Origin of the sequence: Bacillus sp. FSL W7-1360 (assembly GCF_038592975.1) — a bacterium.
In the GTDB taxonomy this organism is placed as follows: Bacteria; Bacillota; Bacilli; order Bacillales; family Bacillaceae_D; genus Shouchella; species Shouchella lonarensis.
In genome coordinates this window covers 1-57,671 of sequence record NZ_CP151950.1, presented here as the reverse complement: position 1 = coordinate 57,671, position 57,671 = coordinate 1, and the positions used below count along the sequence as shown (strand labels likewise).

59 protein-coding genes, 1 tRNA gene and 2 pseudogenes (1 of these 62 running past the window's edge) are annotated in these 57,671 nt (G+C 43.2%); 14 read left to right on the top strand and 48 right to left on the bottom strand.

Annotation, left to right across the window (positions count from 1 at the left end):
• A protein-coding gene (locus NSQ26_RS00310; protein ID WP_499718728.1) for a C40 family peptidase crosses the window boundary here: on the top strand, positions 1 to 506 show its 3' portion. The gene continues 319 nt to the left of window position 1, outside the view; only the last 506 of its 825 coding nucleotides appear in the window; its start codon lies off the left edge, out of view; it ends in the stop codon at positions 504 to 506.
• Positions 507 to 589: 83 nt separating this feature from the next.
• Here NSQ26_RS00310 and guaA read toward each other — a convergent pair whose 3' ends face one another.
• The 4 genes from guaA to NSQ26_RS00290 form a co-directional block, all read right to left on the bottom strand.
• Positions 590 to 2,137, bottom strand: coding sequence for a glutamine-hydrolyzing GMP synthase (gene guaA / locus NSQ26_RS00305; RefSeq protein ID WP_090775311.1), 1,548 nt, complete (start codon positions 2,135 to 2,137; stop codon positions 590 to 592).
• Between the two features lie 253 nt (positions 2,138 to 2,390).
• Positions 2,391 to 4,586, bottom strand: a complete 2,196-nt coding sequence (locus tag NSQ26_RS00300) for a DUF4129 domain-containing transglutaminase family protein (RefSeq protein WP_499718727.1) — start codon at positions 4,584 to 4,586, stop codon at positions 2,391 to 2,393.
• Entirely contained in the window at positions 4,579 to 5,769 is a 1,191-nt protein-coding gene (locus NSQ26_RS00295; protein ID WP_499718726.1) for a DUF58 domain-containing protein, read from the bottom strand. Before NSQ26_RS00295 ends, NSQ26_RS00300 begins: the two co-directional genes overlap by 8 nt.
• Entirely contained in the window at positions 5,766 to 6,695 is a 930-nt protein-coding gene (locus NSQ26_RS00290; RefSeq protein ID WP_499720088.1) for an AAA family ATPase, read from the bottom strand. Before NSQ26_RS00290 ends, NSQ26_RS00295 begins: the two co-directional genes overlap by 4 nt.
• Before the next feature lie 161 nt (positions 6,696 to 6,856).
• On the opposite strand from NSQ26_RS00290, the gene NSQ26_RS00285 reads away from it, so the two are divergent.
• Positions 6,857 to 7,795 (top strand): metallophosphoesterase, encoded by a 939-nt coding sequence (locus tag NSQ26_RS00285; protein WP_499718725.1) that lies wholly within the window; start codon positions 6,857 to 6,859, stop codon positions 7,793 to 7,795.
• A 100-nt stretch (positions 7,796 to 7,895) separates the two neighbouring features.
• Positions 7,896 to 8,093 carry a YjcZ family sporulation protein gene (locus NSQ26_RS00280; protein WP_499718724.1) on the top strand — a complete coding sequence of 66 codons (198 nt, stop codon included), beginning with the start codon at positions 7,896 to 7,898 and terminating at the stop codon, positions 8,091 to 8,093.
• 64 nt (positions 8,094 to 8,157) lie between these two features.
• Here NSQ26_RS00280 and NSQ26_RS00275 read toward each other — a convergent pair whose 3' ends face one another.
• The 8 genes from NSQ26_RS00275 to NSQ26_RS00240 all read right to left on the bottom strand — a co-directional run bounded on the left by NSQ26_RS00275 (position 8,158) and on the right by NSQ26_RS00240 (position 15,425).
• Entirely contained in the window at positions 8,158 to 10,152 is a 1,995-nt protein-coding gene (locus NSQ26_RS00275) for a penicillin-binding transpeptidase domain-containing protein (RefSeq protein ID WP_499718723.1), read from the bottom strand.
• Between the two features lie 192 nt (positions 10,153 to 10,344).
• Positions 10,345 to 10,542, bottom strand: coding sequence for a hypothetical protein (locus tag NSQ26_RS00270; protein ID WP_090775317.1), 198 nt, complete (start codon positions 10,540 to 10,542; stop codon positions 10,345 to 10,347).
• Between the two features lie 62 nt (positions 10,543 to 10,604).
• The gene (locus NSQ26_RS00265; RefSeq protein ID WP_499718722.1) at positions 10,605 to 11,120 is read right to left on the bottom strand and encodes a phospholipase A2 family protein; all 516 of its coding nucleotides are present in this window, start codon (positions 11,118 to 11,120) and stop codon (positions 10,605 to 10,607) included.
• Between the two features lie 174 nt (positions 11,121 to 11,294).
• On the bottom strand, positions 11,295 to 12,068 hold the full coding sequence (gene ehuA, locus NSQ26_RS00260; RefSeq protein ID WP_090775319.1) for an ectoine/hydroxyectoine ABC transporter ATP-binding protein EhuA: 774 nt from the start codon (positions 12,066 to 12,068) through the stop codon (positions 11,295 to 11,297).
• Positions 12,065 to 12,745, bottom strand: coding sequence for an ectoine/hydroxyectoine ABC transporter permease subunit EhuD (ehuD, locus tag NSQ26_RS00255; protein ID WP_090775320.1), 681 nt, complete (start codon positions 12,743 to 12,745; stop codon positions 12,065 to 12,067). The genes ehuA and ehuD overlap by 4 nt, the downstream gene beginning before the upstream one ends.
• On the bottom strand, positions 12,742 to 13,413 hold the full coding sequence (gene ehuC, locus NSQ26_RS00250) for an ectoine/hydroxyectoine ABC transporter permease subunit EhuC (protein ID WP_499718721.1): 672 nt from the start codon (positions 13,411 to 13,413) through the stop codon (positions 12,742 to 12,744). The genes ehuD and ehuC overlap by 4 nt, the downstream gene beginning before the upstream one ends.
• Positions 13,414 to 13,477: 64 nt before the next feature.
• A complete protein-coding gene (gene ehuB, locus NSQ26_RS00245) occupies positions 13,478 to 14,332 on the bottom strand; it encodes an ectoine/hydroxyectoine ABC transporter substrate-binding protein EhuB (protein ID WP_499718720.1) in 855 nt (284 codons plus the stop codon).
• Between the two features lie 280 nt (positions 14,333 to 14,612).
• A complete protein-coding gene (locus tag NSQ26_RS00240) occupies positions 14,613 to 15,425 on the bottom strand; it encodes an HAD family hydrolase (RefSeq protein WP_499718719.1) in 813 nt (270 codons plus the stop codon).
• Positions 15,426 to 15,633: 208 nt separating this feature from the next.
• Here NSQ26_RS00240 and NSQ26_RS00235 point away from each other — a divergent pair, with 208 nt between their 5' ends.
• The 4 genes from NSQ26_RS00235 to NSQ26_RS00220 all read left to right on the top strand — a co-directional run bounded on the left by NSQ26_RS00235 (position 15,634) and on the right by NSQ26_RS00220 (position 20,056).
• Entirely contained in the window at positions 15,634 to 16,596 is a 963-nt protein-coding gene (locus NSQ26_RS00235) for a glycosyltransferase family 2 protein (protein ID WP_499718718.1), read from the top strand.
• The gene (locus NSQ26_RS00230) at positions 16,577 to 16,990 is read left to right on the top strand and encodes a GtrA family protein (protein WP_499718717.1); all 414 of its coding nucleotides are present in this window, start codon (positions 16,577 to 16,579) and stop codon (positions 16,988 to 16,990) included. Before NSQ26_RS00235 ends, NSQ26_RS00230 begins: the two co-directional genes overlap by 20 nt.
• A complete protein-coding gene (locus NSQ26_RS00225; RefSeq protein ID WP_499718716.1) occupies positions 16,980 to 19,556 on the top strand; it encodes a YfhO family protein in 2,577 nt (858 codons plus the stop codon). The genes NSQ26_RS00230 and NSQ26_RS00225 overlap by 11 nt, the downstream gene beginning before the upstream one ends.
• A 329-nt stretch (positions 19,557 to 19,885) precedes the next feature.
• Complete coding sequence (locus NSQ26_RS00220) at positions 19,886 to 20,056, top strand: glycine zipper domain-containing protein (protein WP_141769856.1); 171 nt, start codon at positions 19,886 to 19,888, stop codon at positions 20,054 to 20,056.
• 11 nt (positions 20,057 to 20,067) lie between these two features.
• Here NSQ26_RS00220 and NSQ26_RS00215 read toward each other — a convergent pair whose 3' ends face one another.
• Both NSQ26_RS00215 and NSQ26_RS00210 read right to left on the bottom strand, forming a co-directional pair.
• A complete protein-coding gene (locus NSQ26_RS00215) occupies positions 20,068 to 21,543 on the bottom strand; it encodes a 4-hydroxyphenylacetate 3-hydroxylase family protein (protein ID WP_499718715.1) in 1,476 nt (491 codons plus the stop codon).
• A 111-nt stretch (positions 21,544 to 21,654) separates the two neighbouring features.
• Positions 21,655 to 22,365: a DUF554 domain-containing protein gene (locus tag NSQ26_RS00210; protein WP_499718714.1), complete on the bottom strand. Its 711-nt coding sequence runs from the start codon at positions 22,363 to 22,365 to the stop codon at positions 21,655 to 21,657.
• Between the two features lie 169 nt (positions 22,366 to 22,534).
• On the opposite strand from NSQ26_RS00210, the gene NSQ26_RS00205 reads away from it, so the two are divergent.
• Positions 22,535 to 23,212, top strand: a complete 678-nt coding sequence (locus tag NSQ26_RS00205) for a queuosine precursor transporter (RefSeq protein WP_499718713.1) — start codon at positions 22,535 to 22,537, stop codon at positions 23,210 to 23,212.
• 81 nt (positions 23,213 to 23,293) lie between these two features.
• On the opposite strand, the gene NSQ26_RS00200 is transcribed toward NSQ26_RS00205, so the two are convergent.
• Positions 23,294 to 23,959, bottom strand: a complete 666-nt coding sequence (locus tag NSQ26_RS00200; RefSeq protein ID WP_499718712.1) for a potassium channel family protein — start codon at positions 23,957 to 23,959, stop codon at positions 23,294 to 23,296.
• A gap of 213 nt (positions 23,960 to 24,172) precedes the next feature.
• On the opposite strand from NSQ26_RS00200, the gene NSQ26_RS00195 reads away from it, so the two are divergent.
• Positions 24,173 to 24,745, top strand: a complete 573-nt coding sequence (locus NSQ26_RS00195; RefSeq protein WP_499718711.1) for a VanZ family protein — start codon at positions 24,173 to 24,175, stop codon at positions 24,743 to 24,745.
• 36 nt (positions 24,746 to 24,781) lie between these two features.
• Here the strand turns inward: NSQ26_RS00195 and deoD are convergent, their stop codons facing one another.
• The 8 genes and pseudogenes from deoD to groES form a co-directional block, all read right to left on the bottom strand.
• A complete protein-coding gene (gene deoD, locus NSQ26_RS00190; protein WP_090775331.1) occupies positions 24,782 to 25,495 on the bottom strand; it encodes a purine-nucleoside phosphorylase in 714 nt (237 codons plus the stop codon).
• A gap of 115 nt (positions 25,496 to 25,610) precedes the next feature.
• On the bottom strand, positions 25,611 to 26,120 hold the full coding sequence (locus NSQ26_RS00185; RefSeq protein ID WP_499718710.1) for a DinB family protein: 510 nt from the start codon (positions 26,118 to 26,120) through the stop codon (positions 25,611 to 25,613).
• 92 nt (positions 26,121 to 26,212) lie between these two features.
• On the bottom strand, positions 26,213 to 27,238 hold the full coding sequence (locus NSQ26_RS00180; RefSeq protein WP_499718709.1) for an NAD-dependent epimerase/dehydratase family protein: 1,026 nt from the start codon (positions 27,236 to 27,238) through the stop codon (positions 26,213 to 26,215).
• Positions 27,238 to 28,454 (bottom strand): annotated as a pseudogene (locus tag NSQ26_RS00175) (MFS transporter); the annotation flags it as partial. The pseudogene NSQ26_RS00175 and the gene NSQ26_RS00180, both read right to left, overlap by 1 nt.
• 93 nt (positions 28,455 to 28,547) lie before the next feature.
• Positions 28,548 to 29,093: an SRPBCC domain-containing protein gene (locus tag NSQ26_RS00170; RefSeq protein ID WP_499718708.1), complete on the bottom strand. Its 546-nt coding sequence runs from the start codon at positions 29,091 to 29,093 to the stop codon at positions 28,548 to 28,550.
• Positions 29,094 to 29,097: 4 nt separating this feature from the next.
• Positions 29,098 to 29,436, bottom strand: a complete 339-nt coding sequence (locus NSQ26_RS00165) for an ArsR/SmtB family transcription factor (RefSeq protein ID WP_090775337.1) — start codon at positions 29,434 to 29,436, stop codon at positions 29,098 to 29,100.
• A gap of 160 nt (positions 29,437 to 29,596) precedes the next feature.
• On the bottom strand, positions 29,597 to 31,246 hold the full coding sequence (gene groL / locus NSQ26_RS00160) for a chaperonin GroEL (RefSeq protein ID WP_090775338.1): 1,650 nt from the start codon (positions 31,244 to 31,246) through the stop codon (positions 29,597 to 29,599).
• A gap of 32 nt (positions 31,247 to 31,278) precedes the next feature.
• Positions 31,279 to 31,563 carry a co-chaperone GroES gene (groES, locus tag NSQ26_RS00155; protein WP_090775339.1) on the bottom strand — a complete coding sequence of 95 codons (285 nt, stop codon included), beginning with the start codon at positions 31,561 to 31,563 and terminating at the stop codon, positions 31,279 to 31,281.
• A 298-nt stretch (positions 31,564 to 31,861) separates the two neighbouring features.
• Here groES and NSQ26_RS00150 point away from each other — a divergent pair, with 298 nt between their 5' ends.
• Both NSQ26_RS00150 and NSQ26_RS00145 read left to right on the top strand, forming a co-directional pair.
• On the top strand, positions 31,862 to 32,596 hold the full coding sequence (locus tag NSQ26_RS00150) for a CPBP family intramembrane glutamic endopeptidase (RefSeq protein WP_090775340.1): 735 nt from the start codon (positions 31,862 to 31,864) through the stop codon (positions 32,594 to 32,596).
• A 1-nt stretch (position 32,597) separates the two neighbouring features.
• Positions 32,598 to 32,795: a DUF4305 domain-containing protein gene (locus tag NSQ26_RS00145; protein ID WP_090775341.1), complete on the top strand. Its 198-nt coding sequence runs from the start codon at positions 32,598 to 32,600 to the stop codon at positions 32,793 to 32,795.
• Positions 32,796 to 32,855: 60 nt separating this feature from the next.
• On the opposite strand, the gene tatC is transcribed toward NSQ26_RS00145, so the two are convergent.
• Genes tatC through NSQ26_RS00130 form a run of 3 tightly spaced genes read right to left on the bottom strand, consistent with a single transcriptional unit; the run spans position 32,856 to position 34,408 of the window.
• Entirely contained in the window at positions 32,856 to 33,620 is a 765-nt protein-coding gene (tatC, locus tag NSQ26_RS00140; RefSeq protein WP_245701103.1) for a twin-arginine translocase subunit TatC, read from the bottom strand.
• Positions 33,583 to 33,756 (bottom strand): twin-arginine translocase TatA/TatE family subunit, encoded by a 174-nt coding sequence (locus NSQ26_RS00135; protein ID WP_090775342.1) that lies wholly within the window; start codon positions 33,754 to 33,756, stop codon positions 33,583 to 33,585. The genes tatC and NSQ26_RS00135 overlap by 38 nt, the downstream gene beginning before the upstream one ends.
• A gap of 16 nt (positions 33,757 to 33,772) precedes the next feature.
• Entirely contained in the window at positions 33,773 to 34,408 is a 636-nt protein-coding gene (locus tag NSQ26_RS00130) for a redox-sensing transcriptional repressor Rex (protein ID WP_090775387.1), read from the bottom strand.
• A gap of 236 nt (positions 34,409 to 34,644) precedes the next feature.
• On the opposite strand from NSQ26_RS00130, the gene NSQ26_RS00125 reads away from it, so the two are divergent.
• Positions 34,645 to 36,558, top strand: coding sequence for an ABC transporter ATP-binding protein (locus NSQ26_RS00125; RefSeq protein ID WP_499718707.1), 1,914 nt, complete (start codon positions 34,645 to 34,647; stop codon positions 36,556 to 36,558).
• Between the two features lie 218 nt (positions 36,559 to 36,776).
• Here the strand turns inward: NSQ26_RS00125 and NSQ26_RS00120 are convergent, their stop codons facing one another.
• The 20 genes and pseudogenes from NSQ26_RS00120 to erm all read right to left on the bottom strand — a co-directional run bounded on the left by NSQ26_RS00120 (position 36,777) and on the right by erm (position 54,384).
• Complete coding sequence (locus tag NSQ26_RS00120; RefSeq protein WP_090775344.1) at positions 36,777 to 37,235, bottom strand: hypothetical protein; 459 nt, start codon at positions 37,233 to 37,235, stop codon at positions 36,777 to 36,779.
• A 14-nt stretch (positions 37,236 to 37,249) separates the two neighbouring features.
• Entirely contained in the window at positions 37,250 to 37,822 is a 573-nt protein-coding gene (locus NSQ26_RS00115; RefSeq protein ID WP_499718706.1) for a T7SS effector LXG polymorphic toxin, read from the bottom strand.
• 15 nt (positions 37,823 to 37,837) lie between these two features.
• Positions 37,838 to 39,331, bottom strand: a complete 1,494-nt coding sequence (locus tag NSQ26_RS00110) for a DUF6792 domain-containing protein (protein ID WP_499718705.1) — start codon at positions 39,329 to 39,331, stop codon at positions 37,838 to 37,840.
• A 14-nt stretch (positions 39,332 to 39,345) separates the two neighbouring features.
• Positions 39,346 to 40,044: a YvcA-related protein gene (locus NSQ26_RS00105; protein ID WP_499718704.1), complete on the bottom strand. Its 699-nt coding sequence runs from the start codon at positions 40,042 to 40,044 to the stop codon at positions 39,346 to 39,348.
• The gene (locus NSQ26_RS00100) at positions 40,008 to 40,172 is read right to left on the bottom strand and encodes a hypothetical protein (RefSeq protein ID WP_176763827.1); all 165 of its coding nucleotides are present in this window, start codon (positions 40,170 to 40,172) and stop codon (positions 40,008 to 40,010) included. Before NSQ26_RS00100 ends, NSQ26_RS00105 begins: the two co-directional genes overlap by 37 nt.
• Positions 40,173 to 40,211: 39 nt before the next feature.
• Positions 40,212 to 40,625: a YwqH-like family protein gene (locus tag NSQ26_RS00095; RefSeq protein ID WP_499718703.1), complete on the bottom strand. Its 414-nt coding sequence runs from the start codon at positions 40,623 to 40,625 to the stop codon at positions 40,212 to 40,214.
• Positions 40,626 to 40,707: 82 nt separating this feature from the next.
• Positions 40,708 to 45,246 carry a type VII secretion protein EssC gene (gene essC, locus NSQ26_RS00090; protein ID WP_499718702.1) on the bottom strand — a complete coding sequence of 1,513 codons (4,539 nt, stop codon included), beginning with the start codon at positions 45,244 to 45,246 and terminating at the stop codon, positions 40,708 to 40,710.
• Between the two features lie 6 nt (positions 45,247 to 45,252).
• A complete protein-coding gene (essB, locus tag NSQ26_RS00085; protein WP_499718701.1) occupies positions 45,253 to 46,566 on the bottom strand; it encodes a type VII secretion protein EssB in 1,314 nt (437 codons plus the stop codon).
• A 22-nt stretch (positions 46,567 to 46,588) separates the two neighbouring features.
• Positions 46,589 to 46,828, bottom strand: a complete 240-nt coding sequence (gene yukD, locus NSQ26_RS00080) for an ESX secretion system protein YukD (RefSeq protein WP_090775359.1) — start codon at positions 46,826 to 46,828, stop codon at positions 46,589 to 46,591.
• A 73-nt stretch (positions 46,829 to 46,901) separates the two neighbouring features.
• Positions 46,902 to 47,195, bottom strand: coding sequence for a WXG100 family type VII secretion target (locus NSQ26_RS00075; protein WP_499718700.1), 294 nt, complete (start codon positions 47,193 to 47,195; stop codon positions 46,902 to 46,904).
• A gap of 291 nt (positions 47,196 to 47,486) precedes the next feature.
• Positions 47,487 to 48,539 (bottom strand): endonuclease/exonuclease/phosphatase family protein, encoded by a 1,053-nt coding sequence (locus NSQ26_RS00070; protein ID WP_499718699.1) that lies wholly within the window; start codon positions 48,537 to 48,539, stop codon positions 47,487 to 47,489.
• Positions 48,540 to 48,562: 23 nt separating this feature from the next.
• The gene (locus tag NSQ26_RS00065) at positions 48,563 to 49,216 is read right to left on the bottom strand and encodes a sterol desaturase family protein (RefSeq protein WP_499718698.1); all 654 of its coding nucleotides are present in this window, start codon (positions 49,214 to 49,216) and stop codon (positions 48,563 to 48,565) included.
• A 131-nt stretch (positions 49,217 to 49,347) separates the two neighbouring features.
• Positions 49,348 to 49,560, bottom strand: coding sequence for a hypothetical protein (locus NSQ26_RS00060; protein ID WP_499718697.1), 213 nt, complete (start codon positions 49,558 to 49,560; stop codon positions 49,348 to 49,350).
• Between the two features lie 27 nt (positions 49,561 to 49,587).
• Positions 49,588 to 50,598: a tRNA (adenosine(37)-N6)-threonylcarbamoyltransferase complex transferase subunit TsaD gene (tsaD, locus tag NSQ26_RS00055; protein WP_499718696.1), complete on the bottom strand. Its 1,011-nt coding sequence runs from the start codon at positions 50,596 to 50,598 to the stop codon at positions 49,588 to 49,590.
• Positions 50,576 to 51,061 (bottom strand): ribosomal protein S18-alanine N-acetyltransferase, encoded by a 486-nt coding sequence (rimI, locus tag NSQ26_RS00050; protein WP_499718695.1) that lies wholly within the window; start codon positions 51,059 to 51,061, stop codon positions 50,576 to 50,578. Before rimI ends, tsaD begins: the two co-directional genes overlap by 23 nt.
• A complete protein-coding gene (gene tsaB, locus NSQ26_RS00045) occupies positions 51,036 to 51,746 on the bottom strand; it encodes a tRNA (adenosine(37)-N6)-threonylcarbamoyltransferase complex dimerization subunit type 1 TsaB (protein WP_499718694.1) in 711 nt (236 codons plus the stop codon). The genes rimI and tsaB overlap by 26 nt, the downstream gene beginning before the upstream one ends.
• A complete protein-coding gene (gene tsaE / locus NSQ26_RS00040; protein WP_090775365.1) occupies positions 51,743 to 52,198 on the bottom strand; it encodes a tRNA (adenosine(37)-N6)-threonylcarbamoyltransferase complex ATPase subunit type 1 TsaE in 456 nt (151 codons plus the stop codon). The genes tsaB and tsaE overlap by 4 nt, the downstream gene beginning before the upstream one ends.
• Positions 52,179 to 53,195 (bottom strand): thiamine-phosphate kinase, encoded by a 1,017-nt coding sequence (thiL, locus tag NSQ26_RS00035; RefSeq protein ID WP_499718693.1) that lies wholly within the window; start codon positions 53,193 to 53,195, stop codon positions 52,179 to 52,181. The genes tsaE and thiL overlap by 20 nt, the downstream gene beginning before the upstream one ends.
• A gap of 117 nt (positions 53,196 to 53,312) precedes the next feature.
• Positions 53,313 to 53,386: transfer RNA gene (locus NSQ26_RS00030), tRNA-Met, on the bottom strand.
• Positions 53,387 to 53,526: 140 nt separating this feature from the next.
• A pseudogene (erm, locus tag NSQ26_RS00025) lies at positions 53,527 to 54,384 on the bottom strand (23S ribosomal RNA methyltransferase Erm).
• Positions 54,385 to 54,958: 574 nt separating this feature from the next.
• On the opposite strand from erm, the gene NSQ26_RS00020 reads away from it, so the two are divergent.
• Both NSQ26_RS00020 and NSQ26_RS00015 read left to right on the top strand, forming a co-directional pair.
• Positions 54,959 to 55,939 carry a nucleoside triphosphate pyrophosphohydrolase family protein gene (locus tag NSQ26_RS00020; RefSeq protein ID WP_499718692.1) on the top strand — a complete coding sequence of 327 codons (981 nt, stop codon included), beginning with the start codon at positions 54,959 to 54,961 and terminating at the stop codon, positions 55,937 to 55,939.
• Between the two features lie 27 nt (positions 55,940 to 55,966).
• Positions 55,967 to 56,515 (top strand): histidine phosphatase family protein, encoded by a 549-nt coding sequence (locus NSQ26_RS00015; protein WP_499718691.1) that lies wholly within the window; start codon positions 55,967 to 55,969, stop codon positions 56,513 to 56,515.
• Here the strand turns inward: NSQ26_RS00015 and NSQ26_RS00010 are convergent.
• Together NSQ26_RS00010 and NSQ26_RS00005 are read right to left on the bottom strand one after the other, a co-directional pair.
• A complete protein-coding gene (locus tag NSQ26_RS00010; protein WP_090775370.1) occupies positions 56,512 to 57,219 on the bottom strand; it encodes an MgtC/SapB family protein in 708 nt (235 codons plus the stop codon). The two genes, NSQ26_RS00015 and NSQ26_RS00010, sit on opposite strands and share 4 nt — an antisense overlap.
• Positions 57,220 to 57,346: 127 nt before the next feature.
• Positions 57,347 to 57,496, bottom strand: coding sequence for a hypothetical protein (locus NSQ26_RS00005; protein WP_176763830.1), 150 nt, complete (start codon positions 57,494 to 57,496; stop codon positions 57,347 to 57,349).
• Positions 57,497 to 57,671: the final 175 nt, after the last annotated feature.

The window sequence follows — 57,671 nt, the reverse complement described above, 5'->3', positions numbered from 1 at the left end:
ATCAATTGCAAGTGGATGGGATTGTTGGTCCAAAAACGATGCAAGCACTGGGAATTGCAACTCCAACCACAGCGACGACCCAAACAACTTCAACAAACGAGACTGCAAAACCGATACAAACAGCAGCACCTGCATCAAATACAACCCATTCATCACTCATTGACGTAGCGCTCGATCAACTTGGCGCACCTTATTCATGGGGCGGACAGTCACCGCAAACAGGTTTTGACTGCAGCGGCTTTATTCATTATGTATTTGGTACACAAGGTATTCAATTACCACGAAGTGCACAAGGGCTATACGATATGGCTTCCCCCACTTCATCTCCAAACGTAGGCGATCTCGTCTTCTTTACGAACACATATGAAACAGATGCCTATATTACACATGCTGGCATTTACATTGGTAACAACAGCTTTATTCATGCTGCTTCAAGTGGCGTAGAACAATCGAACTTAAACAACACGTATTGGCAGCAGCATTACGTCGGTTCAGGCAGCCTTTAGTAACATGGACAAGCAGTAAGTTATTTATGACGAACAAAAACCTGGTGCGCACATAAAGTGCTACCAGGTTTTTCATGTCTTACTTATTCCCACTCAATTGTAGAAGGTGGCTTACTTGTAATATCATAAACAATCCGATTCACATGAGGAACCTCATTCACAATACGCGTTGAAATTTTTTCAAGTACATCCCACGGGATACGCGCCCAGTCTGATGTCATCCCATCAATCGATGTGACCGCACGAATACCGACTGTGTAGTCATACGTACGTGCATCCCCCATCACACCAACACTCCGCATGTTTGGTAGCGCGGTGAAGTATTGCCAAATATCCCGATCGAGCCCCGCTTTTTTAATTTCCTCGCGTAAAATAGCGTCCGACTCACGGACAATTTCTAACTTCTCATCCGTGATCTCACCTAATACGCGAATACCTAGACCTGGACCTGGGAATGGTTGGCGCCAAACCACTTCCTCTGCAATACCTAGTTCAGTTCCGACCGCGCGCACTTCATCTTTAAATAATGCACTTAACGGTTCAATCAATTTAAACTTCATGTCTTCTGGTAGACCACCAACATTATGATGTGACTTAATGGTCTCCGCTGTATCTGTTCCTGACTCAATAATATCTGTATACAATGTGCCTTGCGCCAGAAACTCCATTTCTTTATCTTTAAGCTTGGCTGATTCTTCGTCAAAGACGTAAATAAATTCATTCCCAATGATTTTCCGCTTTTCTTCTGGATCGGTTACACCTTTTAATTTTCCGAGGAAACGTTCAGATGCATCGATTTTAACAACGTTCATATTGAACCCTTCGCTAAAAGTCTTCATGACACTTTCAGCTTCTCCTTTGCGTAGCAAACCGTGATCGATAAACATACACGTCAGCTGGTCACCTATGGCACGATGAATGAGCACAGCGACAACAGAAGAATCGACGCCACCACTAAGAGCACACAATACTTGTCGGTCCCCAACTTGCTCACGAATCTTCGAAATTTGTTCCTCAACAAAATTCTCCATGGACCAATCACCTTTTGCGTTACAAATTGAAAAGGCAAAATTCTTCAGTAGTTCATTCCCATGTTGAGAGTGTCTTACTTCCGGATGGAATTGCACACCGTACAAATTGCGCGACGTATCACTCATCGCTGCAACAGGACAAGAATCACTCGTACCATCAACTGTAAATCCAGTGGGTGGGACAACAATTTTATCACTATGGCTCATCCACACCGGTTGTGATGCAGGGGTTCCTTCGAATAACTGAGACTCATGAGCGACCTCTAACAACGCTTTCCCATATTCACGCTGTGAAGCTTGCTCTACTTTCCCACCAAAATGTTGCGTCATCAATTGCATACCATAACAAATTCCTAAGATCGGCACCCCTAAATCATAAATCGCGGGGTCACATGTCGGTGCACCTGGCGCATAGGCACTATTAGGACCACCTGAAAAAATAATGCCTATTGGGTTCTTCTCTTTTATCTCTGCAGCCGTCATCTTATGGGAGTGTAGTTCACTATATACACCAAGATCACGGATACGCCTCGTAATTAACTGATTATACTGCCCGCCAAAATCAAGGACAATCACCGTCTCATGACTCGCCTTTTGCATACCATCCACCCTTTACATCGCTAAATTATTTAAACAAAACGGCTACAAATCCCGATACGTTTCATACGCACCAGGTTGTAGCCGACCAAACCCTTTCAGGATACAAAAACCGTATCATTCCGGTAATTACTTCCGAAAAACTGTTTGTTCGATCCCTCATACCACCCTCTAGATCTACCTACATGATGACACTCATCTTCCGTCTCTATGCATGTTTCACAGCGTCTATTTTACCAAGTAGCGCGTTGCATGGTCAAGGTTTGATTTTTGCTAACATCATTTTCCAATGTTTTTCATAGATATGTGCTTGTAGGTTCGGCACACGTCCACCATATACATATTGTTCATACACAGCTGTCAACGACCGCATATGATCACCGCCGATCGCTTCATCAATTTTTGCCGCATACTCTGTCAATGTTTGTGGTTTTCCCCGTTCATACCCATGTACATGAAGCACCCAGAGTAAGTGCATATACGCCGCTTTAAAAGACGTTGGACTCATTTGCTGTTGAAATCGTCTTTGGGCAAAAAAACGGACAATTGTTTTATAAAAAGTGTTCACAACCAACACAACAATTGACATGAACACAACAAACAACGCTAACAACAACGTAAGATCAATAGATAATGACTTCTTACCTTCTTTCGTCACGGGATCTTTGCCTGCATCCTCCAGTTGTTCACTTGCTGCCTGTTCATCTTGTCCATCAGGTGTATCAGGTGTTTTTTCTGCGTCATCATCTGAGTCTGACTGCGCAATGTGCGAGAAACCGGCAAAACCCGGTGTCGGCTCAAAAGGAATCCAACCAACTTCTGGGAAATACACTTCTACCCACGTATGAGCGTGACGGTTTTTAATTAAGTAACCCTCGCGTCCCATCTGCAACATGTCTTCCTCTGGAAGCTGCGCCTTCTCTCCTCCAGCAAAACCCTTCACCCACCGCGTCGGTACATCGAGTGTACGTAACATCACCGCCATCGCTGTCGAAAATTGCTCGCAATATCCCCGCTGTGTATCAAATAAAAATTGATCTACATAATCTTTTCCTTCTTCAAGAATAGGGACATCGTCTGTCTCATAACGAAAATCGGGTCCTTTTAAATAACTTTCAATCGCTTTTGCTTGGGTGTAAGGATGCGTTTCCTCCCCAACAATTTCTTGTGCCTTTTCCTTAATGCGATCTGGTAGCTCCTCAGGTAATAGTGTAAATAGCCATATGTTTTCATCTTCAAAGTCATACTGAATGTCGTATTCTTTTAACGCTGCAAAATCATATGTCGCATCCCGATACACGACATCATACAACCCGGGTGGTGCTTCTCCGTTTTCTAATCTTACCTTGCTCGACAAAGGATCGATCCGAACGTTATAAACGTCTTCATCTTCTGTGTTACGCCAACCAACAACGCTTGACGATTGCAATTGTCCTGGATAAAAAATATGATCAAACGCGACATCCGGCCCTTGACCCAAAAACGTTGCAGTTTTTTCCTCCGAGAATGACACAATATCCGTACGCACATTTTGTTCTAAGAGAGGCAGTTCCACAAAGCGCCCTTGTTCCTGCTCTTCTTCTGACGCAATCATATCCCACCCTGTGCCTGTGTACATATTCTTCGTTTCACCTTTTAAGTATGCTTGCTCAGAGGAAGTCCATACCCGAAAAATGTGTGTCTCATCTTGCATCAACGGTCCACCTAAATGAAGATCGTCCTCACCGTAACCGGTGCGCCCCTCGCTTTTCATTCCCTCCCCAGACTGCCTGTTGTCTGTGCCAAAAGAAAAGACAGGCGCAGCCTTTGGTAATGTATATCCAGTAAGAAGTGCACCCATCATACAAAGGATCCCCAACGTCATGACACCAAACAAGCCTTTCCGCTCATTGACGTGCTTCATCTGTCTATACTGCTCCGTAAAACGAATGAACATAAATAAAAACGTACCTATGGCGAAAATACGCATGACCGCTACACCTGCATCATAAACCGTCGTGGCGTCAACAATGATGACAAACACAATCGTGATGACCACGAAAGATAAAATCCGGCGACCGTACACAATCCAATAAAAAAGCACGTGAGATACAAGTGAAAGCACAATGAGAAATAAAAAAGTTCTATAAAAATCCGTTACATTTGCTAAATTTCCAGACGATAATATAGACAATGGCTGATCAATCAATTCCTGTACCATGTAAGAAAACCAAGACTGGCCTGCATCAGTTGGAAACCCTAGAAACAGCGCACCCATGATGATTAGCACACGTAACATAAACCGTAGGAATGGCGCTATGTTCATAAAAGCAACGACAAAGAACAACACGAATGCCCATGCGAAAATCGTAATATTATCTGTATGCGTTAAGAAAGGGATTGGATAAATCCATTCTAAAACAAGGAATAATCCACCCGTATAAAGCAATGCATCACATAATCGTTCACGCACGACGAAACGCCTCCCCGTCTGTTTGCTCATATCGTTGTTGTGGCACATGAAGAAACATCGCTCCTGCCGCTTCTAGCGTCTCTTGCTCATGCATAGATATGCGCGAAGCAATGGTCACATAAACATGTTGTCCTCTATCCAAAAATGACCGCACCACTTGCTCAACAGCAGACGTATAAATCGGTATCACGAGAAACACAACCACTTTTTCCCGTGTTAATACGATATCTTGTGGTGAAATTACCTCGTTTTCCGTTGAAGACAGTAAGGACAACGTGCGTAACGCTGCTGACCACGACGACTTTGACACCGACAATGTTTGCCACCCTTGATCATAAAACAATAGAGATGATGTCACTTGTCCCGCGGTTAACGTCGCCACAATAGACGTCACACTCGACACCGCTTGCTCAAATCGAACAAAGGTCGCTTCATCCTTAGCACGACCGGCATACGGGAAGGCTATGACGATCGCTTGTTCATGTGCTTCTGTTTCAAACATTTTTGTGAACAATCCAGTGACACCAGCAGAACGCTTCCAGTCCACTCTAGCTAAACGATCCCCTGGTTCATATGCACGAATACCTGCAAATGCATAGTCTTCTTGTTGGTGCAACCATTTTCTCGTCGTTTGTTCCTTTACATCCGCATACGCCAAATCATCTAGCTGACAATATGCCGGATAGACGAGCATTTCTGTTGTCACTGGAATTGTTCGTTTAAGCGCTAGTAAACCGAACAAGTCGTGGACCGTCACATTTACACGAGGAAATATATGTTGGCCACGCACAGTCGCTTGAACTACATAAGAAAATGATACTTGCTTTCTCAACGAAGGAGACAACCATGCGCGTTGCGTCTTTGTCGCCTGCAATCGTTTTGGTACTTGATCGACAACCTCATAGCAAAAAGCAGGCAACCAACGTTGTTTTTTTATCATCACTTTCACATCGACGTGGGAGAAACATGGTACTTCCTGTGTCGATATTTGTCGCGCAACTTGAATGCCCCATAAAGATAAAAACGAAACGATACAAGAAAATAAGACAACACTGACGATTGCATAAAATAAAAACCAGCTTAAAAAACCACCTCGAAACAAGGCATACACAAAACTCGCCGCAAAAAGGAGACATGCAAATAACCACCGTCTCGTTTGCACAGACATTTTTGTTCGTTTCACAACGAAACCTTCTCTTTTATCATGACTGGCACTTCAATCTGCGCTAGTAACTGTTCAATGACCGTCTCTGGTCGCATCTCTCTATGGCGTCGCTCCTGCTTTAAACGTATGCGATGATTTAGTACATAAGGCGTCACTTCCTTCACATCATCTGGTTTTACGTACGTGCGTCCCATTGAGAATGCATACGCTTGTGACACACGCATGAGCGCAATCGCCGCTCGTGGACTAGCACCCAGCTCAATATGCGGGTCAAAACGTGTTGCTTGAATGATTTGAACCAAATAAGATTTTACTTCTTCTGCTAAATAAACATGTTTCACTGCTCGTTGCAAATGAACAATATCTTCTGGCGTCATCACACTTTCTAACGCTGCAATTGGATGCTCATGCATAACGCGGTCTAATAACGCTAACTCTTCTGTAAATGTTGGATACCCAACCGCTATTTTTAACAAAAATCTGTCCAACTGTGCCTCAGGAAGTGGAAACGTGCCTGCATACTCAATCGGATTTTGTGTCGCCATCACAAAAAAAGGCGCTTCAATCTGACGTGTAGTGCCATCAACAGTGACATATCCCTCTTCCAAAGCTTCTAACAACGCTGCCTGGGTTTTAGGAGATGTTCTATTGACTTCATCAGCTAACACAACATTGCCCATAATCGGTCCAGGGCGAAATTCAAATTGACCATGATGTTGGTTATAAAAGGAAAAACCCGTCACATCTGATGGTAATAAATCTGGTGTAAATTGAATCCGTTTAAACGAACCCCCGATTGTTCGAGCCACAGCTTTTACAAACATTGTCTTTCCAACACCTGGAACATCTTCTAGTAACACATGTCCACCGGCCAATAGTGCCACAAAAACAAGGCGGATCTCAGTTGTTTTCCCTATCATGACACGTTCTACATTTTCAATCATCTGCGCAACTTTTTCGCTACTCTGCACATGAATCCACCCTTTCTCGACGGCATTTACCAAAATCGTAGCATGAACGTCCTTTTTAGGCAAAGAAAAACACTTAAGTATCCTAACATGATTCGTCCACGTCTGGATACACTAAGATCGATAAGGAGGTACCCATGAAAAACACATACAAAAACGCAAAAAAACTTATTTTCCTACTCATTCTCACGTTCATATTTAATATAAGCACTGTTTCTGCACAACAAAACCACCCATTTACTTTTGTATGGATGACAGATACACAATACTATTCAGAAAAATACCCACACATATACGAGCGCATCACTGACTGGATCGCTCAAAAGGCACAATCAGACAACATTCGCTATGTATTTCATACGGGCGACATTGTCAATCATCATAACAAGGAAAAAGAATGGATCAATGCACATAAAGCCATGAAAACGTTAGATACTGCGCTTGTTCCCTACGGTGTGCTCGCCGGCAACCATGACGTCGCTCATGATGAATTAAATTATAAACATTTCAGTCACTACTTCGGTGAAAAACGCTTTAAAAACCTCTCGTATCACAAAGGAACATATGAAAATAATCGGGCACATTATGATGAGATTAAGGTTTCCTCCCATCAGTTCCTTATGTTACACATTGGGTATGGTTTAAACGATGACGTGCTCAGCTGGGCGAAAACTGTAATAGACGAGCATCCAAAACACACTGTCATCATTGCAACCCACCGTTATTTAAAATTGGACGGTAGCCGGTCTGGTGATGGAGAAAAGCTGTTCCAAACACTCATTCTTCCTTCTCCTAATGTCCAGCTTGTCTTAAGTGGACACTATTCAGGTACCGCCCAAAAGTTCGATCGCATTGACGATGACGGTGACGGCAAAACAGATCGCACAGTCGTGCAATTATTAACTGACTATCAACGCTTTAAAAAGGGTGGTAATGGCTTTATTCGCTTACTCTCTTTTAATCCAAATTTGCAAACAGTTACGGTTGATACGTTTTCACCTTATACAGATGAGCATACACTTGATCATAAAGACGTGAAACAACCGATGTCATTCCACTTCCGGCTCGCATTTTAACCCTCTTTCCTTGTATAGACATTTGCCCAAATTTTGCGCTTCCATCACCTTTTATAGGGCAAATCCATATGTTGTAGTAAACCGGAAAGGTGGTGCTTTTATGAGCTATTACGGCGGAGGTTACGGGCAAGGATGCTGCCCACCACCATGTGGATCGTATGGTGGTGTTGGCTGTGGCGGTGGATTTGGCTGGATCATTGGTATTATCGTCGTTGTATTTATCTTACTCTGTCTCTTTGGCGGCTTTGGTGGCTATGGTGGTTACGGTGGGCAAGGCGGCTATAAACCATCTTGTTGATCATCAACATATTAAAAAACCAACCGACAGTTCATACTGTTTAGGTTGGTTTTTTCGTACTATATTATTGTGCGTTTGTAAAAACTGCGTTCATTTTGTTAATTAAATCACCACCAGACGCGCCTTCTTGCATGAGTGCAACAACAAGTTGCCCCGGCTCTCGATCATAAGCCACAATCCAGCCGAGTAAATCTTCATCTTGCTCACCTTGATCTCCAGTCACTTGTGCCGTTCCCGTTTTTGCGGCAAGAGACTTTCCGTCCACTTGCATCCCATGCGCTGTCCCACGCTTGTCGGTAACAACCTCTACTAACGCTTGATCAATTTGTTGCGTAATTTCAGGCGTAAACACTTCTTTCCATACTTTAGACTTCTCTTCTTTCTGATCCAATACGGGTTGAATGACTTTTCCATCATTCACAAAAGCTGTATACAATGCTGTTAAATGAACGGGGTTCATTAACACTTGTCCTTGACCATAGCCTGTATCCGCTAACTGAATGTCGTTGTCAAAGCCATCTTCATTCGTAAAACTCGACGGCTTAAGACCATATGAATAAGGGAAGGGCTCACCAAAACCTAGCTCCTCAGCAAATGACATCATCTTCTCTCCCCCCAATTCAAGTGCATGCTGGGCAAAATAAATGTTGTCTGAGTAAACAAGCGCTCGATTTAAGTCAACTGGTTCCCCATAATCAGACACACGCTTCACTTTATGCGTACCCCAGTCTGATCCTTCAGGCTGCCACTCCCTACCAGACACAGTCATTGCCGCCTGTGGATCTAATGTCCCTTCTTTCAACCCTAACGCAGCAGTAAACGGCTTAAATGTCGAACCAGGAGAGTAACTCGCCGTAAATCGATTCAACATTGGACTGTTATTCTCTTCACTCGCGGCTTCTGCGTATGCTCCTGGCCAGCCAAGCGCCAACTTATTCGGATCGTACGTCGGGGCACTGACGAGCGCCAACGTTTCACCCGTCGTTGGATGTAACACAACACCGACACCGGCCTCCTCTTTCAACTGCTCATACACTGTTTGTTGTACTTTCGGATCAATCGTTAAGTGGATGTCCTCTCCGGGGGCCATCTCTTTCTCGCTAATCGTGTGTTTTTTCTCCCCTGTGGCATCTTTTGTATAAATCTCCACCCCATCTTCTCCGCGTAAACGCGACTCAAACACGGCCTCTAATCCTGTCTTACCAATTTTTGATTGCTGATGATATCCCTCTCCTGCACGGTCTTCTAAATCTTCGGCTGTGACTTGGGCAATGTATCCTGTTAAATGCGCTGCCGCTTCACCGAGGGGGTAGACGCGATCTGACTTCATTCCCCTCATTAATCCAGGTATCTCATTGGCCATCTTTAATGCATACTCTTCCTCTGACGCTGGTAATCTCATCAATGGTACATAGGAATCGGGCTTTACCCAACCTTGTTCAAGCTGAGACTGAATATACGCTACGTCCAACGGGAATGCCTCAGCCACACTTTCAACACTCCCTTCTTCTACATTGCCAGCTTTAAAACCAATCTCCACCACTTCCCCGTTCCCAGCCAACACTTCTCCATCTGCTGCGTACAACTCACCACGTGTCGCTTCAAATCGGTCAAAAGAAACTTCATCATCTCCCTCAAGCTCTGGGAATATGAGCTGTGGTTTCCATGCAATTTTCCATTCTTTTCCCTCATCACTTTCTTCCAATACAACTTCTAATGCCTCCGTAAACGAAACCGGTTCTGCAATCGTATCCATAGACACGTCTACCTTAATTTCATCTGTCTCTTCACCTGAAAACGATTCCGGAAATGTCGGCTTCACTTGTAATTCTGATATAAGTGCATAAATGTTTTCATGTCTTTTCACAAATGCTTCTTCACTAATGTTTGCTTGTGCTTCTTTTGTCAAACGCGCATACATTTTATCATATGCTTCTGCATGCCAGTCCTCTATGTATTTGGAGACTGCATCTTCCGGCGTTTCGGTTCCACACGCAGAGAGCCATAGTAAACCAGCTGTGAGCACACACGCTTTTAGCCATTTCTCGTTCCTCTTCACTTTTTCATCCCCTCTACTTATCATTCTTCTTGCTCGAAAGCAAGCGTTTTCTCTCATCACCATAGCACATTTTCCTACGCGATGAAAAGAAAAAACGTTTGACAAATGTCTATTTTTATCTTTTACTAATCGTATAAGAGCTCGTCTTTTTCAACAATCAAACATAGGAAGGAGGGCTCACATACCCCCTTCCTATTCCAGCACACCATTTATGACGTAACCAAGCAGCATGACAAGAAAGAAACTAAAAAACATCACCAAGTTTAATACAATTAAACTTTTCTTTTCCGCAAGAACCGCACAAAACATTCCTACAGGAGAGACAACAAGTGTGAGTAACCAATAAGGCGTCGATAATTGAAAAACGATATTCGGTAACCAAAGAAACATAGATATGATTGCACAAGTAAGTGCGACATTTTTTACCCCATCTGCTTCAAATCCTTTCTATATCAACGACATATCATGACTGTAAAGAAAAATTTTACCCCTAATGCCACAAGCTTCTCAAAAAACTTCATTTCGCTAAAATGACGGTCAATATGTGCAATCAGTGCCTCATCACATTCACAAGAAAAATATCCTTTCTCGGCATAACATCCATCGTGCTGCATACAACCTTGGTCTAGTAAATCTTGTGGAAACCCACCACCATGACCTGGTCCACACCAATTTCCCCAAATGGGTATAGATAGTTGGAGAGACATTTCACCTTGCCCATATGCATCATTTAAGCGATTCACTGTTTCCCCAATAAGCAATTGTTCTTCTGACATCCCATCTGCAATGGCCTTGTCTTTATCAAAGAAGACGCCATCATCTGTCACCGTCATATATGGCCACAACGCTTCCTCTACATCATCGTACATCAGTCTTTCCTGTGCACTTGCTTGGGAAAACGGTGCTAACACAACACTCGCCATGAAAAGCATTAAAAAGAACAGCTTCATGTATCGCTCGCGATTCAAATTGTCTCCCCCCTCTCATACATCTTATGAACCCACTCTCTCCAATATCATCTTAAAATCTTTTTAGGAAGGATTTTGTTTAAAAATTTAAACAACTGCGGTGATCAATAGTAAAACAGCGCTATCAGCATCATAAAAACGGTATGCCCTCACTAAGAGAACATACCGTAAGCTTTACGCATGAAACCGACTTAAAAAAGCTTGTAACCTTTCTGTCTTGGGTGCATGAATGACCTTTTCTGGCGGCCCTTGTTCTGCGATTTGACCGTTATCTAAAAAAAGCACTTGGTCTGCAACATCAGCGGCAAAATCCATTTCATGGGTGACTAACATCATTGTTGTGTTTCCTTCTGCTGCAATATCACGAATCACTTCGAGCACTTCACCAACAAGCTCCGGATCCAACGCAGCTGTCACCTCATCAAACAACAGCACTTGTGGTTGCATCACGAGTGACCGTGCAATTGCAACCCTTTGTTGTTGTCCACCAGAAAGCTGCGCGGGATACATATCTACTTTATCTGACAAACCCACTTTTTCAAGCATCTCCAATGCACGCGCTTCTGCTTCTTCTTTACGTATTCCCAGCACATGGATCGGAGCAGTCGTGCAATTTTTCATAATCGTCATATGTGGAAATAAATTGTATTGTTGAAACACCATTCCCACTTTTCCCCTCATCGCCCGCAAATGTTTTTCATTGGCAGAAACTAATTTACCATTGACCTCTTTATGCCATAGCATTTCACCGTCAATCTCAATGATGCCTTCTGTCGGTCGCTCCAATGTCATGAGCATGCGAATAATCGTTGTCTTTCCTGAACCTGACGGACCGATTAGTGCAACCTTCTCTCCTCTTTTTACCTCTAAATTTAAGTCATTTAATACCGTCACTTCACCAAACGTTTTTTTAACGTTTTCATAACGTACAAGTGTTTGTGTTTTCACATACTCACTTCCTTCCCATTACGACCATTTCCGTGCAACGAAGCAACTTTATGTTCTAAATACTGTATAAATAAAGCCGCCGGATAACTTAATATAAGGAATAAAAAGCCGACAATTGTAATTGGCTCAACATAACGAAATGTACTCGTCCCGATCGATTGCGCCACTTGCATCATCTCAACAACAAACAAGGCAGACAATAGCGGTGTTTCTTTAAAAAGAACAATTAAATAATTCCCAAGCATTGGCACTACAGGTGGGACCGCTTGTGGCAAAATGACTTTACGCCACGTTTGAGCCCGAGAAAAATTCAGCGCCTTACTTGCTTCCCATTGGCTTTTTGGTACCCCTTCGATACCCGCACGATAAATCTCAGACATATACGTGCTGTAATGAATCCCTAATACGACGATGCCTGTCTGTAACCCGTCTAACGGCGTTGCATAAAAAACAAAAAACAACTGTACGAGCGGGGGGGTCGCGCGAACAAATTCAACAAAACCGGCGGTAATAAGCGCCAACAGCTTGAATCGTGAACGACGCAACAACGCAAGAAGCAACCCAACGAGTAAAGCAATGACATACGCGGCTACCGCTACACCGACCGTGACGCCCATCGCCCGCGCAATTTCAGGAAAGATTTCAACTGCAAAATCCCAATCCCATGCTTGATTCATGATGTGCGCACCCCCTTACCTGCTCGTTTTTCAAACTTACGCGCCAAGAATATGAGCGGCAATGCAAGTACAAAATACATGAGCAATAAATAAAAGTAAATTTCTATTTGATTGGAAAGCGACGTATAACTTCCTCGTAATACATTCGCGCGAAATGTCATATCTGCTAATGAAATAAAATATACAAGTGACGTCCCTTTCAATAATTCTATGGCATTGTTTCCAAAACCAGGTAACATCAAACGAATTGCTTGAGGTAAAATAACAAACCTCATCCGCTGCCACTTTGACATATTTAATGAGATCGCCGCCTCCGTCTGACCATGCCCGACCGACTGTATCGCACTCCTTACAATTTCCGATGCGTATGCTCCGTAATTTAAACCGATTGCAAGTGCACCAGCCATGAATGTTGACATCGCAAAATTTGGCACAATGAGCGGCAATGCATAAGCAAAGAAAAACATTTGCACAAGCAACGAAGTACCGCGAAACAATTCTACAAATACAGTCGACACCCCCCTGATTGCAACATGGTGACTCGCTCGTCCCATACCTGCAATGAAAGCGATGCTATACGCAATGAGTACACTCACTAAAAAGACTTGTACCGTGACAATGAGACCAGTCATCATATACGGTAAAAACGTGCTGACATTCGTAAACATCTTTTTTACTCCTCTCCAAAAGTAAAGGAGGCATCAATTGGAATGCCTCCTTTCATCCACTCCATTACATATTGCAACGTTGCTCGGTTGTAATATCTGTCGGTGGCAAATTCGCTTCTGTGAAGCCAAACGCCTCAATAATTTCGAGCAATTCCCCTGATTCAATCAGCTTGGCCAGTGCTTCATTATACTCATCACGCAATTGCTCACCTTCCTCTGTTAGCGGAAACACAGCCGCACCATAAGCAACTTGTGGGACCCCTTCAATGATCGGTTGAGTGAAATCGTCCACAAATATGATTTTGTCTGTATGTGCATTTTGAACTGCGGCATTCACTGTTGCGTCTGTCGCAACCATCGCGTCAGCCTTCCCTGATTCTAGGGCAGCAATGTTTGCAGGGATATCATCTGCAATGACAAGCTGAGAATCGTCCACGCCTAGACTTTTTAGCATATCAATTTGATTTGCGCCCGCCATGACCGCAACTTTGACATCACGGTTTTTGGCAATATCTTCATAACTCCTTAAATTTAACGGATTACCTGCTGCGACAGCCATGCCCTCACCGTACTGAATTTCAATATCAGCAAAATTACCGTTTTCGCATCGCTCTTTTCGTATGTCCATTCCCGCAGTCACAACATCAAAATTCCCAGCATTAACGCCTTGAATTAATGAGCCAAAATCAGCCACTTCTCCTTGGATGTCTTCATAGCCCATTGACTGAAACACAGCACGAGCAATTTCTGGGTTTGCCCCTGTCACCTCATCCTTCTCCATATCCATGTAACCATATGGTGCTTCGTTCGCAACACCAACACGAATGAGTTTCGCATCGCCCCCTGTTTTCTCATCTCCACATGCTGCCAACATTGATATAGACAACAATAAAAAACCGAATATTCTAACCTTTTTCATTAAAAAGCCTCCTTTACCATCATCGATGCAGCATAAAGAACAGCATTCACCGCCTTTTACTCACCCTTGCTCTTTTTATCATAGCATAAATAAAATGCTGTTTAAAACGAACTTTCTTTCATATATTGCCTTGTCACCGCACCTATTCGACTATTTCGCCAATATGTTAACTGACATCCTTTTCTCCCCTTTTTATAGCTCCATCCTCTTTATTGCGCCTTCATTCATTTTTAGTACAAAAAATAGGGTGCGGTTCATTTCACCACACCCACTACACTAACTAAAAAAGATCCACAACACTTGTCACAACACGCACTTTTTTATGATCAACGACAGGTCGTTGCGGATGAATATATACCGCATCCATACCAAGCAGCACTGCTGGTGCAACCTCATTAATGAAATTATCACCGATACTCACTGCCTCCTCTGGCTGTACATCATACTGTTGGAGCAATTGTTTAAATAATGTTGTCGTTTGCGCTGGTTTTTTTGCAGATGTCACGACATGTTCAAATGCCCCTGTTAAGCCTAGCTCCCGAAACAATCGGGCAACATCATCGGCATCGCTGTTTGTGACAACGACTGTTTGAGTTTTCCCGTTCAATATCCGAATATTTTCAACAAGTCTCGCAAGTGGTATAAGCGAAAAATCGTCGGATACCATATATTCTTTTGTCGCGACATAACTGTCATAACAATCAACCACACCGTGATGTTTCGCACAAACAAACGGATACCACCAACCATCCCCAATGGCAATCATGTTCTCAAAATCAAATGAGAGTACCTGTGGATACAATTCGTGCGTCTGTATTTCTGATAAAGACGCCCCTTCCCACGTATGTGCCTCGGTCACGCGCAACGTCATTGGATCCATTGTCAAAACGAGATCACGATTTACATCGTACACCTTTCCAATTTGGACGATATGCCGCCCTGACTTCATCGCCTCATAATCTAAAGAAAACATGTCTTTTTGCGAAGCAGCTACGTTTTCTTTTAACTTTTCAGCATAATAATCAAAATGATCGGTTCCCTCATATAAAGTACCATCTAAGTCAAATATAACCAGCTTATAACGATCTAACATCTGTATTCCCCCTCACACCTCTAGTTTAGCGGGAAAAACCACACTGCGCTAGTCATTTTTATAAAAAATGTCTCTTATTTTGTGATTTTGATACACATTTTTAGTTATTTTTGCAACCTAACTGTAAAATATTTTTGTTAAACTGGAGATGCTATACACATGCGCCCATTTCACCCTTTTCACAAAAAATACGATTGGAGGCGCCCATATGACTCAAACTTTTTTATCTGTAATCGTTCCTTCATTTAATGAAGAGGAAAATATTGAGCCCTTTTATTTTGCGCTTCGAGATACGCTGTCCTTCCTTCAAGAGCCATGGGAAGTCATTTTTATTGATGATGGCAGTAGTGATGCTACCTTGCCGCTTTTGCAACGCCTGTCTGTCTGGCACCAAGAGGTCCAATACGTTTCTTTCACTCGCAATTTTGGTAAAGAATCGGCGATTTTGGCTGGTTTCAAGCATGCCCAAGGCGAATGTGTGATCATTATTGATGCAGACTTGCAGCATCCTGTCGAAAAGATTCCTGCTTTATTAGAAGGGTATCAAGAAGGGTATGACCAAGTCATTGCTTGTAGAAATAGAAAGGGAGAAAACATTATCCGCAGCACTGTCTCAGGGTTTTACTATAAGCTCATAAACAAAGTTGTCGACGTGAAATTGGAAAATGGTGTAGGCGACTTTCGATTACTCAGTCGTCGTGCCGTCGATGCACTCCTTGTTATGAGTGAGGGGAACCGTTTTTCAAAAGGATTATTTTCTTGGATTGGGTTTGAACAGAAAGTCATTTATTATGATAATGTGTGCCGGAAAAATGGACAATCTAAATGGTCCCCTGCCAAACTGATTAATTATGGCATTGACGGTATCGTCTCTTTTAATGTTCGCCCACTCCGGTTTTGTCTTTATACGGGAGCTGTCACACTCACTTGCGCACTGCTATATATTTTCGTCATGCTCATTGAAATCTTTCGTACCGGCATTGATGTCCCCGGGTATTTCACGATTATTTCAGCTGTACTATTTCTTGGCGGTGTTCAGCTTGTCTCACTTGGTGTCGTTGGTGAATATATTGGGCGTATTTATAATGAAACAAAACGTAGACCTCACTATTTAGTTAAAGAAACAAGTGAACAAAAAGAAAGGCAGCGTTATGAGCAAATTCAATCGTAAAACAATTCCGTACGGAGAAATATGCCGGTTTATTCTTGTCGGTGGTACAAACACAGTCATTTTTTATGGATTATATTTAGTATTTACTCAGTGGCTTCTTTTCCATTACATGGTTTCTCACGTCTGCGCTTTTTTATTAAGTATGGTGGTCTCTTATTTCCTTAATGTGTTTTTCACGTTTAATGTGCGACCATCATGGAAAACATTTTTTCAGTTCCCATTGACGCAAGTCGTGAACTTGACTGTTTCTAGTGGACTTGTCTATGTGCTTGTTGAATGGATTGGACTCGCGCCTGTACTCGCACCGATCTTCGCGGTGTTCTTTACAGTCCCTATTACGTTTATTATGAGTGCAAAAATTTTAAAACAGGATGTTATCTCTCATGAACAATAAAAAAACTCTCTTATGGCTCTTTATTGCCAGTGGCGTCGTTGCGCTCTCCGCACACGCTTTTTTCTTTTACCAATGGGGACACGGTCAATTTATGGTCGGTCCTCATGATGGAACTGAACAAATGCTGGCATTTAAACAATTTTTGTTTGAACAATATAAAAATGGTGCTTGGTTTTACGCATACGACTTCGGTCTTGGTGGTGGCACCTACAGTCAGCTCGCCTATTACTTTTCCACGAACGTACTTTTTCTGATCACGTGTATAGCGATTTATGTTGGACAGTGGCTTGGATTCTTCGCTCATGCCGATACCGTTGTCTTTTGGGGCCAAGCAGCTGTGTTCGTTAGTGCATTTCGGCTTGCAATCGTCATTTTTACGTCGGCGCTCGTCTTCCGTTATATGCGCGCGTCGTGGCGATATGCTTTTGTCGGTGCAGTTCTTTATGGCGTGAGTCTCATGTACTTCCGCCATGTTTCCTTTTGGGAGTTCTTTGCCGATGCCTATGTCTGGCTACCACTGCTCGTTCTCGGTGTAGAGAAAATCATCCGTGAACAAAAACCAACTTGGTTAATCGTTGCTGTTGCACTGACATTGATTAATAATTTTTATTTTGCTTACATGAACTTAATCTTTATCGGTCTGTATGCGTTAATGCGGCTCATCATTCGCTTTCCTAACGACCAAGCAACGCGTTCAGTGCAAATTCGTTTCTATATCCCAGCATTATTACTCGGATTTATGGTCGCATCAGTTGCTTTTATACCCGCGGTTCATGGCTTTCTACAAAACTATCGTCCATCGTTTTCTGAACCGATTGCCGCCTTTACACTTCAGGACAACCTTTTATACTCGAGCAAGTTGTGGTTAATTCCAGCTATTTTTCTCGTGCTCATCTTGATCCGCACGCTATATAAACATAAACCGTTTTTTTTCTTTGCAATACTAACCGGGCTCTTTGTCATCTTTCATTACAGCCCCCTCATCGGCAGTGCTTTTAACGGCTTTTCTGCCCCTCAATTTCGGTTTGAATATATGGGTTCTTTTGCAGTCGCTGGTGCTGTTGTATTCGGGTTACCAAAACTACGTGCTACCCCGAAAAAAACACTACTGATCAGTCTTATCATCACAAGCACTTTATTCTTATTCGCCTTTTTCACTGACGCAACGAATTGGCGCACGGAACAGCAATTATGGACGATTGTTGTCTTTACCATTGTAACCCTTTTTTGTGTGTGGCAACGCTCGCAACGTGCATTGATCACGATACTGATTCTCGGCACACTTGTAATTTCCAATGTTTATCAATCGGAACGCTTGTTTGTAAACGGCAATATACAAAAGACATCAAGGTCCTATCTAGAACGCACTGCTTATGGCGATCACACTCCGTCTGAACTGATTCATAAAGCTTTAATGAAAGACAATCGTCCTTTACCTAGGACAGAATGGATCGCTGATGTCCGTAACAACACTCCTCTTGTTCAACATTTTGATGGGAATAGCGTCTATTCAAGTATCCTTACTAAACATTTATTGTTTTTGTACTACCGAGATCTACAAATTACAATGAATCGTGAAAGTCTGAGCCGCTACTACGGTTTTGGTGATCGCGCGAATTTGCATAGTTTATTTCAAACAACGTATAAGCTCGTTGACCCTAAAGAAGATACACCGATTCCATATGGGTTTGTTTTAAAAGACACAAATGATCAATATCATTTATATGAAAATGAGCTTGTCTTGCCATTTGCCCGCGTCGCTACCGCAATTTATAGTGAAGAAGATCTTGCCGAGCTCAGCATGCTGGAACGTGAACACGCCATGTTAACAGGCGTCATCGCCCGTGATGAGATTGCGCGCGACACTTATGATGCAACCGCGACAGACAAAATGCCGCAGGCAACCATACACCCAGTTGGGGGGACATATGAAGACGGTGTTCTCACCGTCACTGAAAAAAAAGGTGGCATAGATATTAAAGTGGGCGAACGAGCAGAAAATGAAGTCGATGACTACCTTTCGTTTTACTTGAAAAATCGAGATGCTACTGCACCGCTCTTTCCATTGACTGTGAATGAATTTGAAACATCCCGAAAGTCACTAAAGTCGATTTATAAAACCGAAGAAAATCACTTAACCATTAGGGTACAATCAAGTGACACATTGTCTTTACGCGTCCCTAAAGGAAGCTATGATCTTCGCGATTTTCAGTTGTACAGCGAGTCATATGATCTCTTACGTGAAGCAAGCGAGACAAACGAACCACTCGATGTTTCCATTAGCAACCACCATCTTCATGTGACTGTCCCAAATGCGAAGGACGGTTCTCTACTGACCGTACCTGTTCCATATGAAAAAGGATGGGAGGTCACCGTTAATGGGGAAAAAGCCGATCTTGAACAAGTCAATTATGCATTTTTAGGTGTTCAACTATCACAAGGTGATAACGAAGTAAGGTTCTCTTATTTGCCACCTTTCTTCCGTCTCTCTGTTGGCTTGTCGAGCGCTGGTCTTATACTCGCCATGCTTTGGCATATTTATCGCAAGAAGAAGACGCCGCAATAATTGTCGGCGTCTTTTCCTTGCCCCAATATGCAGGCCATGTTATGATAATATTTAAATTATTTTTGTTCGTTCGTTTAATACCTCCAGAAAGGAGTGTCTCAATGAAAGCTCGATTCAGCATTTTTATTATTCTCCTTCTCAGCATAGGTGTGGTTCTAAAATTATTTCGTGTGCCTAGTATACTCTCTATGACCATCCTTCTCCTAGCTCTCCTCGTTGGGGCAGTCATAGCGCTCTCATACCACTCAAAATAAAGGCTTTTTTTGACGATCATCTATTCATTCGGTACAATAAGTACACATCATTTTTTCAGACGGGAGGAAAGCCTCGTGGGCAATAATAAACGTCGACCACCGAATGAATCGTTTGGCATACTATTTGGCGTCATTATCGGCATCAGTGTTGGCATTGCGACAAAGAACATTCCTATCGGGATTGCCATCGGGATTGTATTTGGCATCGCGATTAGTTTTTACCAAAGAAAAGACGCGTCTAATTAAATGCATGATGACTAGGAACGGAAAGACTCATCCATCTGTATTTTTTCATGAGGCAATTGTTTTAAGAACCTCTCCACCCGCTCGCGGTAGGCAGCCTTCTCTGGCTCATACAGATGGTACAATGATGACAACACACGTATAGGGTCCCCGAAAAAGTATCGTTCATATAGTGTTTGCCGTATACCAAACTCCGTCATCGTCATATCACGAATACATCTAATCAGTTGTGTTTTCTCTTTTGCGGTCGTAGACTCGCCGCGCACAAACCGCTCCAGCTGAGAGGCAATCGGGGAAGCAAAGTCTTGTTCATTTGGTGCTGCAATGAAATGACTTGCGCCCAACAACTGCAACATCTCCACCAGCCGTGGATATGTTGCTTGGTAGTAAGAAACGGCAGCTCGCAACGGCTCTATCTTCGGCACCATCAATTCAAATTCATTTACTTGCGCTTGCGATTCAGCGGAGCATACAAACCCACGCATTGCCTCTAAAGCAATAATCATTTCGGCTATCTTTCCTTGTACATGCTGATGCTGTTCAATACCCATGACATCTACAAGCGCTTGCGCCAAGCCAAGTAACCACTCCGTCTTCACAACTTGTCGATTCGCCGCTTGGTAAAGCATATAAGCTTCTGCACCGGTCTTCGAAAAGAGATCACTTGTCAACAATTCATTGCGATACAAAAATACGCGTGACCACGGGACAAGCACGTGATCAAAAACAACAATTGCATCACCTTCCTCAAATTGAGACGATAAAGGATAATCAAAAACAGATGTTTTACAAACTGATGGTCGGCATAAAAACCGCAATCCTTTCGTGTCGGAAGGAATGGCGAAACCATATAAATAGTCACTATCAACAAACGCTGTCGACGGTAAAACAAGAATCTCGTCTGTCATGCCCCCTTGTGTCGCAAGCAAACGTGCCCCATCAATCACCAAACCTTCCGCTGTTTCGTCTATAATTTTTGCTGCAATGGGCACTTCTTGATTTTCACCATCTGGGTAATAAGGCTTCCGGCTAATAGGTGGGTTGACAAATGTATGTGTAAACGTATAATCATGTTTGACGGCACGTTCGTAAATCCCCTGTATGTTTTCACCATACTCTACCCCTGCCTGGGAAAAATAAGCTTTTGACGCCGCCAAAACGGTCACAATCGTGTTCACATAATCGGGCGAACGCCCTAGTACACCTGCCGCTTCATTTGCCCAAAGACGCGTTGCCTTCCCTCTCTTTACTAAGTCTTCTTTCGTACGTGGCATTTCAAATGTAAAATTACTTGTATGATCTGATGATTGCAGCAGAGACTGATGAGCAGGTTCCTGTACCATATCATACAACTTTGCCTTTGCCTGCAACACAGACCTAAACGCCGCATGTTTCGTCAAACCACCTCTTATACATTCCCCTTCTAACCAAACTTCACTTTGCAACTGCGCAATCCGCTTCAAATACTTATCACCCGTGGTCATCGCCATCTGCTTCACGCCTCCTTTAGACGTTATTAGCGTATGCAACTGCCCATAGGAGCGTACCTCGATTTTTTCCTATATAAGTGTAGAAGCGCCTCGCCACCACGGCTAAGACGCTTAAAATAAAACTTGTACACCATATATTGCACTCACAATGACAACCACAATCACTAAACTAGGCAAAAGGTTTGCGACTTTTACTTTTGTAACATGGAGCAAGTTTAGTCCAATGGCGACAATAAACACGCCTCCAACACTAGTCAATTCCGCAATCAACGTCTCCATCAATGCTGGTGGTACCCATGCGTGAATTTGACTTGCAAAAACAGCAATAAATCCTTGGTATAAAAAAACAGGAATAGCCGAAAATAAGACTCCGATCCCTAATGTTGAGGCAAACACAAGCGCAGAAAAACCATCAATCAATGATTTTGTAAAAAGTAATTGGTGGTCGCCTCTCAAACCACTGTCCAAAGGTCCTAAAATTGCCAGGGCGCCTGTTGCAAAAATCAATGTCGCACTCACAAACCCTTGAGAAAAAGAGCCTTGTGCTGCTTTACCGAGACGCGCCTCAATCCACATACCTACTTGATTTAATCGCTTATCAATATCCATACACTCACCGATGACCGCACCAATTAATAAACTGGCCATCACTATAATAAACTGTTCACTCGAAAGTGCCATATTGATCCCCATTACAATGACTGACAATGATAAAGCTTGCATAACAAGTAATTTTATTCGTTCAGGAATGCGCCGAATACGCACCCCCATAAGGCTTGCAACAATGATTGCACATGCATTGACAATAACACCTAATAACACAGCTGTCTCTCCTCGATATTTTGACTACACTCGTAGTATACATCAATGATTGCTCACAAGGAAGAAAAGTTTTTCCTTCCTATACAATTACCTGACTTCATGATAAAATATGGCTCTAATGCTGATTCGTGTAAGTTTATTACATCGTAAAAGAAAGGAGGCACTGCATATGCCGACAGAACTATATGGATTACTTTTTGCCTTACTGAACTTCATCTTTCTCGTCATTTTCTATAAACTATACGGAAAGACTGGTCTATTTAGTTGGATCGGTTTTGCGACGATTTTAGCCAATATACAAGTAACAAAAACGATTGAAGTGTTCGGTCTCGTCGCCACGCTTGGTAACGTCATGTATGCTTCGACCTTTCTTGCAACCGATCTTTTGAACGAAAAGTACGGGAAAGCGTTCGCACAAAAAGCCGTTTGGCTTGGCTTTTCAGCCCTATTGATCTCGACAGTCATCATGCAAATGGTCCTTTATTTCACACCTCATAATGAAGACTTAGCGCAACCTCACCTCGCATTTTTATTTAATTTTGCCGTCAAAATTTCTGCCGCTAGCCTTGCTGCTTATTTAATCAGCAACATGCTCAATGTCTACATCTTTGCTTTCTTTAAAAGAATGTTCCCTAAGCCTTCACTTCTTTGGCTTCGTAACAGTGCTTCTAGTTTAATTGGACAAGCATTTGACACACTGATCTTTTGTACAATCGCTTTTGTGGGCGAATATTCGTTGTCTATTTGGCTACAAATCGCACTGACCACATATATTTTGAAATTCCTTGTTTCTGCACTCGCCATTCCTTTTATTTACTGGGCACGGCAAACAAAACCACTTATGTAAAAGCAGTTGCCCATTACAGGTCAACTGCTTTTTTTTGCAAACAATACCTTATGTTTAGGTTCACATAACATGTAACGTATATTACAAGCCTTCATCCTCGAAACGGTCAATATCATCTTTATGACCCACAACAATTAAAATGTCGCTTTCATGCACCTCGTCTTCTGGAAATGGTGCGATGTTCATTTCCTCACCGCGCTTAATGGCTAAAATGGTGACACCATATTTCGCACGTACATCCAACTGTACAAGCGTCCGACGACTAACTTTTTTCGTTGCCAAAAGCTCTACAATGCTATAGTCATCAGAGAGGTCGATAAAGTCAATAATTTTTTCAGAGCTAATATTATGTGCAATTCTTTTACCCATATCGAATTCCGGATGAACAACCAAATCAGCACCAATTTTGTCTAACACTTTTTGATGATAATAACTTTGTGCTTTCACCCATACTTTCTCAACCCCCATCTCTTTTAAGACGAGTGTCGTCAAAATACTCGCTTGAATGTTATCACCAATGGCGACAACGACATGACTAAAATTCCGCATACCAACACTTTCTAGCGCTTTTTCGTCCGTGCTGTCTAATTGAATCGCATGGGTAGAAAATTTTACGTGCTCATTTACTCTTGCTTCATCTTGATCAATTGCGAGCACTTCATGACCCATCTCAAACAATTCCTTACAAACACTTCCGCCAAAGCGACCTAGTCCGATGACAGCAAATTGCTTTTTCTTTCTCGCCATCTTTACCTCCACCCCTTCACACAGTTCAATAACAAATCGGATATGAACAACTTCTCTTACGAGTGTGCCCGATCATCGCTATCATAACACACCACATTCTAACCAGTCATCACATTTTTCTATGGACAAATTAGCAAAAGATAAATGATTGACAATCACACTTATCCCCGTTAAGATATGCAGATGAGATCACCGAGAAATGAGGATTTGTTCATGGAACAACTTTGGTATTCGTTTAGCGATGTCATCCCTATCTTCACTGTTATGATTCCGTTCGTTCTAGGTATTAGTTGGCTGCATTTCAAACACCAAAGAAAAAAAGGTCTTTCTCATCGAGAAGCTTTTTTCTTTTCTTCAACGGGTGCACTGTTCATTTTGTCTATCATCGGAATCCTATTGGTCACACTCCTCCCAATATATGGCATGAGATCGCAAACGTTACAACTAAAGCCCTTTTCAAGTATTCTTCATTTGTTAGAGTACTCGATTACAGCGAGTGTAACCATTCGCCTTATAGGATTTAATATGATCCTGTTTATGCCCTTCGGTTTGTTCTTTGCTCTTCGTTTTCATCGGAAAATGAGCGTGTGGACCATTACTTTTTTGGGTATGCTTTTTTCTACAGGAATTGAAACCGCTCAGTACGTATTGGCTATTGGACGAACGTCTAATATTGATGATGTCATATTAAATACTACAGGTACTTTTATAGGTGCGCTCATTGGATTATTGATCAGCAAACTATTTTTTAAGAAAACACGCAAAAGGTCTATTAGAAACAAATAACCTCTCCGCCGACTGGCAAAGAGGTTATTTGTTTCTTTAAGCTAACTCCAATGCAATTTCCATCATCTTCGTAAATGATGTTTCCCGCTCTTCTGGTGTGGTTTCTTGCTGCGTGAAAATGTGATCACTCACTGTTAAAATACATAATGCGTTCACACCCGCGTGCGCTGCATTCATATAAAGTGCAGCCGCCTCCATTTCAATACCGAGGACACCCATATCTCTCCATTTACCTGCTGCTTCTTTATCCGCGTTGTAGAAAATATCACTGGATAAGACATTACCAACATGCACCGCTTGTCCTTTTTCATCAGCAATCTTTTTCGCTTTCTCTAACAATGAGAACGAAGCAATGTTGGCATACGTACCTGGCAACTTATATTGGCTCGCATAATTGGCGTTTGTTGATGCGCCCATTGCCAACACGACATCATATAAATCAAGATCATCTTGTAATGCCCCACAAGAGCCTACACGAATCAAATTCTTCACACCAAAGACATTGATTAACTCCCAAGAGTAAATGCCCATGCTTGGCATGCCCATCCCGGTGCCCATCACAGAAATACGCTTCCCTTTATACGTCCCAGTATAACCGAGCATATTCCGGACACTGTTAAACTGAACAACGTCTTCTAAAAAATTGTCGGCAATAAACTTCGCTCGCAGTGGATCTCCGGGTAGCAATACCGTCTCAGCGATTTCTACGCCCTCTGGTTTAATATGTGCTGTATGTTTCATTTCGCTCATTTTTATCGACTCCTTTTTCTTCTACTGCCTTTTCTATTATAACCGAAATGAGGGGTTGTGCGCGCATCACTTGCACGCCTAATAAATGACATTTTTATTAACAGTTGTAAGACGTCTATCCTTTGTTCATACAAAAAGAGACGTAATCTGTAGGTACACCTTGTTCTCCTTGTTGATGGAGCATCGCTGTCACATTCCCACGATGATACGTGCCGTGATTGACAACATGATGAATGAGGTCAGCTAAAACAAATGACATTTGTCCCCGTTTCGGGTGCTCGACAACAATCGTTCGCTCGAGATCATCTTGTTCCGCAAAAAAGCGGTCATATTCTTCTGAAAGCGCCTCATAGCAAGCCTCCAGCTCATTGATTGATACGCCTGATACTGCTGCTTTTCGACGCGACACTTCCTCTGCAGACTCTTCAAAGGTACTTCCTTTCATCGTCTCCAACCATACAATATCTGCACCATAAATATGAGTCATTACTTCTGAAATAGAATCAAATACACTTTTTACATGTTCATGATACACGTGCTCTGGTAGTTGCTTCAAATGTTTGATCAGTTGCTTATTTGCCCACACATGATAATCATACATCGTCTTTGCTCGGTGACTTTCCATCGTCTCAGATCCTTTCTTCAAACATCCTCATATTAAATCACGATATCGCCATGATGTACTCATCAAGGAAATCAACACATTTTTCCCACATCTCAAACATGCCACAATCTCAATAACTCCTGTTCACGCGCTTCTTTCAAACTCCCGAGCACTTCAGGTGGGTCGTTTTGTAGCCATTGCACCGTGTCACGCACCGTCTGTTCGAGCGGGCGAAAAGTAAAACCCAACTTGATCGCTTCGGTCATTTCTAATGAAAAGAAACCACTCAGATCAGGTTGGTCACCGTGAGCCTTTTCTGGTATCCAGAGCGGCATCTCTACCCATGGTTGCACATCGTGCTTTCGCAAAAAATCATCGTCAACCCAAGTGAAATTTCCAGAAATACCGATCGTGTCACGACAAGTGGATAGGAAATCACCCATTGTCAATTTATAGTCAGGACCAGCCACATTAAAGGTACCTATTGTCGAAAATTTAATTCGATCTATTATCCACTTCGCCAAATCTCTTACATCAATCACTTGAATCGCCCGTTCTGCACGTCCGGGTGCTAACACCTCTCCCCCACGTAGCAGTCTCCGCATCCAATACACAAAGCGATCCGTACGATCATACGGACCGACGATCAAGCCAGGGCGGACGATTAGTGATCGTCCAGGCATCATTTGCTGCAACGCATCCTCACAATGATACTTTAAGGCACCGTAATGTGCCATCTGTTTATCATGATCCACATCATGCCGGTCGAGTGCAACAAGCTGCTCCGGCGTCAATGTAAGTCCATCCGAAGATTCCCCAATACTTTGTTGTGAAAAGTCGCGGTAAACACTGCAACTAGAGACAAAGGTATAATGACCAACGTTATTAGACAATTGTTCGACGGCTTTTCTCACTTGCGCTGGCCAATATCCAGACGTATCAATCACTGCATCCCACTGTCTTTTCCCTAATAAACTTACATCAACATTACGATCACCGTGCAGCACCTCAACATTCGCCAAAGGCTTTGTAGATGATATGCCGCGATTAAACAACGTCACCTCGTGGTTTTGCGCAAGTGCTGCATCGATCAAGTGGCGGCCAACAAATCTTGTTCCTCCTAAGATTAGAATCTTCACATCATTTCCTCCTTTATTACTCGATTCGCTGCTTTTTGCTGAAGCAACTCTTTTTGTAGCTCACCATACCCCTTCATCATGCGGAAGGAGACAGCAATAACGACTAACAGTACACCAGCATAAATTAAGACTGTCGAGATCCCAACCTGCCGCGCGAGCCAACCACCGACGATTACACCAATAATCATACAAAGATTCATCACAGCATTAAATAAGGATAATCCACGACCGACCAATTCTTTTGGTAGTTTCATCAAAAAGGTGGCACCAAGTGGCACATTGTACAACCCTTGAGCCAAACCTGCAACCACACACCAGCCATATACTGGCAACAAGCCGCTCGCCTCGCGCAGAAATGTCAGCGGTGCAACCGCGATCATGACCATTCCAAATAGGAAAACTGACATTATGGAGAGCAAACCCGGTCCCAAATAACGACTCATGAGCTTAGGGCCAAACAACGCGCCACCAATCGCACCAATTGCGAATACGGTTTCTAGCAAACCAAAATGAAAAGCATTCGCTTGAAACTCCTGCAATAACAATGCGTTGTAGTTGGTGAGAAACAGCCCTAGCACCAACATGACCGGGATCATAAAGATCAACAAGAACCGCAGAGATGCAATCTCAACTGTTCCTTGAATCCCCATTTTCAACGACGCAAAATATGGCTCAGACAGCTGCTTCGTTTGCGCCTTCTGATCTTCTTTTAGCACACCGATACTGCTTAGAAGCAATGCGGAACAAAGGTAGGTCGCTGCACTGATCGAGAAGAGGAGCATCGGCTGATCGATGACGAGCAAGAGACCAGCAAGCATCGGACCGACGATATTGATTGTCTGCACCGTACTTTGGAATAGCGCAATCGCTGTCGGGATGCTATGGTTCCCAACAATGGCGGAACTGAAGCAATACGTGCTGGTTCAAAGATGCTTTTAGCAACACCCGTGAGTAACACGAGAAGCAGTAACATCCACGGCGAATGAATAAAGAAAATCATACTCAGCATCAAGATCGCCCGAGCGATGTCAGCAAAGATCATAATTAATCGTTTCGGAAAACGATCGGTTAACGGACCGACGAAGACACCTAGGACAGCAGACGGTACTAATTGCGCGAAAATGACAAGCGCAATCATAAACGGATCATTGGTCATCTTTGAAATCAAGTAAATAACGGCTATTCGAGCAATTCCATCACCTAAAAAAGCGAGCACGACCGCTAACCAATACTTAATATACGTCCCATCCTTGAGAAGTTTGAGCATCGCGCCCTCCAACCCTATATGGTTGATCGTTTTCTGTTCTTTCTAACGACTAGTGATGGATTGCCTTTGCACGTGCATTTTCCGTATGATCATTTTTCGCGTCCGAACGTGAAAAACATTCTCTATCATATGCTTCTGAAGGCAGTTGTACATTTGATTAAACCATTCTTCCATCCCTATATTCAATATTTGCTTGAGTGCTCGGGCAGCAGGATATTTCACAACGACAATTAATTTTGTCTTCCCTTCATGTGCTTCAAAATACAATGTGACTTCCCCTACAGGCAGCGCTTCATTCACATTGCCCTCCGCATCAGAAAAATAGTCCGTGTAGACAATCTTCTCACCGTTGACGATCTCCTTATAAATGGCCTTTCTCCACAACTCCTCCTCACCTTGGTTCTTTTCCACACACTTCATACAAAAGTGCCATGTCCCTCCTGGACGAAAATCAAGGTGACAAACCGGCAGTACCCAACCACGAGGTCCCCACCAATGTTTCAGATGTTCCGCTTTAGAAAACATTTTGAACACCAACTCGCGCGGTGCATCAAACACGCGTTCCATTGTAAATTCTTGCTGTGTCATCCACTCACTCCTCCTCATCTGATTTGATACCCTTTGATTGTACCCTTTCCAAATAATGATCGAGACGTTCAAAACGTTCTTCCCACATTTTCAAATAACCCGAAAGCCATATGTCCATTTCCTGAAAAGGTTCCGGACAAAGGTGATAATACCGACGATTCGCATCAGCCTGCACTTGAACGAAACCAGTTTCGAACAATACCCGCAAATGTTTCGAGACTTGTGGTTGACGAAGCTCTAGTAAGGTGGCGATCTCTCCTACGGTTAAAGCACCACCTTGCAGGAGCTTCACAATACGTAACCGATTATGATCGGCCAATGCACTGAATATCGTGATCTTCATCTCTTGAATATCCTGATTCACCTCAATTCTTTACTGGTAAACACAATATACCATAAAGAGAATATTCTTTTCAAGGAATATTTAAACGTAAAAAAGCTCTTCATAAGCTCGGCGAGCTTATGAAGAGCTTTTTGTTTATCATGCGCTGCGGTCAGCTACCTTACATCATGCCGCCCATACCGCCCATGCCACCCATGCCGCCCATGTCAGGCATGCCAGCACCAGCGCCACCAGCATTTTCTTCTGGCTTGTCAGCAATGACAGATTCTGTTGTCAAGAACATCGCAGATACACTTGCTGCGTTTTGCAATGCAGAACGTGTCACTTTCACAGGATCAAGGATGCCTGTTTCAACCATGTTCACATATTCGCCTGTTGCTGCATTGTAGCCAATACCGACTGGCTCAGCTTTCAACTTCTCAACAATGATTGAACCTTCTAATCCAGCGTTATGTGCAATTTGACGTACTGGCTCTTCTAACGCACGAAGTACGATGTTTACACCCGTTGCTTCGTCACCTGTTGCTTCAACCGCTTTGACTGCATTAATCACATTAATTAATGCTGTGCCACCACCTGCAACAATGCCTTCTTCTACTGCTGCACGAGTTGAGTTTAAGGCATCCTCAATGCGAAGTTTACGCTCTTTCATTTCAGTTTCTGTTGCTGCACCAACTTTAAGCACTGCAACCCCACCAGAAAGCTTCGCTAAACGCTCTTGTAACTTCTCTTTATCAAACTCAGACGTTGTCTCTTCAACTTGTGCTTTCAACTGCGCAACACGCGCTGAGATTTGCTCTGGGCTTCCAGCACCTTCAACAACTGTTGTGTTTTCTTTCGTCACAACCACTTTTGCCGCGCGACCAAGAGAATCAATTGTTGCTGATTTCAAGTCAAGACCAAGGTCTTCGGTAATCACTTCAGCACCTGTTAAGATCGCAATATCTTCAAGCATCGCTTTACGACGATCTCCAAACCCTGGTGCTTTTACGGCAACAGCGTTGAACGTGCCACGTAACTTGTTTACAACAAGCGTCGCAAGTGCTTCGCCTTCCACGTCTTCAGCAATAATCAAGATCGGACGGCTTTGCTGAACAACTTGCTCAAGCACAGGCAATACTTCTTGAATGTTACTGATCTTCTTATCTGTAATCAAAACATATGGGTTTTCAAGCACCGCTTCCATTTTGTCAGAGTCAGAAACCATGTACGGAGACGCATAACCACGGTCAAATTGCATCCCTTCTACTACTTCTAACTCAGTAGAAAAGCCCTTAGACTCTTCAATTGTGATGACGCCATCGTTACCAACGCGCTCCATCGCCTCAGCAATGATTTTTCCAACCTCTTCATCAGCAGAAGAAATCGCCGCGACTTGAGAGATGGATTCTTTTCCTTCAATTGGCTTAGAAATCGCTTTAAGCTCTTCCACAGCTGCATTCGTTGCTTTTTCAATTCCCTTGCGAATGCCCATTGGGTTCGCACCAGATGTCACGTTTTTTAAGCCTTCGCGGATCATTGCTTGTGCAAGAACCGTTGCTGTTGTTGTACCATCACCGGCAATATCATTTGTTTTGCTCGCCACTTCTGCAACAAGCTTCGCACCCATGTTTTCAAATGCATCTTCAAGCTCGATTTCCTTTGCAATCGTTACACCATCATTGGTAATTAACGGTGAACCAAACTTTTTCTCAAGTACAACGTTGCGTCCTTTTGGACCAAGCGTTACTTTTACTGCGTTCGCAAGCGTATCTACACCTTTTAGCATTGAACGACGTGCGTCTTCACTGAACTTAATTTCTTTCGCCATTTGAATAGCCTCCTCTGTATCTCAAAATTTCCTTAACCAATGACTGCTAAAATGTCGCTCTCACGAAGAACGAGATAATCTTTACCTTCGTATTTAACTTCCGTACCTGCATATTTAGAAAAGATGACTGTATCGCCTTCTTGTACTTCAAGTGCTACTTTCTCTCCGCCATCTGTGATACGACCTGTACCCACAGCCACAATTTTCCCTTCCTGCGGCTTTTCTTTCGCAGAGTCAGGAAGAACGATCCCGCTCGCAGTCGTTTCCTCTGATTCGATTTGCTCAATTACCACGCGGTCTGCTAATGGTTTTAACATGGAAAATACCCTCCTTTGATGACATATGTAGTCTCTTTGTTAGCACTCGAATCAAACGAGTGCTAACACAACTACTATGATAATCATTTTACATCGATTTTGCAAGAGGAAAGCGCAAAATTTTTTTGTTTTTTTCTTTCCTGCATATCTTCATACATGAACCATGGTATGCATGTCCGAAACATTGTAGAACGAATTCTCCTTTGTTGGTTCATAAAGAAATGCGCTAGATATTTTTCTAATCGAACGATGCTATGATATAATGAAAGGCATAGCCACTGAATAAAGGAGTTTAAACGTGACAAAACGATACTTTCTTATTGTATTGACGTATATTGTGATGCAAACTGGATTCATGTTCGTCGTCGCCCGCAGTTTATCTCATTTCTTCGATATTGCCGATGGTTCCGTGCTCTTGGGACTGACTGCTGTCATCAGCTTTTCAATCGGTCTGCTTGTTATGTTGCTATTACTACGTAAAGATTCTGCACGCGGAGGCGACTTACCCGGGGAAAAGTCAACGATTGGCAGTACAATTGGTTGGTCAGCACTTGGTGTCGTCATCGTCTTTGTTGCACAAATGACCGCCGGACTGATCGAGACCTATATATTCGGAATTGAGCCTGGCTCTAAAAATACTGCAGAACTCGTTAGCTATGCCCGCGACTTTTGGGCGATGATACTTGTCATTGCAGTACTTGGACCCATTATTGAAGAGATCGTTTTCCGAAAAGCGATTTTTGGCTGGCTGTATGTCCGCACAAACTTTTTTATTGCCGCACTTGCAAGTTCACTCGTTTTCGCTGTTGTGCATATGGATTTTGAGCATATGTTACTATATACAACAATGGGATTTACGTTTGCCTTTCTATACACGCATACGAAACGATTAATTGTCCCGATCATCGCTCATGTTTCACTCAATAGTTTTGTGATTCTTACGCAAGTCATCTTTTACGATCAGATTGTCGAATATTTAGAACGCCACGGACAAACGATACCACTTATTTTTCCATTTCTACTAGGGGTGTAATATGAAAATTTCTCCATACGTACTCGGTGTACTCTTTTTTGCGATGGGCTTTGCCTTTATTTTCTTTGCGGTGAATCGTGTAAATGAAGAAGGGTGGGGATTTTTTGCGATCCTGTTCTCTTTCATCGCAGCCCATGCCTTTTTAACAAGTTACCGGTACGTTCATTTCGGTCTTTTATTAAACAAAAAGAAGAAATAATCCTTGCATGAAAAAAGCGATCTCCTATCATTAGTGATGAGAAGATCGCTTTTTATATTTCTACTTTGATTGGTATTTTTTGTACGTTGCTGTTGAAATCACAATACTTACTTCATATAAAATGAGCATTGGGACCGTCACCAACAAATGTGAGAGTAAATCCGGTGGTGTAATCAATGCACCAATGACAAGCAAAACAAAATACGCATACTTCCGTATTTTCCGTAACAGTGCCGGCGTGACGACACCTAGCCGTGTCAAAAACATCACGATAACCGGCAATTGAAATAAAGCACCAAACGGTAACGTTAACTGAAACAAAAACGAGAAGTACTCACTAATCCCATACATTTCTTCAATGTCTAACCGACTTGCCATCGTACTCATGAAACCGATGACAAACGGCAACAAAACAAAATAGGCAAAAGCTATCCCACCAAGAAACAAGAAAAACGCAATCGGAATATAGGCGAGCGTTGCCTTCCGTTCACTTTCCTTCAGCCCTGGGGAGACAAACGCCCATAGCTGATACAAAATGACAGGAATGATTAAAATGACGGCTGTAATCACGGCAAAGTTGACAAAGACCCATAATGAATCCGTCAGTCGAAACGCATTGAGTGACATCTCTTGCACTTGCGGCGCTTCTTGCAATAACTGGATGAGCGGTACCGCCAAGAAAAAGCCGCCTATCAACGCTACGACAAAAAAAGACAGGATCACAAGAATCCTCCGCCGCAATTCTGCGGCGTGATCCATTACGGACATCTCTTTTTGCGTCGCTTGATTATGCTTTTTCTTTTGAGGATTTGTTATCATCGTCATCTGCTAGTCCTTTTGTTGCATTTTTGAATTCACGTAATGTATTCCCTGCTGCTCTGCCAAGTTGTGGCAACTTGGACGGGCCAAAAATAAGCAAAGCAACAAGCGCAATAATAATAAGGCTCATAGGTCCAGGCATACGGTCATCCCTCCTTCTATAATGGATAATGTTTCAAAAAGTAAACAAGTGCTTGTAGTTCAATCGTTAAGTCTATATGGTGAACCCGAATATGATCAGGCACTGATAGGCGTACAGGCGTGAAATTTAAAATGCCGTGAATCCCTGCTTCCACAAGCTTATCTGCACTTGCTTGCGCTTGCGCCGCCGGAACGGTTAACACCGCAATTGCCGCTTGCTGCAAGCCAACTTGGTCGAGCGCTGCCCAGTCATACACAGGTACAGAACCAATCTTCGTGCCAATCTTATTTTGGTCGACATCAAATGCATGGGTAATGACTGTATTGTTGCTCTTAGAAAATTTATACTGCAACAATGCCGTCCCTAAATTTCCAACACCGACAACGACAACATTTGTGCGTTCATCTTGATCGAGTGTCTCTCTGAAAAATGATAACAGGTATTGGACATTGTAACCATACCCTTTTTTGCCTAGTGCACCAAAGTAAGAAAAATCGCGTCTAATTGTCGCTGAATCTACCTTTAATGCTTGACTCAGCTCCGTCGACGAAACACGTTGTTTCCCCGCCATATGTAAATTCTCGAGGAAGCGATAGTATAATGGTAAACGTTTCGCCGTCGCCTGGGGAATCTTTGGCTGTTCAGACTTCATAACCGCTCCTTCCTGATACGAGACATCAGATGGTAGAGCAATCGCGCTTTCCATCCACTCCCTAGCATGAAAACATCTATGCAGCTATTGATGCCAGCGATCGATGAATATCTGTCTTCGGTGGACAACCTTTGCCTCTATTGTACACCATTTCCCATCTCAGTTGTTGAGATTTTTAGGCAATCTGATGTACACTTAAAAGACAATACTAATAACAAACGTGAGGACCTTCTACTATGATTGTACTACAATGTGCCCGAGTATCAAAATCATTCGGTGCGACACCGATTTTAAATAACGTAAAACTAGAAATACAGACAAAAGAACGCATCGCTCTTGTTGGGCGCAATGGTGCAGGTAAATCAACGCTTTTAAAGGCAATCGTTGGTGAGACTGGCGTTGATGAGGGAGACATCTCCATACCAAAGCATGTGACCATCGGATACTTGGCGCAACATACCGCGCTGAACTCGACGCGATCTATTTGGGATGAAATGTGTACCGTTTTTTCATCACTGAGAGAAATGGAAGTCGGTTTACAGCAACTAGAATCAGAAATGGCTACTCCCCCTGCCAATGAGCCGCCTAGTGCAGCCGAAAAACGACTTCAGGCGTATGATGCAATGCAAATCGCGTTTAAAGACCAAGGTGGCTACCAATATGAAGCGGATATTCGTACGATCCTTTCCGGTTTTGGCTTTGCGACATTTGATTACAGCACACCCATTACTACTTTAAGTGGCGGCCAAAAAACGCGCCTCTCCTTAGCAAAATTACTCCTAACTAAGCCCGATTTGCTCGTCCTCGATGAGCCAACAAACCACTTAGATATGGCAACATTAACGTGGCTCGAACAATATTTACAAAGTTATACAGGCGCTATCCTTATTGTTTCCCACGACCGCTACTTTTTAGACAAGATTGCAACGGGTGTCATAGAATTATCACGGACACGGACAACGACTTACAAAGGAAACTATAGCTACTATTTGACCGAAAAAGCGCGTCGCTATGAACAAGATTTAAAACAATACGAGAAACAACAAACTGCCATCGCAAACATGGAACAATTCGTCGCAAAAAACTTAGCGCGCGCTTCCACAACGAAACGCGCCCAAAGCCGGCGCAAGCAGCTTGAAAAAATGGATAGACTAGACCGGCCAGAAGGAAGCGAAAAACAAGCAACCTTTTCGTTCACGATCCAAAAACAAACGGGAAACGATGTCCTGACCATTGACAATTTAACTGTTGCTTATGAAGACGAACCAATCTTCTCCGGACTCAACCTCTCACTCACGCGTGGTGAATCCATTGCTTTTATTGGTAAAAACGGTGCTGGCAAATCGACACTACTAAAGGCGATCACAAAGCAACTGACACCGCAAACTGGCACGATCTCCTTTGGCAGCAACGTCATTCTCGGTTACTATGACCAAGAACACGCCAAATTATCAAGCGGGAAAACGATTTTACAAGAAGTGTGGGATGACTATCCTTCCTTCCCTGAACAAAAAATCCGCACCACTTTAGGACAATTCCTCTTCAGCGGCGACGATGTTTTAAAAACAGTGTCTTCATTAAGCGGTGGCGAACGAGCCCGTGTGGCGTTAGCTAAGTTAATGCTCCAACAAGCAAACGTGCTGCTCCTAGACGAGCCGACGAACCATCTTGATTTAGAAGCAAAGGAAGTGCTGGAAGCAGCACTAGTTGACTATCCGGGAACAATCATATTCATCTCACACGACCGTTACTTTATTAACCGCCTTGCTACCCGTATCGTTGAACTAGCAAACGGGACGGTCACCAACTACCTCGGCAACTATGATGACTATATCGAGAAAAAACAAGCCCAAGCGGAACGCGCAGCACTTACAGCACCTCAAGTCATAGATAAGCCCATCAACAAAAAGCAGTCTTTCCAGCAAGACAAAGAAGCGCAAAAAAGAGAACGAAAACGACTGCGACGGATTGAAGCGATTGAGCAGGAGATTGAGGAAACAGACGCACAGCTTAGCGCACTCGAACAAAAGCTCGCCGAACCAGAAGTTTACAGCGACCATGTGGCTGCAGCGAAGATTCAGGAGGAGATAGACACGCTGAATAAGCGGAATGAGTCGCTGATGGAAGAGTGGGAGACGTTGCAGAGTTAAGGACATACGCACCACATGAAAACCCTGCCTGAACGGTTATCATAGTATCGATCAGGCAGGGTTATAGTTTACGCTGAAAACAAAACCAATAGATATATGATAAGAAAATCCGATCCTCTTTCCATAAACTTAGGAGAGGGTCGACTCTATCTTTTGAGGTTAAAAGTAAAATTAAAGCAAACAGATTTTCAATTTTCAACGTTCTCCAGCAACTATTGCTACCACATACCCAAGGATACCATGCCAGCAATCACATATAACAAAATAGGTGCTAATAGTATCAGTACAGTTCCACCGGCTCCAATAGTTAGATATATAAACATTGTTATTACAAGCACTGCAGCACTACCAAGAAATAACACTGGAGAAGCATTCCTATATAGTTTGATAGCCATAATGCCTACGATTCCCACTGCGCCAGTAATCAATACACAAGGAACTGCTACCGATGAAAGTGAGGAAGCAATCCCTGCAAATAAGCCTTTTTCTCCACGCAGAAACTCTAACGTAATCACCGATATGATCGCAAAAAAGATCATACCTATGATGACACATAACCCAATTCCAAGGGATGTCCAGGACGCAAATAATCCCCAAAAACGCTTACTTGAAAGCGCCCCTTTCTGTTTTTCTCCTTTTTGCCGAAAATGCGTTGAAAAGTCATCCATATTGTCCATTTAAAAGCACCCCCTTAGCCAATCTTCGCCACAGTATTCGACCATTCCGACGACAATTCCTCTAGTGGCTCAATTTTCTCTGTGCTATGATCATCAAATTCAACCAAAGCTTCTGCTGTCTCTTGAGAATGGGTTCGTGCCGTTTCAGTTGCCTCAAACAAGCTATCTGTCTGAATGGGATTAATGCTTACTAAATCGTCCACAGAAGCAATCGTCGCATTGATTTCTGATAAGTTCTCTTCCGCCGCCTCTTCAAACGCATTCAATCCACTAGGAACCTTGTCTGACATAAATGATTCCCTCCATAGTGCGTTCTCGTCTTCCATCTCATTTAAAGTACCTCGAATACTTCCAAACACAATCATCGTTTGACTACGAAATTCTTTATACTTGTTAATGACAGGCATTTGTTGGTCTTGATAATGCTCTTTTAATGCATCTGCGCCTTCACCTTCTAAGACTCCTTCTAAACTCTTTAACTTCGCTACTGCTTTTTCAAATGCAACGATTGGATCCTTTCTCTCTGCATACTTTTTCACCACTTGTTTTAAAAAGCTGTTCGCTTCCGTAAAGTCGATTACTTTCATTTATATCCCCCAAATCTAGCCCATATTTCCTGCGATCTCATCGTCTTTCTCCCAATACTGAATGATGAACTGCCGATGCCTAGCTACATTCTCTAACGTCTTCTCCATCCATGTCGTAGTCTTTCGCTCTCCTTCATCAACCATTGCAAGCGACCTACTCATAAAGGTAGCCTTTGTCACCACCACATCGTCTCCCACGTTGGTCATTACTGAATCCGCCATCATCTCTGCGGCTGTCTGAAGCTCATATAATCCTTCTAGCGTATTGACGGAGACAAGCAAGTGTTTACCAGCCCCACCCAAACCGAGCATCATTTTCAATTGGCGATAAAAACGCGCAACGCCATCTTTCCCCAGGATCGCTCCAATACTTGCCAGATACACCATTGCTTCGCTTCTACGTGTAGGATCGTTTAACACTTCCATCATCTGATTCCATGCAAATTCATAGATTAGGACTTCGATCTGGTGATTGTCCATTTGGTCAAATTGCTGCATAATGTCATAGACATGGCGCTGCACAGTTTTGTTGTTTGCCATCACCACCGCCACAGGACCAAATCTCCTCACTAACTCCGCTATGTGGAAGACTGTAAGACTATTTGCAATGTCATCCACCGAGTGCGCGCGACCTGTTCCACGAATCATCTCTAAGACCGCTCCTATAAATTCACGGTAGACATACGGACTGATACCAAACATGTCTTCGGCATACGTTTCAAACAGGTTTGGAAAGTGAGGCGTGTCCAAGTTACCAAGATATTGAATATCCCCAAAAAAGTGCGCGTAAGGAATCTTTTGCGCATACAATGGTTCACCTTTGACACGAAGGTGTTTGATGTGGCCGATCTCGGCTTTGTAATAGTCCTCGGCTAGAGCTTTGAGCTCTTTTTCGGAGAGGGAGTCGAAATCTTCTTTGCCAGTTACACGTGTAATATGGTCCTGAAACTCTGCATCCAATTTGGCTAACTGCTTCAAATGAACCGGTGCCGCATTTAAACCACGAACATCTGTAAAACTCTTTGTTAGTAATGCCAACGTCGCAATGAGATGTCCTCCTAGTGAGTGACCATCACCATAACGCTTCATGTCGCCAGCATCTTCACTTGAAACTTTGGTCTCAATCTTTCCCTCTACCTGTTCATAAAATTTCACTGCATCTACAATTTGATCATCTGCTACACCACCTGCGACACCATACAGATCATAGAGAATGTCATGCGGTTTATCAAGCTCCGTGCCACGGGTGATATAATAAACCTCATTCCTTCCGGATTCTGCATTGTAAATATGAATTGCTGCGCCATCGAATCCCGTCTTGTCGCCGACTTTTTTATCAATGTTTTTACCGTCGCTTTTATAGATTGTAATATCTTTGGCTTTCACACCGGTCACATTATGTTTTTTTAAGATCGCTTCAACCGATGTTTCATCAAATGTATGACCTTTTTTCTTATCCTCATACTGTAGCTCAACAAGCTCATTGCGAACCTCTTCTGAAAGCGCCATCTTTCCCATCCCCTTTAGCGAAATTTGATGTTGCGGATAAATGTGTCGAAGAAGATTGATTCCTGTTCGCTGTTATTGCCACATACTGATTCATCTTCGTCTCGACAATGTAATTTATAATCAACAGTAACCAACTGATCACCTTCCTTATTTTGGACTAGAGCGAAATACCTATTAGCATAGCTTTCCTTTGGATTAGTAATAAACGCCCGTTTGTCCTTTAATCCATAGTTAGAAGAACCGTAATAGATGATAGTGTCTTCCGTTTCCATTTTCTCATGCTCACCGTTGTAACTAAGATCATCTAGCAAAATCTTCAAGTCTATATCAATAATACCTTGAGTAACATCTCCGCCACTGTATCGTGTCTGTATACGACCCACAAATTCACCGCTTTCTAACTTATTTTCCCTCGCTTTCTCCTCATAAAACGATAAAGACTCATAATGATCCTTACTAACATACATCGGTCCCTCTTTCTTTAAATAATACCCCGACGGAAACCACATCGTATAGTGCCCATTCTGAGATTCAAAGAAATGAAACCCGTCATCCACCTCCACACTTCGATCAATGAATTTGCTCGTGAAATCATCATCCAATGCAATGTCACCTGTTTTACTCATGTTATTTGCCAACACAATCCCTCCTACTGTTAATGCAATGATTCCTACAATCACAACAATTGTTTTCCACCACTTTTTCCAAAACAAACATATCCCACCTCTCTCTTAGTTTCATAATAAGCTATATATCCATTATGTAAATAGGAGAGAATAGATTCAACTGTATCTGGAACAACGCCAAAGAGTTGATCTTTTTTCTGCTCCCTCGTCATCACCGCGTTTTCTCCTAGAAGCCGCCATACTTCTCTCTCACACTAATCACTGCTTGATAGCGCTGCCTTCCACCTCCGCTGTTGCCCTTCCAACACACTTAGTTGTCTTTCTGCAAATCCAATAGCGTTTGTATACTCCCTAATTCCTTGTCGTTTGTTTGTTAAGGCTTCTTGCACCCAGCCGATCACACGGTCAATCTTGTCACCACATGAATTGTACTGCTCTCTTATGTCACTGCGGTGATCTTTTTGTTTATCCGCCTCTGTCCCTGCCCACTCTTCCCGTGTGATAGACGGGTCCCTGGTGAGCGAACTGTTGTCATCGAACGTAGCTTTTTGCGTCTCTAATTCGTCCTTTGCTTTTTGTAGTCGCTCCTCTTCGCCTTCAAGGCGACTTTTTGTATTTTTATATCCTCGTATTTGGCTTTTTTTCATGTTAATCGCTGTTTGATACACCGCCGTCCCTCCTCCTCTTCGTTCATTTCAAGTCATTCTCCTGCATCACATTATGATCATACAGGAGAATGATTGCGTCTCTTTAAACGGTTGTCATTGCTGGTGTTTCCACTGCACTATCGGGAATTTTGATTTTCGTCGTCACACCGTCTAGCGCATAGTAACCCATACCGACTTTGAGCGCTTCTTTTCCGCCTTGTAAGTTTTTAAGTACGGTCTGGTCTCCTGCTTTCACAAGTAAGATGCCTTGACGGACTTTTCTTAGCTCTGTTCCGAATTCGTTCCCCGCGGAGAATTCGCCGGTATTGCCTGCCGCAATCACCTTTAAGCCTAGGTTTGCGCCGTTTTTGACTGCATCGCTTAACTTGCGTGTTGTAGCCGAGTTCCCGTATGGATCGGCATCGCCGGTGATATTTTGACTGATCTTCGCCAAGTTGTCGATCACAAGGATGATTGGTTTAAAGATTGGTGATGGCTCCTGATTGCTTAGTGCCGCTTTATATAACTTGCTGCGAGCTTCCATTGTTTCTGTCAAATCATCCAACCACGCAAGTGTCTCTTCTTCCGTATCAATCGTGCGCAAACGGTCATCTTGAATAAACTTCGTTAAGGCATAGCTTGGTCCGTCGCACAACACTACCTCTTCCACTTCTCCTTGGAGATAAGATGAGATGAGCACTTTTAAGACGTTTGTCTTCCCTGAACCAGGAGTACCGATCACAAGGCAAGAAGGGTGTGTATCAAACTTCGTATAAACGGGCTGTACCGTGATTTCATCTAAACCAATTGGCACGTGATCGCCTTGACGCTGCGCCCAGTCTTGCTTGAAGGCTGAAAGTGTTAGTACCGGCGGCAACATCGCCATCCCTTTTGGTCGCGATGCTTGTTTATACTGGCTGTTTACTGTTTTAATGGCTTTCTTTAAGTGCTCCAGTACTTCAGATTCGCTGTCACCTGAAACAGGGAGATACATTTGTGCAAAATCACTTGTTTTTCTTGCAATAATACAACGTCCCGGAATCGGTTCAATCGCGAGTTTCGTTCTGCCGAGCACGGTTTCTATTTCTGACTGACCAATCATGTAGTGACAAATCTTCATCGGCATATTGTTACGGAGCGGTGCGCGCACCACGTTGGTAATTTGCGATGAGGTGATCATCATGAATACGCCGTAAGATTGGCCATCACGGGCAATTTGAATGTATCTCGCGTCGAGCGGTTCAAATTCTTCTTTTACAAGCTCATATCCGTCAATCACCACATACATGACTGGCAACGGTGCTTCTGCCACCTCGTTGTACATGCGGATATTGCTTACTTCTTCTTTGGAAAATAGCTCACGTCTTGCTTCAATTTCCTCTTGGATGAAGTCCATCATCTTTTCGATTTTCGCGTCGTCATCCATTTTCGTGTAGTCTCCCGTATGAGCGAGTTGCTTTAATGGCAGAAGGGCCCCATTTCCGAAGTCAAAGATATAGTAGTGGAGCGCATCAGGACCGACCACTTTTGCAAGTGACAATAGTAACGTCACGAGCGTCGTCGATTTTCCGTAGCCACCAGAACCAAATACCGCGACGTTTGTGTCTTTCATCCATTCATAGTACACCGGGTACTGCGCTTGTGCTTCTGGGTCGTCTGCGAGCGCCAGTGGAATCTTAATTGTTTTATCGTCGCGCTCCCACACCGGCTGGACAATACGCTCTTCAAGAGGATCAAGCCACGGGCTCGGGGCTCGCTGAATGCCCATCTTTTCTGTTGTTGCGACAATTTCATGTGTGACTGCTTCAATCTCGGTGATACCTTTTTCGTGTTTCTTTTTCTTTTGATCCGTTTGTGTATCTGAAATCATTTCTAAACCCAAGTCATGGACGCGGGCCACGTCATTTTCTTCTTCGACAATGTCTTGCATGTACGGCGCACCTGACCAAGCGGCTTGAAACAAGTCGTATTGCTCGTTGTTGCCGATTTGCAAGTAGCCGCGTCCTGTTTCTGTGATGTTAGCCGCATCGGCATTTTTGAGGATTTCTTTTGAATCTGCCTCATCTTGTACTTTTAACGCCACTTTGAAGCGGGAATTACTCCAAATTTGTTTGTCGACTACACCAGCCGGCTTTTGGGTCGCTAGTAAAAGATGCACCCCAAGGCTTCGTCCAATCCGTGCCGCTGACACAAGTTCTTTTATAAAATCAGGTTCTTCTTGTTTGAGTTCCGCAAATTCGTCACTGATGAGAAATAAGTGCGGCATCGGCTCCAGTGCCTGTCGTTCTTTATAAAGTGCCATATAGTCGTTAATATGACTGACGGAAAACTGGTCAAATAAACGTTGGCGCTTTTTTAGCTCTGACTTAATTGACAAAAGCGCACGTTGCGTAAAGTTCGGACTATCGGCGATGTTCGTAATGACACCTAAAAGATGCGGAATGTCTTTAAATGGCTGTGCCATGCCCCCACCTTTATAGTCAATTAAAAGAAAGGCGACTTCATGTGGATGGTAGTTTACTGCTAATGATAAGATATACGTTTGTAGAAACTCGGATTTACCAGAACCTGTTGTTCCTGCAAGCAAGCCGTGCGGGCCATGCGCGCGTTCATGCACATTTAATTCTAAAATATCGTCCTTCGTTTTATAGCCGACCGGAACGGATAGCGAAGCTGCGCTGTTATTTTGTTGCCAACGCGCATCAATGTGCAGCTCACGTGCTTCTTTTGCGTCAAATAAATCCATAAACGACACTTTATCGGGAATTGAACGGATCATGCCGAGTTTGTGGTCAAGGGAGAATAACTTGCGGGCAAAGGCTTCATTTGTCGCTTCATCGTGCGGTTCAAATTGGAATCGTTGATGTGCCGCTTTCCGTTCCTGTAAAACAATTTCTCCTTCTCGCTCATTGATCGCTTTCACCACCGTATGCACATATTCAGATAAGTTTTCCTCTACTTTTGTCATAAATAAAACAGAAGCGTCAATTGCTTTGTCTGGACCTTCTAAGTACTCCATGATGGCGTGTTCGCTCACAAGTGACCGATCTGCGACGAGAAACATCACGTGTGGAGTAAACCGTTTGCGCTTGTTTTGGTCTCTTGATTCTTGTTGTAAATCGCGCTCACGTAATACTTCATATAATGAGCCTAACAATTGATCACGTGTTTGATCATTGTAAATCATGCCTCTTGCATGCATACCAATCAATTGAAAATGTGGAAGCCACTTCATCCAGGCCCAATTTTCATAATCATTTTCATGAAAGATCGCCACAAACCGTAAATCGTGGTAACTGTGCGCAAAAGCAAGTTGCCCAATCAATTGCGATACTTCTTGTTGCACAATGTGTGGGTAGCCCACATAACCAATTGCGCCACGCGATAGGTTTAAGCGAAGCGGAACATCTTTCACTGTTTCATAGGCTTTATATAATTTATCTGATTCCTCCAGCAGATGGTCGCGGTCACGGTTCGCTAAATCCCCACCTGGTTCGGACAATTGAAAACTGACATGCACATCTGCCCGCCCAACACTGACATGCATAAAGTCTTCGTCTTGAGGCGTCTTCTCCCAAATACGCGCATAAATGTGTTTGGTCATATATTTAACTTCTTCAAATGGAGGAAAGTGGTAGTTCAGCGCATGACGTTGCTTTTCCGACAACTCATGAAGCTCTTCTCTTTTTTCATTTAAGTAGCGGTTATATACACGTTGTCGTTTTTCTTCCTTTTCTTTTGCAATACGCTTATCACGGAAGTGGCGTGTAATCGACATTGTAATCGTCGCAAGCAGCATCGTCATCGTAATGATGATATAAAGCCCTCTAGGAATAAACAACATCACCCCTATCATTGCAAGCAACATCACAAATGGAGGTAAAATCAACATCCAGAGCGGTGTGCGGTTGTCTTCAACCTCCTGACTTGGAAATGAAAATTTCACACGATCATCTGGTTCTTCATAAATCATCCGTGGGGTACGACGGTAAATCGGGTAATGAACCTTTGTCTCTGACGTCGGATGTGCTGTTTCAGGCAAGTTCGTTTCATATTCATGATGCGCTTTGATCATAAGCATGTCTGTTTCTTCAATGGTGAAAGTGTAAAAATTAACCCATAACGTGTCGCCGTCTAATACTTTTGTTGGTTCGGTTACTTGATGGCCGTTCACATATAAAACAGATGTCGTTGATGGGTGAACGATCCAGCCATTCGCTCGTGTCTGTAGGAGCGTACATATTTCTGTACTCTCTTGAGCAATGGTTGGAAGAACAATCTCGGCTTGTTTTGATGCGCCTTGAGAAATCGTGAGTGTTTTCCTCTTACCGATGTAGTAGGTTTTCTCGTCAAATACTTTATTTGTAAATATGAATGTTACAGTTCCTTGCGGCGTGGTATACGCATAGCGTTCATTCGGCTGTAGTATTTGTTTCATCCCTAACGCATCTGTAAGCAAACACTGATCTCGCGTATCGTCTATTTGAACATGTACAACTGTATTTTTTAAGATTGAAATAAACACATCTGAAGTAAGGGCATCTCCTATTGAGACATGGCGGTCATCAAGCTGGGTGACCTGATAGGTTTGATCATAAAACATCCATACTTGCGGATTAACATTGTTTCCTTGAGACGGCATTACTCATCACCCCCCGTCCTCTTTGCCTTTGTCGTCTTCCTGATTATCTTCTTTTTCTTCCTTATGTTTCTCTGTTGGTGCTTCTTCTTCAGCTTCCGGTTCTTCTTCCACAGTGGACGCGCCCTCTCCAGATGCTGGGATGGTCTCTGCTTCTTTCATTTCTTCCAGCGTTTTCTGGTATTGGGCAAGCTCCGCATCAACTTCTTTTAACTTTTCTTCACGTTCTTTGCCGGATAACTGTTTATCGTTACGAATTTGTTCGCGCAACTTGACATTCGCATAAACGAGCCACTCTGGGTCTTCTAAACCACGGGCAATGTCAAGCGCCTCTTCATTCTCACCGCGACCAATCGCAATCCAGTACTCAAAATAATCTTCTAGCGCTTGGAGCACAAGGATATTTCGCAAGTTTTCCCGCTGTTCATCTTTCAGACTCTCGACCGCAACGTAAGATTGTGCCAATTGATACTTCACGACTTTTGGCATTACACCCGTTTTGTACGGTTCAAGCACATCAATCACTTCACTATAATTTTGATTCAAGTAAGCCGTGTGACTTGCGGTGAATGCTTCTTGCCGGGGCTGTACAAAAGCAAAGGTGTACACCGTGAAAAAGATCAATGGAACAAGTGCTGCAATCGTGCCCACGAGTGTCCATTTTCGCACAAGCCACTTTCTCATTGGCATTTTATGATACTGTTTCTCACGCGCTTCATGTTCTTTCGTCCAACGTACAATTAATGTATGTAAGCCTGAAATCGTTTCTTCATTTAATATGCGTTTTGCTTTTTCGGACATTTTCAGCGTACCTGTATTGTTCATATACGCTTTAAAATGGTGTTCTCCGTCTAACAAAGTAAGCAATGTTGCACGTAATTCCGCAAAAAGCTTGGCATCATCTTTCACATAGGGAGGCAAGCTCTCTTGAATACCGTAATAAATAAACGATACACTCAGCCCTGCATCTACCAATACATTTTCGGGAGAGATGATCAAATGAAGCCGTGCACTGTCATGTTGCTTCACTGCTTGGATGAGAGAGTAGGCAACAAGCAGCTTACTAGCATTATCTTTTTCTTTTAGTCTGTGAAAAGGGATCATCCCTTCCTCGGGGGCGATGACCATACACAATTCGTGTTTCTGTTTCTTCCATGTTCGTTTCATGTTTGCGTCATATTCTTCTAAAACGCCAGGTTCCAGGTGCGTCGTCAATTTCACTTCTGACTCTTGGAATCGTAACAGATATGTATTTGTTTCTTTGTCTCGTTCAAATATGGCGCCTGTTTGTTTTTCTAAATAAAAGGCTTTTCTCTTCTCCACTTTTTTATCCCTCACTTCCTGATCATAATACCTCTAAACGATCCCCACTCGTCACGTAGCTTTCTGCCAGAACGTCATGTCCAGAAAGCGTCCGTGCTTTATTTTGAATTCGCAACCAGCTACCTTCACGTCGTGGCACAGATAGTTGTTCGATTTTCCAAACCGTGTCAACGACTTTTTTTGCCGTATATTGATCAGATAAACGTAAATCAAACTGTTTTCCATTATATCTTCTCATGTCAATTGTCACTTGAATATACATCGTTTTTCACCTACAATATAAGATAAGACGCAAGTTACATACATAAACTGCGCCTCATCAAGTATTCATTCATTTAACCGCGGATGCGGGAAGCAATGTTTGCATCATTCTCTTCAATGGCATTAGCTGATTGTCGCAACTGTTCTGAGATTTGAGCCGCTAATTCCTTCATTTGAACGAACGACGGCCTCAATTCTTCGTATTGTGAGACAAATGCCTCTTGTGCGGCACCTTTCCAACTATCCAGTAAAAATCCTTTCTCCGTGTCCAAATCCCCTATGACACTTTCAATATTCTCACTTGCTTTCATATACCTGTCCGCGCTCCCACGCAGTTCTTCCGGTTTTGCATCAATATGTTGCGCCATGTGAATCTCCTCCTTAATTTGGTTTATCATAGTAATTCCTAGAAACAATTTCATTTTAACATAGCAACAATCAAGTGTATATGATCATCAGAAAATGTAACCTAAAGTTTATAATTTAAGATTAATTATTTTGATTTTATCGGCGTTACGTTAAATGTACACTGGATTAGCAGCATTCTAAAAGTGTTGAGCTGTTATAGCATATGAAAGGTATCCTTGCTTCTAGAGCAGCATTTCATTACTGTCATATTCCAACTCCGCATATTCTTTTTCACAATCGCACAACGCCCCCTACCTCAACCGCAGCTCAACACTAACAGGGTTATGGTCACTATGTTCAAACCTTAGATCTGTTCCTTCTACCCGAACAATTTCTATATTTGGTGACACTAAAAACCCGTCAATCACCGTCTCGAACGTTTCCCCTTCTACGTATGGTGCAGATAAATCTCGCACCGTCATCACCTCACCGTCGACAGCCCATTGAAAATCACCGGTATTAAAGTCGTCTGGCAACTCTGCCACCCACTCTGGCCATTCCCCTATATTTTCCTCCTGCAACAATGCTTCCGACAGTAAATGATTCCAGTCTCCACCTAAAATAACATAATCACCATTCCCGTAGTACTCATGCATATATGTTTCTAAAAATGCGAGTTGTTCTTTTCTGACTTCAGCGCCTCTATCGTAAGCTGACAAATGTAAATTTACTACCCGCAACGTCTGACCATTTTCAACTGGTATTTGATGTTCCACAATCGCCCGATCTAAATCAAATAATCTTTTTGGCCACGGCTCGTCTCCAGGTAATTGAAAAAGGGTTGCGTCATCAATCTTGTATGTTGAAAATGTCACTAAACCCGAGGTCACATATCCCATCGGGTTCAATACTGGGACAGGCACCCATTTGGCATCGTAATTTTTACCGAACGTCGCTGCATAGTCAGTTAAATCCTCTTTAAAAAATTCATACTGATTGATATGAAAGGAACGCGAAGCTTCTATATCTACCTCTTGTAGCAAAACAAAATCAGCCGCTTCTTCTTGTAAAAAAGCAAGCATGCGAGCTAAATTTGTAGACGTTTGTGCTTCACTACTAGCGCGCGACCCCTTTCCATCATCCATAAAAAAATCTTGGTCATGATCTAGTCCCGCATAGCCAATGTTAAATGTTGTCACTTTAAATGTGTCGTCCATACGCATTACCTTCTCTTGCCCATTTTCAATTCCAATTGCCAGCATATCTGGCGGCGTTTCGTTTGTCACCGTCATAAAACCAAGAAAACCACCCAAGCTAAGACACACGAGGAATACAAGTGCAACCATTCCTTTGACTAGTTTCATTGAACCCTCCCGTCTCCTAGATTTCACGACGGCTCCCGCTCTCGTTGTTCCAAGTTTTTAGCAGTTTTGCTTTTATCGACGTTTTTCTCGTCTTCAAACGTCCCCATCAACAGGTCTAAAGATGGATTGGTCACACCATACCAATAATTCTCATTTTTAAAGTGATGCAACAAATGGAGTTTTTTCATCCAACGTCCCCATGCTGTTTTTGGAACAATCGGACGATGAGCAACATAGTGCGTCCACTCATAAAAAAGTAAGTAACCAAGCAAACCTGTAGTGAAAGCGATGGCTAAATGCCATTGTCCAGTCATCAACAACACAAACCCAAACGCAATACTAATGAGCGGCAAGCTATACCATACAGGCAAAAACAGTAGCTTCAAATCATTTGGCGTCACATGATGATCATAATGCAAACGTTTAATCAACTTAAGCATTGTCAAATTTTTGGGTGGTTTCATATGAAAAAGAAAGCGATGAATCGAATACTCACTAAGCGCATACGTTGCCATCCCCGCGACAACGGCCACCCACGTCGTCCATTGATTAAATGTAAACCATGTCCATATAAATCCAATCATAAATAACACATTCATAATAAGAACGTCTTTATGACTGAAATATTCAATCAAATATTTTTTCACGAGAATCCCTCCCCATTGTTTGTACAACATGTATATGTCCTTTCAGTGATAGTGATTCACTATAACGGATGACGTATAAGCTTATCGTAACCCTTAATGTAAGCGCTGTCAATATATCAAACTCTCCTTCGCGTATAGTCATAATAAAACGGACACACACCTTACGGGAAAATAAAAAAGAGCGTGGTGACAACAGCAGCAACGATTACAGAACTTAAAGCCCAATGACCCACACTTTTATCGTCGACATTGAGAATTGCATCAAGAATACCTTTCAATACAAAAACAATAATAAACACTACGATAAAGATCGCTAAAAATATCATTCCCACACCCCTCTCTCCTTGGTAAAACTTGAATAAATATTTCTCCATCCCCCTACCTTAAGCAGGGATGTTGACTTACCCAAACGATCGCAAAGATAACCCCGGCCGGCCATTCAATGCCATGTCACTTGCACACCCCTGCACCCACATACTATGAGCTGCCGCGCCAATCATTGCGGCATTATCGGTACATAACGACAGCGGCGGAATGGATAATGCTGCTCCTGTATCTGCTAATCCGGTTTTCAACGCCTGTCGCAACGTATGATTCGCCGCCACACCGCCAGCTAACACCACTTGCTTCACTTCATAAGCTTTTACTGCTCGGGCTGTTTTTACTGTTAACACATCAATAACGCTTTCTTGGAAACCGCGCGCTAGCGCCGGTAAATCTGTCTCAATTCCTTTTTGTCGATCATTATGGAGGCGATTCAAGACCGCTGACTTCAATCCACTAAAACTAAAATCATAGCTGTCCGCTTCTAGCCACGCTCGTGGTAATTGAATCGATGTATCTGCTTCCTTCGCCAACTTTTCAACATTCGGCCCTCCCGGATAAGGAAGAGACAACGCCCGCGCCACTTTATCATACGCTTCCCCTACCGCATCATCACGCGTCTCACCAACGGTTTCAAACTGCCCATCTTTTTGCATATATATTAACTCTGTATGTCCACCAGAAACAACGAGCGCCAGCAATGGATACGCAAGTGGTCCCACTAATTGGTTTGCGTAAATATGCCCAGCAATATGATGCACACCGATGAGGGGGATATCGTGAGCAAATGCTAATGCTTTAGCAGCATGGATGCCAACAAGAAGCGCACCGACCAAGCCCGGCCCTTCTGTCACCGCGAGCGCCGTTAAATCAGAGAATGTCACTTTTGCTTTTTCCATCGCTTCTTCAACGACGCGCGTTACCACTTCCACGTGATGACGTGACGCTACTTCCGGCACAACTCCACCGAAGCGAGCGTGACTCTCCATTTGCGATGCGACGACGTTAGATAGTATGTCCTTTCCATCACGAATCACAGCAGCAGCCGTTTCATCACAACTCGTTTCAATCGCTAAAATTAATGTCACCAATTTTCACCTCCATCACCCATGCATCTTCCAAATCATCTGCATAATAGTTTTTACGAATTCCGATTTTATTAAAACCAAGTTTTTGATATAGCGCTAAAGCGGCTAAATTAGACGGACGCACTTCTAGCGACAATTTTTCAGCGCCAACACCGTGCAACCACGTCATCACAAAACGTAATAGCCACTCTCCGTACGCGTTTCCTTGCGCCTTTTTATGAATCGCAATGTTTGTAATTTGTGCCTCGTCTATGACTTTCCACACGCCGCAGTATCCAATAATCTCCCCCGCCGCTTCCATCACAAAATAATGGGCCACATTTTTCACGTTTAATTCAGACTCAAATGCTTCCCTTTTCCACGGGCGCTTAAACGCACTACGTTCGACCGCCAACACTTGATCAATATCAGCAAACGTCATCATGCGTATAGACGGTTCACTGCAAACGTCTTTCTGTTGCACGTTGCCAGTTCACCTCCGCCTCAGCTAACTGCAAATATTGAGGAACAAAATCATGGATGGATTCGACAGGCGGCACTTGTTCGCCAAGTAAACATAACTCCCCAGGCCTCACACTTGCAAGTTGTGGCGCTGTGAACAACGCCTTGTCACCAAGCACTTCCCTAATCTTCTCCTCATGTAAAGACACATCTTCACCGACAAATAGACAATATTCTCCTCGTTCTTTTAATTGCTGTAACCATACATCGCGATGAATGTGTATCTCTGGTAACACGACGTGCGTCTGTCCTTTTTCAAACCGGTATGCAGCCGTATATATATTTCCGCGCCGTGCATCAATTAGTGGCACAACAACCGCATGTGCGACATATTTCCCTGCTTGCGCCATGTACATGAGCGTGGACACGCCCACAAGAGGAATTTCCAATGTCCAAGCGAGCGTTTTTGCGACCGTCACTGCCATCCGCACACCCGTGTATGAACCGGGACCACGTGCGACGACAATACGTGCTAAATCCTTTGGTACCATCTCAACTTCTTGCAGTAACGATTCAACTGTTGGCATTAAACGCAGCGCATGGTTTTTCCGTAAATTGGTCATATACTCACCGATCACACCATCTGCATTTGCTACTGCCACACCGAGACGGTGAGACGACGTATCTAAAGCAAGGGTATTGGTCATCTCTCCATCTCCTCCAATCGTTTCTCGTAACGACGACCGAGCGCTTGAAACGTAAGAAGGCGCACTGTCTCTCCTTCAGTTGTCATCGTGCACGCAAGCCGTTCTTTGGGCAACTGTTCCTCAATCAAATGTGCCCACTCCACAACCGTCACACCGTCTCCATAAAAGTAGTCACTTAACCCCAAGTCGTCTTCTTGTCCTTCTAGCCGATATACATCCATATGATATAGCGGTATACGTCCGTCGTATTCTTTTATAATTGTAAATGTCGGGCTCGTGACCATTTTCGTTACACCAAGCCCTGCTGCGAGACCTTTTGTAAAATGAGTCTTCCCTGCGCCAAGATCTCCATCAAGCGTTAATACATCACCCGCTTGTAGCAACGTCCCTAATTTCTCCGCTAACGAAAGCGTCTCAGCAACTGTATTTGTTTTAAACCTTTGTTTCGTCATTTTCGTCACCATGCCTGAAGTGATTAAAGCCCTTCTTTGCCAGCAGGACTTCTTGCTCTTCTTTTTTTATGTAAACAGATGGTACACCTGCGCGCACAGAGCCGACCGGATAAAATGACCGGCCAATCGCACTTGCTTGTTGCTGCAATGATGTCAATTGATCTTTCGACGTCGTGCCAAGCAGTTGAAAGTCTTCTCCGCCGTACAAACTCCACTTTAAGCCCGTTTCTTCGTCTACTCCGTGTAACTGCGGGGAAAGAGCAACGATTTCCTCTCGATCCAAAACAAGCTGTACACCACTCGCCACGGCAAGCTCGTGCGCCTCACTGGCTAGCCCGTCACTCACATCATTCAGCGCGATCCGTCCACCCGAGCTTGCGCATATACGTCCAAGCGCTACTTGCGGTGCCACTTCTTGATGACACAAAATATAGTGCTGTTCTTCTGCGGTAAATACTCCGTGTCGTGTCTGCTCGTTCAGTAAGGAAAATCCCGCCGCAGAACCGCCGACAGGCCCTGTTACGAACACGACATCGCCCGGTTGTGCCATACTTCTTTTTAATGCGCGTCCCGCTTCTACAACCCCAATGGCTGTCACGGTGATCATTAAACAAGATGGAGACGAGACGGTGTCACCACCAATTAAATCCATTTCTAGCGGATCGGCAAGCAAATTCATTCCTTTATAAATCTCTCGCACCTCGTCAGCTGACCATGTAGTAGGGATTGCAATGGCCACTAGATAAAACTGGGGGCGCGCGCCCATCGCTGCCAAATCACTCACATTAATCCCAAGTGCCTTCCGGCCAATTTGACGTGCGCTTAACGTGTCTTTCCGAAAATGAATCCCTTCCACCATCGTATCGACACACACGACTTCTTCATAACGACTATCACTCTCATAAACAGCCGCATCATCACCAATTCCGACACGCACACGCGATTGATAAGTCTTTTTCGGCGTAATACTGTCGATAAAAGCAAATTCATCTTCCACACGTTTCCCCCCCTTGCGACGTCACATCCATTGTCCATAGCATACCCCATTCACACCTTTTGTGCAAAACAAGCACATAAAGAAAAGACTGAAGCATAGGCCTCAGTCTTTCTGGTATTGCGGGGGGCGGATTTGAACCACCGACCTTCGGGTTATGAGCCCGACGAGCTACCGGACTGCTCCACCCCGCGTCGTTAGTAAATGGTTGATTTTGCTTTTATATAGCTCAAACTCAATCCAACAAATATAAATATACCATAAGAAGTTCATAAATGCAAGGATTGTTTAAAAGAAAGCCGCCCCTCCCAGAGGAGAGGCGTTAATCAAACGTTTATTTAAAACGCTCTTTTCTTCTACGCGGCCACAAAGGACGCTTAACATACTGAACCATTGTCGCAAAAACCACGCCCCATTGTGCTTCGGATAAAGTGCCGATACGGTCATCGGCCCCCATCCGTAAAGCACGTTTTAGCTGTTTAAGCTGTGGTTTAGTAAACACCCCGCTAAGCGCGACATCAATTGGTGCGTCTGGTTGCCTTAATGCATACTCAACCAAACCGAAAACAGCATTGTGATACGCATACGCAACCAGTGGTTTTTGTTTCCGGTCAATATACACGAGCGCCGAGTCAACTTTCGGACGTGGAGAAAATTTTTCTCTTGATATCGCTCGAACAAAACGAATAGTAAACCACATTCACCACGCCACCACATACGGATCTTTTACAAACGGTGACGTGAACCGTTTCGCGGCCCCTTTTTCCATCACAATTACGCCCCGTTCGAAGCCACTTTGCGGATTTGACAGCAACAGCTTCATGATCGGTGTCGTAATTGCATACGGAATATTGGAAACGACGACAAACTTTCTTTTAGGGAGCCGCACACGACGAATATCTCCTTGAATAATCGTTGTATTCCCTACGGTAGCCATCTTCCTGCTCAATACCTCAACAAACTTCCGGTCATATTCCACCGCCAATACTTTGTGCGCTTGCTCACTTAAAATCGTTGTCAACGCTCCTTTGCCGGCACCTAGCTCTAACACCATATCTGTTGGACCCACTCGTGCCTGCCTGACAATATCGTGTAGTAACTTTTTATCATACATTAAGTGCTGTCCTAAATCATTGGGAGGCTCTCCCCGACTCACTTTTTCCTGTTGTGTATTTCGTCTTTTTCTTGTCATGCTAACCGTTCCTTTCTCTAATAAAAGTCACAAGCTCTCGCCTATGAGAAAGAGTAAAGGAACGTTGCCTTATCTTTATTTCTTGAAGTCTTTACATGAGTGTTACTTAGAACGGATAGCCAAATAATATGCACGTTAACATACGTGTGCATTTTCTATAGCTAGCCATTTTTCTAAACACAAAAAAGAGAGGCAGAACAACCACCTCTCTTCACATCTCATGTATCATTACCCGTTTGAGGTTGCTAAAAAGACAGACTGATCCCGTTTACTCTACTCACAAAGCAGAGCTTTCGAACGTATAAAATTACGCGTTCAAAATTGGGAAACGACGTCTGACTGAATACATGTTTAGCAATCCTCCTATCATCTAGCTTCAATTTTCATTATATACCCTATTTTAGCCAGAGTCAAAGCTTTTCCTACTGCTAAGAAAAATACCCCCTCACCGCTTATCCAACGTCTCTTGCTTAGATGAGAATGACCATTGACACATTTCTAAGTCCTGTATTACAGTAAGTAAATGTGATACTTCGTAAGAACAACTAAACTAATTTCCATAGAGGTGGCTATGATGCAGCATGAACACATTGCACAATACCAACAACAAATTGACAACCACATTAAAAAACTCGGTGGATACTGGCGATCGATTTCTGCGCTCGCACGATTGAATGAAGAAGTAGGTGAATTGGGCGAGCTCCTATTACAGGATCGATTAAATATAGATGAGATCGGCACCGAGATTGCCGACATTTTCATCATTTCTACTTGTATTGCTAATCAATACCTTAATTATCTAGATGAAGAATATACACTCATTGGCGCTCCTGTCGCTATACGTGAGCTCCAAAACTTGCAGCAGCCTTCTCCAATGAAAGACCGCTTCATTCTTATTGCGCAGCGCAGTGGTAAAATTGCCCGGATCATTAACCATTACGAAGGCGACAAACCTAAAAAACACTCAGAGAAACCTATGCGACTCGGGCATGAAATTGCCACGTTGCATAGGCAATTACTGTTCCTAGCGCATGATTTCGATTTAAATGTGTTTAGATACATTGACCGTGTCCTTGCCCACTCCGCAACACGAGACAAAGGCAGATTTAACATCACCCATGACCCTACAACGGAAGCATCTCGCACACATTTTCTAAAAGCAATGGAACATCACTATGCTCAATTTTTATGTAACGCAAAAATATGGGGCAGTTATGAATGGGATCCGGAGGCGTCTCTCCCTGACAACCTTCGTCATAGCCTACCTTCCTTCATCCGATTCACGAAATGCGCTGCACCAGAAGGATTAGATGGATATGTGTTTGAATTCCCTGTCACTGCAGATACACCATTATTTGAGCATACCATTGCGTATTTAGCCGGAGACTCGGCAAAAACCATTGATGATAGAAACCAATGGTGCTTCACTTTTCAAAATACCGAAGTCATAGCGACTGCCTTGCCCTATGAAGAAAACGATCAACACACCCAAGACAGGAAGAGCGATTTCCTCTACATTCGACTTTTGTCTTCTACCTGTCCGCCGTGGGAATGAGAAAAGACTAGCGAGGAGGTCTCGTTCATGGATATTTACTTATTAAGGCATTGCCAAGCGAGCGGACAAGAAGCTAGTGCGCCGCTCACTAACAAAGGATATAAGCAAGCAGCAGCATTACAACACGCCTTGCGCGACATTCATATAGACAGCATCGTTGCCAGTCCTTACAGACGTGCACTTGACTCCATTGCACCAGTTGCTCAATCAAAGGACATCGCTGTTAAGGAAGACAGACGTTTAGTTGAGCGTCGCCTTTCCAGTAATCCCATAGAAGACTGGCGCGAAAAACTAAAAGCCACTTTTCACGACTTCACCCTCTCTTATCCTGGTGGAGAATCATCTGAACAAGCACAAATCCGTGCTATGAGCGTTTTAACAGATATACAGACAGAAAAAAGAGATTGTACCCTACTCGTGACGCACGGAAATTTACTTACACTAATACTTCACGCGTTTAATAATAACTATGGCTACGACGTTTGGCGCGAGATGGAGACACCCGATCTTTACCATATCAAAACAAGGCATCTGCTGCACATGGATGACATGAAAAAAATCAAGCTGCATGTCTAACGTTGTTCCACAGAAACCTTCTGTACCATATCAATTTCTTTTACAAGATCGTACACACTTGTAATGTACATTGTCCTTGGGATTGATACAGAGATATCCAATTGTTTACATCCATCTTCTAAGTCTTTAATTTTCACTTCGCGCACAATCATGCTGTTTGTGCGTCTTTCTTTCCACGTCTTCCCTCGATAATGTAATCGCTTAATTAAGTGCGTTGTCAGTGCGCCTTTTTCCATGACTACCCGTAAAGCCACATCTGTCTGACTTAACGACATTGGTCCAATCAATTTGATTAAGGCTGGAATGACGTTGACTGACACTAAAATTAACACCACAGTCAGGAAGGCTTCTTTATAAAAGTTCGCCCCAATGGCAATCCCAATCCCCGATGCTGCCCAAATCATGGCTGCCGTTGTAAGCCCTGAAATTACATCGTTACTTCTTCGCAAAATCACTCCTGCCCCTAAAAAACCTACCCCGCTCACTATTTGCGCTGCAAGACGCATAGGGTCCATATTTTGAGACGATCCGTTCGTAGAAAAATGCAAATAAGCTTCTACTGATACAATTGTAATCAAACAACTTGCGATGCAGATTACCATACTTGTTTTAAGGCCCAGCGGTTTATGTTTGATCTGCCTGTCAACCCCAATTAAAAAACCAGAAAATAAAGCTGCACTTAACTTTAATAAAATAACATCCATATTTGACCACCTTTCATTTCTTTATCAATCATTGTCTCTGTATAGAGGCTATTTTCTATTTTAATACATTGAACATGCGCTCAAAAAATATATAAGACGCGCTCAATTCAGCACGCCTTATCATTTATTATAGTGATGTCTTTTTATCCCCAGGTAAGAGCGTGTCAATAACGTGTGTAAACTCAGGAACGTCACCTATTAAAAAAGCTGGAAGTAAAAGTACCGCTAACACAAGGGCCATTGGTACACGAATGATCGAACATAAAAGTCGTCTCATGAAAAACATCCCCTTCGCCCTTTTGTTAGTCATGACCTCTTTAGAGGTTGCTTGTTACTATACTACGACTTTCATAAAAAATCAACAATTTTGTATCAGTTTTATATACAGGAAACGTAGCTTATAAAAAACACATCTTCATTTTAAAATGAAGATGTGTTTTAATGTCATATCA

Coding starts and splice junctions, on each gene's coding strand:
- tsaE (WP_090775365.1), bottom strand. CDS start 52,198: ATGACGAAACAAAGGTTTAAAACAAATACAGTTGCTGAGACGCTTTCG.
- NSQ26_RS00010 (WP_090775370.1), bottom strand. CDS start 57,219: ATGGATGTTATTTTATTAAAGTTAAGTGCAGCTTTATTTTCTGGTTTT.
- NSQ26_RS00280 (WP_499718724.1), top strand. CDS start 7,896: ATGAGCTATTACGGCGGAGGTTACGGGCAAGGATGCTGCCCACCACCA.
- NSQ26_RS00130 (WP_090775387.1), bottom strand. CDS start 34,408: ATGAAGTCTGAACAGCCAAAGATTCCCCAGGCGACGGCGAAACGTTTA.
- NSQ26_RS00065 (WP_499718698.1), bottom strand. CDS start 49,216: ATGTTGTACAAACAATGGGGAGGGATTCTCGTGAAAAAATATTTGATT.
- NSQ26_RS00115 (WP_499718706.1), bottom strand. CDS start 37,822: ATGAAAGTAATCGACTTTACGGAAGCGAACAGCTTTTTAAAACAAGTG.
- NSQ26_RS00135 (WP_090775342.1), bottom strand. CDS start 33,756: ATGCCTGGACCTATGAGCCTTATTATTATTGCGCTTGTTGCTTTGCTT.
- NSQ26_RS00005 (WP_176763830.1), bottom strand. CDS start 57,496: ATGAGACGACTTTTATGTTCGATCATTCGTGTACCAATGGCCCTTGTG.
- NSQ26_RS00015 (WP_499718691.1), top strand. CDS start 55,967: ATGGATATTTACTTATTAAGGCATTGCCAAGCGAGCGGACAAGAAGCT.
- NSQ26_RS00165 (WP_090775337.1), bottom strand. CDS start 29,436: ATGAAGATCACGATATTCAGTGCATTGGCCGATCATAATCGGTTACGT.
- NSQ26_RS00110 (WP_499718705.1), bottom strand. CDS start 39,331: ATGGCGCTTTCAGAAGAGGTTCGCAATGAGCTTGTTGAGCTACAGTAT.
- essC (WP_499718702.1), bottom strand. CDS start 45,246: ATGCCGTCTCAAGGAAACAATGTTAATCCGCAAGTATGGATGTTTTAT.
- NSQ26_RS00200 (WP_499718712.1), bottom strand. CDS start 23,959: ATGGCGAGAAAGAAAAAGCAATTTGCTGTCATCGGACTAGGTCGCTTT.
- ehuD (WP_090775320.1), bottom strand. CDS start 12,745: ATGAATCAAGCATGGGATTGGGATTTTGCAGTTGAAATCTTTCCTGAA.
- NSQ26_RS00070 (WP_499718699.1), bottom strand. CDS start 48,539: ATGAAACTAGTCAAAGGAATGGTTGCACTTGTATTCCTCGTGTGTCTT.
- NSQ26_RS00290 (WP_499720088.1), bottom strand. CDS start 6,695: ATGATTGAAAATGTAGAACGTGTCATGATAGGGAAAACAACTGAGATC.
- ehuB (WP_499718720.1), bottom strand. CDS start 14,332: ATGAAAAAGGTTAGAATATTCGGTTTTTTATTGTTGTCTATATCAATG.
- NSQ26_RS00020 (WP_499718692.1), top strand. CDS start 54,959: ATGCAGCATGAACACATTGCACAATACCAACAACAAATTGACAACCAC.
- NSQ26_RS00125 (WP_499718707.1), top strand. CDS start 34,645: ATGATTGTACTACAATGTGCCCGAGTATCAAAATCATTCGGTGCGACA.
- NSQ26_RS00120 (WP_090775344.1), bottom strand. CDS start 37,235: ATGGACAATATGGATGACTTTTCAACGCATTTTCGGCAAAAAGGAGAA.
- NSQ26_RS00060 (WP_499718697.1), bottom strand. CDS start 49,560: ATGGAGAAATATTTATTCAAGTTTTACCAAGGAGAGAGGGGTGTGGGA.
- NSQ26_RS00225 (WP_499718716.1), top strand. CDS start 16,980: ATGAACAATAAAAAAACTCTCTTATGGCTCTTTATTGCCAGTGGCGTC.
- NSQ26_RS00185 (WP_499718710.1), bottom strand. CDS start 26,120: ATGGAAAGTCACCGAGCAAAGACGATGTATGATTATCATGTGTGGGCA.
- deoD (WP_090775331.1), bottom strand. CDS start 25,495: ATGAGCGAAATGAAACATACAGCACATATTAAACCAGAGGGCGTAGAA.
- ehuC (WP_499718721.1), bottom strand. CDS start 13,413: ATGTTTACGAATGTCAGCACGTTTTTACCGTATATGATGACTGGTCTC.
- NSQ26_RS00270 (WP_090775317.1), bottom strand. CDS start 10,542: ATGTTTCTTTGGTTACCGAATATCGTTTTTCAATTATCGACGCCTTAT.
- NSQ26_RS00285 (WP_499718725.1), top strand. CDS start 6,857: ATGAAAAACACATACAAAAACGCAAAAAAACTTATTTTCCTACTCATT.
- yukD (WP_090775359.1), bottom strand. CDS start 46,828: ATGTATATTCAAGTGACAATTGACATGAGAAGATATAATGGAAAACAG.
- NSQ26_RS00230 (WP_499718717.1), top strand. CDS start 16,577: ATGAGCAAATTCAATCGTAAAACAATTCCGTACGGAGAAATATGCCGG.
- groES (WP_090775339.1), bottom strand. CDS start 31,563: ATGTTAAAACCATTAGCAGACCGCGTGGTAATTGAGCAAATCGAATCA.
- groL (WP_090775338.1), bottom strand. CDS start 31,246: ATGGCGAAAGAAATTAAGTTCAGTGAAGACGCACGTCGTTCAATGCTA.
- tatC (WP_245701103.1), bottom strand. CDS start 33,620: ATGACGATGATAACAAATCCTCAAAAGAAAAAGCATAATCAAGCGACG.
- NSQ26_RS00205 (WP_499718713.1), top strand. CDS start 22,535: ATGCCGACAGAACTATATGGATTACTTTTTGCCTTACTGAACTTCATC.
- guaA (WP_090775311.1), bottom strand. CDS start 2,137: ATGCAAAAGGCGAGTCATGAGACGGTGATTGTCCTTGATTTTGGCGGG.
- NSQ26_RS00240 (WP_499718719.1), bottom strand. CDS start 15,425: ATGTTAGATCGTTATAAGCTGGTTATATTTGACTTAGATGGTACTTTA.
- NSQ26_RS00215 (WP_499718715.1), bottom strand. CDS start 21,543: ATGGCGATGACCACGGGTGATAAGTATTTGAAGCGGATTGCGCAGTTG.
- NSQ26_RS00195 (WP_499718711.1), top strand. CDS start 24,173: ATGGAACAACTTTGGTATTCGTTTAGCGATGTCATCCCTATCTTCACT.
- NSQ26_RS00145 (WP_090775341.1), top strand. CDS start 32,598: ATGAAAATTTCTCCATACGTACTCGGTGTACTCTTTTTTGCGATGGGC.
- tsaB (WP_499718694.1), bottom strand. CDS start 51,746: ATGACCAATACCCTTGCTTTAGATACGTCGTCTCACCGTCTCGGTGTG.
- NSQ26_RS00235 (WP_499718718.1), top strand. CDS start 15,634: ATGACTCAAACTTTTTTATCTGTAATCGTTCCTTCATTTAATGAAGAG.
- NSQ26_RS00170 (WP_499718708.1), bottom strand. CDS start 29,093: ATGACACAGCAAGAATTTACAATGGAACGCGTGTTTGATGCACCGCGC.
- NSQ26_RS00075 (WP_499718700.1), bottom strand. CDS start 47,195: ATGGCGCAACATATTGATGCAAAACCGGAAGAACTGCGTGGGAGCGCG.